General features: G+C 59.5%; 43 protein-coding genes. 17 read left to right on the top strand and 26 right to left on the bottom strand.

The window, feature by feature from the left end; genetic code table 11:
* Positions 1-132: 132 nt before the first annotated feature.
* The 6 genes from ligK to HWX34_RS19235 all read left to right on the top strand — a co-directional run bounded on the left by ligK (position 133) and on the right by HWX34_RS19235 (position 5,291).
* A complete protein-coding gene (gene ligK, locus HWX34_RS19260) occupies positions 133-816 on the top strand; it encodes a 4-carboxy-4-hydroxy-2-oxoadipate aldolase/oxaloacetate decarboxylase (protein ID WP_113023966.1) in 684 nt (227 codons plus the stop codon).
* Positions 817-826: 10 nt separating this feature from the next.
* On the top strand, positions 827-1,759 hold the full coding sequence (locus HWX34_RS19255) for an amidohydrolase family protein (protein WP_178973788.1): 933 nt from the start codon (positions 827-829) through the stop codon (positions 1,757-1,759).
* Between the two features lie 9 nt (positions 1,760-1,768).
* Entirely contained in the window at positions 1,769-2,212 is a 444-nt protein-coding gene (gene ligA / locus HWX34_RS19250; RefSeq protein ID WP_178973787.1) for a protocatechuate 4,5-dioxygenase subunit alpha, read from the top strand.
* 1 nt (position 2,213) lies between these two features.
* A complete protein-coding gene (locus HWX34_RS19245; RefSeq protein WP_178973786.1) occupies positions 2,214-3,095 on the top strand; it encodes a class III extradiol dioxygenase subunit beta in 882 nt (293 codons plus the stop codon).
* 12 nt (positions 3,096-3,107) lie between these two features.
* Complete coding sequence (locus HWX34_RS19240) at positions 3,108-4,055, top strand: Gfo/Idh/MocA family oxidoreductase (protein WP_178973785.1); 948 nt, start codon at positions 3,108-3,110, stop codon at positions 4,053-4,055.
* A gap of 237 nt (positions 4,056-4,292) precedes the next feature.
* A complete protein-coding gene (locus tag HWX34_RS19235) occupies positions 4,293-5,291 on the top strand; it encodes an aldo/keto reductase (RefSeq protein WP_178973784.1) in 999 nt (332 codons plus the stop codon).
* Positions 5,292-5,577: 286 nt separating this feature from the next.
* Here the strand turns inward: HWX34_RS19235 and HWX34_RS19230 are convergent, their stop codons facing one another.
* Both HWX34_RS19230 and HWX34_RS19225 read right to left on the bottom strand, forming a co-directional pair.
* The gene (locus tag HWX34_RS19230; RefSeq protein WP_178973783.1) at positions 5,578-6,420 is read right to left on the bottom strand and encodes a class III extradiol dioxygenase family protein; all 843 of its coding nucleotides are present in this window, start codon (positions 6,418-6,420) and stop codon (positions 5,578-5,580) included.
* A 2-nt stretch (positions 6,421-6,422) separates the two neighbouring features.
* Positions 6,423-6,773 (bottom strand): protocatechuate 4,5-dioxygenase subunit alpha, encoded by a 351-nt coding sequence (locus HWX34_RS19225; protein ID WP_178973782.1) that lies wholly within the window; start codon positions 6,771-6,773, stop codon positions 6,423-6,425.
* An 85-nt stretch (positions 6,774-6,858) separates the two neighbouring features.
* Between HWX34_RS19225 and HWX34_RS19220 the strand changes: the two genes are divergently transcribed.
* A complete protein-coding gene (locus HWX34_RS19220; RefSeq protein WP_178973781.1) occupies positions 6,859-7,776 on the top strand; it encodes a LysR family transcriptional regulator in 918 nt (305 codons plus the stop codon).
* Between the two features lie 135 nt (positions 7,777-7,911).
* Here the strand turns inward: HWX34_RS19220 and HWX34_RS19215 are convergent, their stop codons facing one another.
* The 3 genes from HWX34_RS19215 to HWX34_RS19205 form a co-directional block, all read right to left on the bottom strand.
* Positions 7,912-8,775 (bottom strand): sugar phosphate isomerase/epimerase, encoded by an 864-nt coding sequence (locus tag HWX34_RS19215; protein ID WP_178973780.1) that lies wholly within the window; start codon positions 8,773-8,775, stop codon positions 7,912-7,914.
* A gap of 1 nt (position 8,776) precedes the next feature.
* On the bottom strand, positions 8,777-9,607 hold the full coding sequence (locus HWX34_RS19210; protein ID WP_178973779.1) for a 4-hydroxyphenylpyruvate dioxygenase family protein: 831 nt from the start codon (positions 9,605-9,607) through the stop codon (positions 8,777-8,779).
* Between the two features lie 62 nt (positions 9,608-9,669).
* Positions 9,670-10,533 carry a shikimate dehydrogenase gene (locus HWX34_RS19205; protein ID WP_178973778.1) on the bottom strand — a complete coding sequence of 288 codons (864 nt, stop codon included), beginning with the start codon at positions 10,531-10,533 and terminating at the stop codon, positions 9,670-9,672.
* A 234-nt stretch (positions 10,534-10,767) separates the two neighbouring features.
* On the opposite strand from HWX34_RS19205, the gene HWX34_RS19200 reads away from it, so the two are divergent.
* A complete protein-coding gene (locus tag HWX34_RS19200) occupies positions 10,768-12,693 on the top strand; it encodes a bifunctional sugar phosphate isomerase/epimerase/4-hydroxyphenylpyruvate dioxygenase family protein (protein ID WP_178973777.1) in 1,926 nt (641 codons plus the stop codon).
* A 252-nt stretch (positions 12,694-12,945) separates the two neighbouring features.
* On the opposite strand, the gene HWX34_RS19195 is transcribed toward HWX34_RS19200, so the two are convergent.
* The 12 genes from HWX34_RS19195 to HWX34_RS19140 form a co-directional block, all read right to left on the bottom strand.
* Positions 12,946-13,233, bottom strand: a complete 288-nt coding sequence (locus HWX34_RS19195; RefSeq protein ID WP_178973776.1) for a hypothetical protein — start codon at positions 13,231-13,233, stop codon at positions 12,946-12,948.
* Positions 13,234-13,400: 167 nt separating this feature from the next.
* Positions 13,401-15,023: a DUF2235 domain-containing protein gene (locus tag HWX34_RS19190; RefSeq protein ID WP_255497566.1), complete on the bottom strand. Its 1,623-nt coding sequence runs from the start codon at positions 15,021-15,023 to the stop codon at positions 13,401-13,403.
* Positions 15,020-15,523, bottom strand: coding sequence for a DUF3304 domain-containing protein (locus HWX34_RS19185; RefSeq protein ID WP_178973775.1), 504 nt, complete (start codon positions 15,521-15,523; stop codon positions 15,020-15,022). The genes HWX34_RS19190 and HWX34_RS19185 overlap by 4 nt, the downstream gene beginning before the upstream one ends.
* Positions 15,524-15,566: 43 nt before the next feature.
* Entirely contained in the window at positions 15,567-15,866 is a 300-nt protein-coding gene (locus HWX34_RS21420; protein WP_255497564.1) for a DUF3304 domain-containing protein, read from the bottom strand.
* Positions 15,867-16,196: 330 nt separating this feature from the next.
* Positions 16,197-16,547 carry a hypothetical protein gene (locus HWX34_RS19175; RefSeq protein WP_178973774.1) on the bottom strand — a complete coding sequence of 117 codons (351 nt, stop codon included), beginning with the start codon at positions 16,545-16,547 and terminating at the stop codon, positions 16,197-16,199.
* Positions 16,548-16,556: 9 nt separating this feature from the next.
* Positions 16,557-17,438 (bottom strand): DUF4123 domain-containing protein, encoded by an 882-nt coding sequence (locus tag HWX34_RS19170; protein ID WP_178973773.1) that lies wholly within the window; start codon positions 17,436-17,438, stop codon positions 16,557-16,559.
* 2 nt (positions 17,439-17,440) lie between these two features.
* Positions 17,441-20,104 (bottom strand): type VI secretion system Vgr family protein, encoded by a 2,664-nt coding sequence (locus HWX34_RS19165; RefSeq protein WP_178973772.1) that lies wholly within the window; start codon positions 20,102-20,104, stop codon positions 17,441-17,443.
* A gap of 189 nt (positions 20,105-20,293) precedes the next feature.
* Entirely contained in the window at positions 20,294-20,920 is a 627-nt protein-coding gene (locus HWX34_RS19160; protein WP_178973771.1) for an NIPSNAP family protein, read from the bottom strand.
* A 21-nt stretch (positions 20,921-20,941) separates the two neighbouring features.
* Positions 20,942-22,666 carry an FAD-dependent oxidoreductase gene (locus HWX34_RS19155; protein ID WP_178973770.1) on the bottom strand — a complete coding sequence of 575 codons (1,725 nt, stop codon included), beginning with the start codon at positions 22,664-22,666 and terminating at the stop codon, positions 20,942-20,944.
* Positions 22,667-22,674: 8 nt separating this feature from the next.
* Positions 22,675-23,490: a shikimate dehydrogenase gene (locus tag HWX34_RS19150; protein ID WP_178973769.1), complete on the bottom strand. Its 816-nt coding sequence runs from the start codon at positions 23,488-23,490 to the stop codon at positions 22,675-22,677.
* A gap of 12 nt (positions 23,491-23,502) precedes the next feature.
* The gene (locus HWX34_RS19145) at positions 23,503-25,254 is read right to left on the bottom strand and encodes an FAD-dependent oxidoreductase (protein WP_178973768.1); all 1,752 of its coding nucleotides are present in this window, start codon (positions 25,252-25,254) and stop codon (positions 23,503-23,505) included.
* A gap of 92 nt (positions 25,255-25,346) precedes the next feature.
* Positions 25,347-26,186: a sugar phosphate isomerase/epimerase gene (locus HWX34_RS19140; protein WP_178973767.1), complete on the bottom strand. Its 840-nt coding sequence runs from the start codon at positions 26,184-26,186 to the stop codon at positions 25,347-25,349.
* 724 nt (positions 26,187-26,910) lie between these two features.
* On the opposite strand from HWX34_RS19140, the gene HWX34_RS19135 reads away from it, so the two are divergent.
* Positions 26,911-28,281, top strand: a complete 1,371-nt coding sequence (locus HWX34_RS19135) for an aromatic acid/H+ symport family MFS transporter (protein ID WP_178973766.1) — start codon at positions 26,911-26,913, stop codon at positions 28,279-28,281.
* A 23-nt stretch (positions 28,282-28,304) separates the two neighbouring features.
* On the opposite strand, the gene HWX34_RS19130 is transcribed toward HWX34_RS19135, so the two are convergent.
* A complete protein-coding gene (locus tag HWX34_RS19130) occupies positions 28,305-28,961 on the bottom strand; it encodes a TetR family transcriptional regulator (protein ID WP_178973765.1) in 657 nt (218 codons plus the stop codon).
* Positions 28,962-29,162: 201 nt separating this feature from the next.
* Here HWX34_RS19130 and HWX34_RS19125 point away from each other — a divergent pair, with 201 nt between their 5' ends.
* The 7 genes from HWX34_RS19125 to HWX34_RS19095 all read left to right on the top strand — a co-directional run bounded on the left by HWX34_RS19125 (position 29,163) and on the right by HWX34_RS19095 (position 36,327).
* A complete protein-coding gene (locus HWX34_RS19125; protein ID WP_370459794.1) occupies positions 29,163-30,269 on the top strand; it encodes a porin in 1,107 nt (368 codons plus the stop codon).
* A 12-nt stretch (positions 30,270-30,281) separates the two neighbouring features.
* Positions 30,282-31,751: an MFS transporter gene (locus tag HWX34_RS19120; RefSeq protein ID WP_218645261.1), complete on the top strand. Its 1,470-nt coding sequence runs from the start codon at positions 30,282-30,284 to the stop codon at positions 31,749-31,751.
* A gap of 127 nt (positions 31,752-31,878) precedes the next feature.
* A complete protein-coding gene (locus tag HWX34_RS19115) occupies positions 31,879-32,784 on the top strand; it encodes a LysR substrate-binding domain-containing protein (RefSeq protein WP_178973764.1) in 906 nt (301 codons plus the stop codon).
* A gap of 141 nt (positions 32,785-32,925) precedes the next feature.
* Complete coding sequence (locus tag HWX34_RS19110; protein ID WP_178973763.1) at positions 32,926-33,855, top strand: AEC family transporter; 930 nt, start codon at positions 32,926-32,928, stop codon at positions 33,853-33,855.
* A 154-nt stretch (positions 33,856-34,009) separates the two neighbouring features.
* Positions 34,010-34,945 carry a TauD/TfdA family dioxygenase gene (locus HWX34_RS19105; RefSeq protein WP_178973762.1) on the top strand — a complete coding sequence of 312 codons (936 nt, stop codon included), beginning with the start codon at positions 34,010-34,012 and terminating at the stop codon, positions 34,943-34,945.
* A 342-nt stretch (positions 34,946-35,287) separates the two neighbouring features.
* A complete protein-coding gene (locus HWX34_RS19100) occupies positions 35,288-35,923 on the top strand; it encodes a peroxiredoxin (RefSeq protein ID WP_178973761.1) in 636 nt (211 codons plus the stop codon).
* A 218-nt stretch (positions 35,924-36,141) separates the two neighbouring features.
* Complete coding sequence (locus HWX34_RS19095) at positions 36,142-36,327, top strand: hypothetical protein (protein WP_178973760.1); 186 nt, start codon at positions 36,142-36,144, stop codon at positions 36,325-36,327.
* Positions 36,328-36,384: 57 nt separating this feature from the next.
* Here the strand turns inward: HWX34_RS19095 and HWX34_RS19090 are convergent, their stop codons facing one another.
* The 6 genes from HWX34_RS19090 to HWX34_RS19065 all read right to left on the bottom strand — a co-directional run bounded on the left by HWX34_RS19090 (position 36,385) and on the right by HWX34_RS19065 (position 43,691).
* Complete coding sequence (locus tag HWX34_RS19090) at positions 36,385-36,576, bottom strand: hypothetical protein (protein WP_178973759.1); 192 nt, start codon at positions 36,574-36,576, stop codon at positions 36,385-36,387.
* Positions 36,577-36,699: 123 nt separating this feature from the next.
* Complete coding sequence (locus HWX34_RS19085) at positions 36,700-37,473, bottom strand: ABC transporter ATP-binding protein (protein WP_178973758.1); 774 nt, start codon at positions 37,471-37,473, stop codon at positions 36,700-36,702.
* A complete protein-coding gene (locus HWX34_RS19080; protein WP_178973757.1) occupies positions 37,473-38,555 on the bottom strand; it encodes an iron ABC transporter permease in 1,083 nt (360 codons plus the stop codon). The genes HWX34_RS19085 and HWX34_RS19080 overlap by 1 nt, the downstream gene beginning before the upstream one ends.
* A gap of 10 nt (positions 38,556-38,565) precedes the next feature.
* Complete coding sequence (locus tag HWX34_RS19075) at positions 38,566-39,636, bottom strand: ABC transporter substrate-binding protein (RefSeq protein WP_218645260.1); 1,071 nt, start codon at positions 39,634-39,636, stop codon at positions 38,566-38,568.
* A 177-nt stretch (positions 39,637-39,813) separates the two neighbouring features.
* A complete protein-coding gene (locus tag HWX34_RS19070) occupies positions 39,814-41,127 on the bottom strand; it encodes an ABC transporter substrate-binding protein (protein WP_218645259.1) in 1,314 nt (437 codons plus the stop codon).
* Between the two features lie 455 nt (positions 41,128-41,582).
* Positions 41,583-43,691 carry a TonB-dependent siderophore receptor gene (locus HWX34_RS19065; protein ID WP_178973755.1) on the bottom strand — a complete coding sequence of 703 codons (2,109 nt, stop codon included), beginning with the start codon at positions 43,689-43,691 and terminating at the stop codon, positions 41,583-41,585.
* A 509-nt stretch (positions 43,692-44,200) separates the two neighbouring features.
* On the opposite strand from HWX34_RS19065, the gene ccoG reads away from it, so the two are divergent.
* Positions 44,201-45,637 carry a cytochrome c oxidase accessory protein CcoG gene (ccoG, locus tag HWX34_RS19060; protein ID WP_178973754.1) on the top strand — a complete coding sequence of 479 codons (1,437 nt, stop codon included), beginning with the start codon at positions 44,201-44,203 and terminating at the stop codon, positions 45,635-45,637.
* A gap of 14 nt (positions 45,638-45,651) precedes the next feature.
* Here the strand turns inward: ccoG and HWX34_RS19055 are convergent, their stop codons facing one another.
* Positions 45,652-46,569 (bottom strand): AraC family transcriptional regulator, encoded by a 918-nt coding sequence (locus HWX34_RS19055; protein ID WP_178973753.1) that lies wholly within the window; start codon positions 46,567-46,569, stop codon positions 45,652-45,654.
* A gap of 113 nt (positions 46,570-46,682) precedes the next feature.
* The coding region (locus tag HWX34_RS19050; protein WP_218645258.1) for a substrate binding domain-containing protein at positions 46,683-47,232 on the bottom strand (550 nt) is incomplete at its 5' end.

The raw sequence follows: 47,232 nt of genomic DNA, 5'->3' as shown, positions 1-47,232 counted from the left end.
GCTCAAGGCCAAAGGCCTGTAGTCATTGCGAACAAAAGCCCCGCGCTCACCCGGAGCTTTTGTGGAATTGACCGCATCTCACGTGCGCCATGCGCCACGCGATAGATAAAACAGAACAGGAAAGACAACACCATGTACGAACTCGGAGTCGTTTACCGCAACATCACCCGCGCCGACCGCGCCGCCGCCGACGCACTGGCCGCGCTGGGTTCCGCCACCGTGCACGAAGCCATGGGCCGCGTCGGCCTGCTCAAGCCCTATATGCGCCCCATCTTTGCCGGTAAACAAGTGTCCGGCACCGCCGTTACCGTGCTGCTGCAACCGGGCGACAACTGGATGCTGCACGTGGCGGCAGAACAGATTCAGCCTGGCGACATCGTGGTGGCAGGCGTCACCTCGGAATGCACCGACGGCTACTTTGGCGACCTGCTGGCCACCAGCTTCCAGGCCCGTGGTGCCCGCGCGCTGATCATCGACGCCGGAGTGCGCGACGTGAAAACCCTGCAAGAAATGGACTTCCCGGTGTGGAGCCGCGCCATCAGCAGCAAAGGCACCATCAAGGCCACGCTGGGCTCGGTGAATATTCCCGTTGTCTGCGCCGGCATGCTGGTGCATCCGGGTGATGTGATTGTGGCCGACGACGACGGCGTGGTGTGCGTCCCTGCCGCGCGTGCGGCAGAAACGCTGGCGGCGGCGCAAAAGCGCGAATCGTTCGAAGGCGAAAAACGCGCCAAGCTGGCTTCCGGCGTGCTGGGTCTGGACATGTACGCAATGCGCGAGCCGCTGGCCAAGGCCGGCCTGCGTTATATCGACTGAGGACGACATCATGACTAAACCCGTGAGTGGCGACTTCAGCAAAACCGCAGGCTGGCTGGACTGGTTTGACGGCCCGGCCAAACCGGCCTTCACCCTGCCTGCCGGTGCGGTGGATGCCCACTGTCACGTATTCGGCCCCGGCGCTGAATTCCCCTATGCGCCGGAGCGCAAATACACCCCGTGCGATGCCAGCAAGGCAGACCTGTTTGCCCTGCGCGACCATCTGGGTTTTGCCCGCAATGTGATTGTGCAGGCCACCTGCCACGGTGCCGACAACCGCGCCATGGTGGACGCCTGCCGCGCCAGTAACGGCAAGGCGCGTGGTGTGGCCACCGTCAAGCGCGCGGTGACCGATGAAGAACTGCAAAGCCTGCACGATGCCGGTGTGCGCGGCGTGCGTTTCAATTTCGTCAAGCGGCTGGTGGATTTCACCCCCAAGGACGAACTGATGGAGATTGCCAGCCGCATCGCCAAACTGGGCTGGCATATCGTGGTGTATTTCGAGGCGCAAGACCTGCCCGAGCTGTGGGACTTCTTCACCAACCTGCCCACCACCGTGGTGGTGGACCACATGGGCCGCCCGGATGTCAGCCTGCCGGTGGACGGGCCGCAGTTTGAATTGTTCGTGAAACTGATGCGCGAACATGACAATATCTGGTCCAAGGTCAGCTGCCCGGAACGCCTGAGCGTGACTGGCCCCAAGGCGCTGGATGGCGAGCGCCATGCCTACCACGACGTGATTCCGTTTGCCCGCAAACTGGTGGAAACCTTCCCCGACCGCGTGCTGTGGGGCACCGACTGGCCGCACCCCAATCTGAAAGACCATATGCCCGACGACGGCCTGCTGGTGGATTTCATCCCCCATATCGCGCCGACCGCCGAATTGCAGCAACAACTGCTGGTGAACAACCCCATGCGCCTGTACTGGCCGGAAGAATGTTGAGGAGCCTGCATGGCACTGGACAAACCGTATAAAGACGTGCCCGGCACCATCATTTTCGATGCCGAGCAAAGCCGCCTGGGCTACTGGCTGAACCAGTTTTGCACCAGCCTGATGAAGGCGGAAAACCGCGCCCGCTTTCTGGCCGATGAACGGGCGTATCTCGATGAATGGGCCATGACCGAAGAGCAGAAACAGGCGGTGATGGCGCGCGACCTCAACCGCTGCATGCGGCTGGGCGGCAATATCTACTTCCTGGCGCGCATTGGTGCCACCGATGGCAAGAGCTTCCAGCAGATGGCAGGCTCCATGACCGGCATGAGCGAAGAGGAATACCGCAACATGATGATGGCCGGTGGCCGTTCGGTAGAAGGCAACCGCTACATCGGGGAAGACGGCGACGCCCAGGCGCACCGCCAGCCGCAAGGCGCTGCTGGTAACAAGGAAAGCAACTGATATGGCACGCATCACCGCATCCGTTTATACCTCCCACGTGCCCGCCATCGGCGTGGCCATGGACCTGCACAAGACGCAGGAAGACTACTGGCAGCCGCTGTTTGCCGGTTATGACTTCTCCAAGCAATGGATGAAGGACAACAAGCCGGACGTGATTTTCCTGGTGTACAACGACCACGCCACCGCCTTCAGCCTGGACATGATTCCCACCTTTGCCATTGGCACCGCTGCCGAGTACAAACCGGCCGATGAAGGCTGGGGTGCACGTCCGGTGCCGGTGGTGAAGGGTCATCCTGAGCTGGCCAGCCATATTGCGCAAAGCGTGATCCAGCAGGACTTCGACCTCACTATCGTCAACAAGATGGATGTGGACCACGGCCTGACCGTGCCGCTGTCGCTGATGTGCGGCGAGCTGGACCCGGTGAAGGACGCCTGGCCCTGCCCGGTGATTCCGTTTGCCGTCAATGTGGTGCAATACCCGGTGCCCTCCGGCCAGCGCTGTTTTGCGCTGGGTCAGGCCATCCGCAAGGCGGTGGAAAGCTTTGACGAAGACATCAATGTGCACATCTGGGGCACCGGCGGCATGAGCCACCAGCTGCAGGGCGCACGCGCCGGGCTGATCAACCGCGAGTGGGACAACAACTGGCTGGATCTGATGATCAACGACCCGGTGGCCTGCGCCAAGGTGCCGCATATCGACTATGTGCGCGAAGCCGGTAGCGAAGGCATCGAACTGGTGATGTGGCTGATTGCCCGTGGCGCGATGGCGGACGTGAACGATGGCCAGCGCAGCGGCCCGCTGCCGCACGTGGCGCACCGCTTCTACCATGTCCCGGCTTCCAACACTGCCGTGGGTCACGCCATTCTGGAAAACAAAGAATAAGGAATCCCTGTCATGACAATCAAAGTAGCTTTGGCTGGCGCAGGTGCCTTCGGCATCAAGCATCTGGACGGCATCAAGAATATTGCCGATGTGGAAGTGGTATCGCTGATTGGCCGTGATCTGGCCAAAACCCGCGAAGTGGCAGACAAATACGGCGTGGCCCATGTCACCAATGACCTGAACGAAACCCTGGCCATCAAGGAAGTGGACGCCGTCATCCTGTGTACGCCCACCCAGATGCACGCTGGCCAGACCGCCGCCTGCCTGCAAGCTGGCAAGCACGTGCAGGTGGAAATTCCGCTGGCCGATACCCTGGCCGGTGCCGAAGCCGCTGCCGCGCTGCAACAGCAAACCGGCCTGGTGGCCATGTGTGGTCACACGCGCCGCTTCAACCCCAGCCACCAGTGGGTGCACAACAAGATTCAGGCCGGAGAGTTCAATATCCAGCAAATGGATGTGCAAACCTACTTCTTCCGCCGCACCAATATGAACGCGCTGGGCCAGCCGCGCAGCTGGACCGACCACCTGCTGTGGCACCATGCTGCCCACACCGTGGACCTGTTTGCCTACCAGGCCGGCAGCCCCATCGTGAAGGCCAACGCCATCCAGGGCCCGATCCACCCCACCCTGGGCATCGCCATGGACATGTCGATCCAGCTCAAGGCCGCCAACGGTGCCATTTGCACCCTCAGCCTGTCCTTCAATAATGACGGCCCTCTAGGCACTTTCTTCCGCTACATCGGCGACACCGGCACTTATATTGCCCGCTACGACGACCTGGTGAACGGTAAGGAAGAGAAGATCGACGTATCCAGGGTGGATGTGTCGATGAACGGCATCGAGCTGCAAGACCGCGAATTCTTTGCCGCCATCCGCGAAGGCCGCGAACCCAACTCCAGCCTGCGTCAGGTATTGCCGTGTTATCAGGTGTTGCATGCGCTGGAGCAGCAGCTGGTTTAGAGCCGCTAATAAAAAACCTGGTGCTGCGTTGCGCCTCCTTGCCGTACGTTGTGTACTGTCTGCGTCGGCGCGCCTTGCCCCAGGGACGCTTTGCTTTTTTTTAGCGGCTCTTGATAAGTTTCTTTTGAAAACCTTTTTGTAAGCGACCCTCCTGAACAAGGCAATCCGGTTCACCCGAACCGGCTGGCCTTGTCTTTTTCATGTAGGGGGGCGCAGAAACAGTGCAAGGACAGTTCCATGAAACAGCGACAGCTTGGCCCGTTTACCGTTTCTGCCATCGGCCTTGGCTGCATGAATCTCAGCCATGCTTACGGTGTGCCACCGTCTGCCGAGCGTGCCGGACAAGTGTTGCTGGCTGCGCTGGACGCGGGCGTCACCCTGTTTGATACCGCCGCCCTGTACGGATTCGGGGCCAATGAGGAGCTCCTGGGCAAGGTGCTGAAGCCCCATCGCCAGCAGATTGTGCTCACCAGCAAATGTGGCATGACCGGGGTGGAGGGCAAGCGGGTGATTGATGGCAGGCCGGAAACCCTGCGCCAGACTTGCGAGGACAGCCTGCGTCGTCTGCAAACCGATGTGATTGACCTGTATTACCTGCACCGCTGGGACCGACAAGTACCGATCGAGGATTCCGTTGGTGCGCTGGCTGATCTGGTGGCTGCGGGCAAAATCCGCAGCATTGGTCTGTCCGAGGTATCCGCCGCCACGCTGGCGCGCGCCCAGGCGGTGCACCCGATTGCCGCTGTGCAAAGCGAATACTCGTTGTGGACGCGTAACCCGGAAATCGCGCTGCTGGACGCCTGCCGCGAGCAACACGTGGCGCTGGTGGCCTTCAGCCCGCTGGGGCGTGGCTTCCTGGCTGGTGGCGTGCGCGACCCGGCCAGCTTTGCCGCCAACGACATCCGCCGCGCCATGCCGCGCTTCCAGGCCGAGCACTTCACCCGCAACCTGCGCCTGCTGGATGCGCTGCAAGGCCTGGCCACTGAAACCGGCTTCACCCTGGCGCAACTGGCCATGGCTTGGCTGCTGGCACAAAGCGAGCAGGTGATTGCGATTCCTGGCACCAGCAATGTCAGCCATTTGCAGGAAAACCTGTCGGCCGACACGGTGGAACTGAGCATGGAAGTGCTGACGCGGCTGGATACCATCGTCAATGAAAACACGGTGAGCGGTGCCCGTTACAACGCCGCTACCCAGCAGGAAATCGATACCGAGGAATTTGGCGTCTCTGCCTGAGCCATTGAGGGCAGGGCAGGAGACGACCGCACTATTGCTTCCATCTGGGGTTTGAACCCATGCCGACGGGGTGTTCCTGTCGGCCTTTTTTTGTCTGTAAAACGGTGCCCATCGCTGTCTCGCCTTCATCAACTTCTACAACTGCCAGGGCAAGTGCAAAAAAAGACCCGGCTCAGGGCCGGGTGTTCAGCGAAGGAGGAGAATTGCTGATAACAGTGTGTGGTTTTGCGTCCGGCAGCCAGTCAGGGATGACTGGCCGCCAGTGCTCGGGCCTCTGCTCAGTGACTCAGGCAAGGGGTTCCAGCAGCATCACACCGGCTGCGGTGTTGGAGATGGGCAGGTGATAGGTGTTTTGCAGCGCACGCACTTCGCCCTTGATGGTGGCGCGGGCGGCCAGCCACATCAGCAGCTCGATGCCTTGCGAGCCGGTATGTTCCACCAGCTGTTCCACCGTGTACTGGGTCGCCCACTTGGGGTTGTCCACCAGGCTTTGCATGAATTGCAGGTCGAAGGGTTTGTTGATGAAACCGGCGCGTTCGCCATCCAGCTGGTGCGACAGGCCGCCAGTGCCAATCACCACCACGCGGGCGTCGGAGTCCCAGGCGCTGATGGCTTCGCCAATGGCCTCGCCCAACTTGTAGCAACGGCTGGCCGACGGAATGGGGAACTGCACGGTGTTGATGCACACCGGAACCACCTTGATCGGGCAAGCACCTTCTTGCGGCCACAGCAGTTTCAGGGGCAGGGTGAAGGCGTGGTCCACCAGCATTTCCTGGCAGGAGGTGAGGTCGAATTCCTTGTTCACCAGCTGGTTGATCAGGTGCCAGGACAGCTCGGTCTCGCCGGTAAACGGCGGCAGGGTGGGAATGCCCCAGCCTTCGTCGGCATTGTGGTATTGCGGCGCGGCACCTACCGAGAAGGTGGGCATCTTGTCCAGGAAGAAATTCAGGCCATGGTCGTTGTACACCACCACGGCGACATCAGGTTTTACTTCGTCCAGCCAGCGGTGGATGGGCGGGAAAGCGTCAAAAAACGGCTTCCAGTACGGTTCGTTTTGCAGATTGCCCGCAATGGCGCGGCCAATAGCCGGAACGTGGGAGGTAACGATGCTGCCGACGATTTTTGCCATGATTATTGCCCCGCGTTCAGGAGTTTCTGTTTGAATTCGTCTTTGGACATACCGGTTTGCTGGGCACCGATGTCCTGCACGTCCAGGCCGAAGATGCCGGCAAACTTGGCCAGGTAGTACACATTGCCGCCAGCGGCAATCAGTTGCAGCACATTGCGGCTTTGCACCGCCGCCAGTTGTGCCGGGTTCAGGCCGAAGCGGGCGCAGTAAGCGGCTTCGTCGGCCTTGAAGGCGTCGCGGTTGGCCTTGTCGTTGAAGGAAAAGCACATCTTGTTGAGGGCATAACCCTTCTGCGCCTGAATGTCGTCAAACAGGGTGGTGCCCGGAATGGACACGCGTTGTTGCTCCGCCATCACTTTCTCCCTTGTTGGTATCGTGGTGTCAGCGAGTGTCCATTTTTATAATGTGGAAATAAATGCAGTAAACCGGATGGCATACATGAAAAATTTCGATCATTTGCAGCTGGACGGACGGCTGCTGCAATTGCTGCTGACCGTGATGGAAGAACGCTCGGTTACCCGTGCGGCAGAGCGGCTGGACATGACCCAGTCGGCAGTCAGTCATGCGCTGGACAAGCTGCGGCTGATTGTGGACGATCCGCTGTTTGTGAAGTCCGGTCGGGGTATCTCGCCCACGGTGCGGGCCGAGGCACTGGCCCAGCATGCGCGCAGCTTGCTGGAAGACATGCGCCGCTTTGTCAGCAGTGGCAGTTTTGACCCGAGCCGGCTCAGCCGCACCATCAGCATTGCCGCCAACGACTTGCAACGTGATTTGCTGTTGCCACGCCTGCTGGACGCCTTGCAGGCCGACGCACCGGGGGTGTCGCTGCGGGTGTTGCCATCGGGTATTCCCACGGTGGAAATGTTGCGCAGTGAGGAGTGCGACCTGGTGATTACCCCGCGCCCGCCCGATGGCAGTGACATCGTGCAAAAGCGGCTGTTTGCCGATCATTACCGGGTGTTTTACGACGCTGGCTGCCGTGCGGCACCGCTGGGGCTGGAAGACTATCTGGCAGCCGAGCATGTGACAGTGGGCTATACACCGCCGCGCATGCTGGATATTGATGATTTTCTGGCCGGGCAGGGGGTAAGGCGGCGTATTGCCGCCTGGCTGCCGGGCTTTGCCGGTATTGCGCCGTTTGTGCTGGGTTCGGCCCGGCTGACCACCTTGCCGGGCTTGCTGGCCAGTAACCTGCTGGCCGGGCTGGCCAGCTGTACGCCACCACTGACTTGCCCGGATATGCCGATGTATCTGGTATGGCACCAGCGCCATCGGCACGACCCGTTGCACATCTGGCTACGCCAGCGGCTGGAGCAGGTGACGCAGCAGGCGCTGGCGGCCCAGCTGCCGGGCTGATACTTCTTTCTGGAATGACTCAGAGCGCTTGACAAAATAGCGCAGCGTCCGTGTGGCAAGGCGCGCCGACGCCGACCGTACATAAAAGCAGGGCAAGGAGGCGCAATGCAGCAGCAGGGGTTTTGTTAGCGGGTCTTAGCAGCCGCTGTCCTGCAGGCGCTGACTGACGGTACGGCACAGCCAGTCCACCGAACGGGCGGCGCGGCTGGCCACGCTGCGCGCGTCCTGGGTCAGGAATTCGTCATTGGCCACTTCAAAGGCGTAATTGCCCTGATAGCCCGCCATTTCCAGCCGCACCAGCATGTCCACTGCCGCCATGCTGTGCACGCCTTCGCCGGGGAAAGAGCGCTGATGGCGCGAGATATGCACCATTTCTTCCAGTAGCGGCAGGTAGTCGCTCATGGCATCGGACAATTGCACCAGAAACAGCTTGTGCATGGGAATGCGGTACAGGTCGTCCAGCGGAATGCCACGGGCAAACAGGTGGAAGCTGTCCAGCACCAGCCCCACGTTCTGCCGGTTCACCATTTCCACGACCTGCCATGCCGCGTGGTAGTCGTGTACATAGCGGCCCCAGGCCAGCGGCTCGAAGCCGATGCGGATGCCCAGCGGCGTGGCCAGCGTGGACAGCAGGCGCAGGTGGGCGGCGGTGGTTTCCAGGTCGCCCACCGCATTGGGCGAGGTGGTGGCCGATACCACCAGCAGCTCGGCACCCACCTGCTGCATCATGCGCATCATGGTTTTGGCCAGGTCTATCTTGTATTCCAGAAAGCGGCCGCTCATGCCTTCGAAGTCGCGCAGCGCCTCGAAGCCTATCACCTTCATGCCGCTATGACGCACGGTGCGCACCGTTTGCGCCAGGCCGCCTTCCTGTTCGTTCATCAGGTCCTGTGCCCACAGGGTGAGGCGGGAGAAGCCGGCGGCGGACATGGCTTGCAGTTTGTCCTGCAGGCTGCCCTGCAAGGGGGCGGTATCAATGGCAAAACGGCTGGCATCCATATCAATTCCCCTTGTCGTTGCCGATGGCAAAGTGCAGCAGCGCGGCATTGTCCAGCGCGTGGGCAATGTCCTGGCCTGCTGCGCTGCTGGTGGTGTGCAGACCATTTGCGTGCAGGGTGTGCAGGCTGGCGGTGATATCCGGGCTGGCCAGGGTGACGCCGGTCATGCCCTCGCTGATGCCATTGCCCAGCGTGGCCGCTTGCAGGCAAAGGCGGATCTTGCCGCATGGACTTAGCAGCAGAGGGCTGTCACCGGTACCGCTGGTGCTGAAATCAAACAGATGCTGGTAAAAATCCTGCCAGTCGCCAATGCGCTCGAGCGGGACGCTTTGGGTCAGCAGACTGATGTGGCTGAGTCCGGCGTCGGTTGCGCTGTTGTCAGCGGCCAGTGGCAGGAAATCGACATCGTAGATGGAGTGTTCGCCATAGCGGTCCACCAGATAAAGCAGCGAACCGCCCACACCCTGAAAGGCCGGGATGTGCAGTTCCATCACCCCGGTGCCCATGTCCACCTCCCATGCGCCAAGTTCGCGCGCGCGCAGTGTGGCCGCACGTGCGTCCTTCACCCGCAGTGCAATGGCGCAGATGCTGTGGCCGCGCAGCTGGGCATAGTGCTGGGCAAAGCTGTCCGGCTCGGCATTGACGATGAAGTTGATGTCGCCCTGCCGGTACAGCAGCACTTGTTTGGAACGGTGCCGGGCGGTACAGCGAAAGCCCATGGCCAGTAACAGCTGGCCCAGGGAATCGGGGTCGGTGGTGGCGAATTCCACGAATTCGATGCCGTCCGTACCCATGGGATTGGGCAGCGGGCTAAAGGGAAGGGTGTCGGACATGGGGAACCTGTCTGGTAAGGGCTGCGGGTTCAACAAGAGCTTGCCGGTTCAATCTGTCTGCTTCAGTCGGTGAGGCTGGCAAAATGCCGGGCCATGCGCTGGGCATCCGGGTTCAGGCCGCTGAACAGGCGAAATGCGCCTGCCGCCTGATACACCACCATGCCACCGCCATTCATGGTAGCGCAGCCCAGCGCATTTGCGGCCTTGAGCAGCGCGGTTTCACGCGGGAAATAAATCACATCGGCCACCCACAGTGCCGGGTGCAGCCATTCTACCGGTAGCGGCAGGCCGGGGTGACCTTGCATGCCGATGGGTGTGGCCTGAATCAGGCCGTCTGCCGCCGCCAGTGCGGTGGCCACGTCGGTGGTCAGCACCACCCGATTGTCACCAAAGCGCTGGTTCAGCCGGGCGGCCAGTGCGCTGGCGCGAGCCGGGTCGGCATCGTGCAGGGTAAGGCTTTGCGCACCCAGGGTGAGGATGGCGTGTGCCACCGCAGCGCCGGCACCGCCAGCACCCAGTTGCACCACCTTGGCCAGCGCGGCGTCTGGCCATTGCTGCTGGAAAGACTGGGCAAAGCCCCACCAGTCGGTGTTGTGGCCGATGCGCTTGCCCTCGCGAAACTGCACGGTGTTTACCGCGCCGATGGCGGCGGCATCGTCCGACAGGCTGTCCAGACAGTTCAGTACCGTTTGCTTGAACGGGTGGGTGATGTTGCAGCCGGCATAGCCCACGGTCTGCATGGCGGTCAGCAAGGCATCCAGCTGTGCTGGCGTGCTGTCCAGTGGCAGGTCGTGTAATTGATACAGACAGCGCAAGCCCAGCTGACGGGCTTCTTCTTCATGCAGTTGCGGTGAGCGCGAGCCCTGGATGCTCTGGCCGATGAGGCCCAGCAGCAGGGTATTGGCAGGCGTGGTGGAGGCGGACATAAGTTGTACTTTTTGTTTGTGTGCCGTGGCTGGCGGCATGCATCCCGCACGCTGCGCAGGCTGTGAGCGGGATGGCGGGAATAGGGAAACGCACTGGTGCAGTGAAAATTTTCACGCTAAGATTGAAATGTACCTGTTGGTACGAAATAAGTAAACCGGCAGCATCGCCAGCCACAGGCTCAGCCCCAGAGCGGTGCGCCGCCAGCGCCAGTTTCCCCATTGAGGATGACCACCATGCAACACTGTATTGCCACCGTTTCTCTGAGCGGAACCCTACCCGAGAAACTGGAGGCGATTGCCGCTGCCGGCTTTCAGGGCGTAGAAATCTTTGAAAACGACCTGCTGTACTTCGACGGCTCGCCGCGTGACGTGCGCCGCCTGTGTCAGGACCTGGGCTTGCAGATCATGCTGTTTCAGCCCTTCCGCGACTTTGAAGGCTGCCGCCGCGAGCGCCTGCAACACAATCTGGAACGCGCCGAACGCAAGTTCGAGCTGATGCACGAACTGGGGACCGACCGCATCCTGGTGTGCAGCAATGTGCAGCCGGACGTGATTCGCGACAATGCGGTGCTTGCCGACGACCTGCATCAGCTGGCCGAGCTGGCGGCAAAACATGAAGTGCTGGTGGGTTACGAGGCACTGGCCTGGGGCCAGCATGTGAACTCTTACCGTCAGGTGTGGGACATCGTCAACACCGTGGACCACCCCAATCTGGGCGTGATTCTGGACAGCTTCCACACCCTGTCGATCAAGGACGACCTGTCACGCTTGCCGGAGATTCCGGGCGACAAGATCGTGTTCCTGCAACTGGCTGATGCGCCCATCCTCAATATGGACGTGCTGGAGTGGAGCCGCCATTTCCGCTGCTTCCCCGGGCAGGGCGAATTTGACCTGCCGGCTTTCCTTGGCCCCATCCTGCAAAGTGGTTATCAGGGGCCGCTGAGTCTGGAAATCTTCAACGACGGTTTCCGTGCCGCGCCCACTGGCGGCACCGCTGCCGATGGCCGCCGTGGCCTGCTGTATCTGGAAGAAACTACCCGTGCCCAGCTGGCCGCCAGTTGCGAAGCCGGCGCCGCCGCCGTATTGCCGCAGCTGTTTGTGCCTGCGCCGCAGCCACAGTACAGCGGTGTGGAGTTTCTGGAGTTTGCCGTGGACGAGGCAGCCGCCAGCCGGCTGGCGCGCTGGTTCGACAAACTGGGCTTTGCCCACGCCGGTCAGCACAAGTCCAAGAGCGTCAATCTCTACCGTCAGGGTGACATCAACCTGATTCTCAATTCCGAGCCGGATTCCTTCGCCAACGCCTTCTTCGTGGCGCATGGCCCGTCCTTGTGTGCGTCGGCTTTCCGGGTGAATGACAGTGCCCAGGCCGTGCAGCGTGCCAAGCAGTATCGTGCCCGTTCTTTCGAGAGCCGCGTCGGCCCCAATGAACGCCAAATCCCGGCCGTGCGTGCGCCGGATGGCAGCCTGCAATATCTGGTAGACCCAGGTACGGATGGCAGCAGCATTTACCAGTCCGACTTCGACATGCTGCCGGATGCCGACGCCAAACCCGGCCTGCTCACCAATATCGACCACTTTGCCCTGGGCCTGCCCGCCGAAACCATGGACGCCTGGATGCTGTTTTTCCGCGCCGTCTATGGCTTCAAGGCCGAGAACGAACATGTGCTGCCAGACCCGTACGGACTGGTGAAAAGCCGGGTGCTGCACAGCCCGGATGGCAGTATCCGCATTCCGCTCAATATCTCGGAAAACCGCAATACCGCCATCGCCCGCTCGGTGTCCACCTACCGTGGTTCCGGCGTGCAGCACATTGCCTTTGCCACCGACGACATCTTTGCCGCCGTGGCCGCGGCGCGGGACAGCGGCGTGCCCTTGCTGGAAATTCCGCGCAATTATTACGACGACCTGGCGGCACGCTTCGATCTGCCGGATGAATTTGTCGCCAGCCTGGCTGCGGCCAACATCCTGTACGACCGCGATGCCCACGGCGGTGAGATGCTGCATGTGTACACCGCCCAGTTTGAAGACCGCTTCTTCTTTGAACTGCTGCAACGCCGTGCCGGTTATCAGCAATATGGCGCTGCCAATGTGGCGGTGCGTCTGGCCGCTCAGGCCCAGTCGCGTGCCCGGCAACAGGCGCGCAGCAACTGGTATGACTAGGCGCCGTTAACAAAAAGCTGCTGCTGCGTTGCGCCTTGCCCAGGGCCGCTGCGCCAGTTTGTCCGCCCGGCTAAGAAAGTGTGCGCCGCAAGCTATGTCAACAGAAAGGGACACCAGATGGTGTCCCTTAGTCATGGCCAGCGGTTTGCATCAAGGACCACAGGGCCTTTGTCGCCCTGTGGAGCGCCAGGCCCGGCCCGCCTTGTTTTCCACCACCAGGCAGGCACGGTCATGGATGATACCCAGGCGTGATCAGGCCTGCGCCGTTTCTGCCTGGCTAGGGTCTTGCTGCCTCCTGCGTGTCAGCAGCACCGAGTCGGCACCGGCATACACTTTGCGGTAGCGCAGGTAGCCGGCACCAATCAGGAATGGCTCCTGCCCTGGGGTGACTGTCTGTGGAACCTGAGTGCCATGGGAGTCCTCGTACAATTTCACCCAGCCTTCTTCCTCCTCGGTCAGTCTGCCATTGGCTTTTTTCTTTTCGCTCAGCTCTTTCAGGCCCGCCAGAATCTCCCGTAGCGACGGGCCGTCACCGTTCACCCAGCCGTTTGAAGCAATGCATCCGATAGCGTTTTGAAGCAGGCTTGGTCAGGCCGCTGTCTTACCAAGCCGCTGGACGGGCGGATTTGTGCAATAACGCCGTGACAGACAAAAAACGGCTTCTTCTATTTAGCGAGCCTTAAAGATAACAAGCAAAAGAGAAGCAATCACTCATCTCCCTTATACAGGGTGCGGAACTTGAATAGGCCAATGCCGTTCAAGCTAGTTTCATCGACTTTGTCTCCAATGAAGCCGGCCATCGAGTCATGAATATAACTTTCAAGAAAGTGCTCAATGGCAGGTGTTAACCGTCGCAAATCCATACTGGCGGCGATGTTTACCGGGTCTGTCTCTGGTAATACGGTTGGGCTGAGAACCCTGCTGTACTGTGTTTGTCTGTGCTTTATTTTTACTGCTTCGCGCATCGGATCAAAATCTGCTGCCATCGGATTGCCGGCATGCAGCTTACTCAAACCAGAGATGATTCCTTGCTGGGTTTGCTGTAAGTACTCCTGATGCTTACTGTTGGCAGTACGGTATGGCGCACGCTGGGTAAACTCGCGCCGGTATTTGAAACGATGGCTCAGGTATAGCGCCATATGTTGTTGGTGCATTTTTTCGGCTGAAGCGGCGGCCACCTTGGCATCGCGCAGATAAGCGTTGAAGTCGTTGATGACCTGCGGGGTGGGTGTCAGCAATTTCTGGACTTGATCGGTGAGTTGGTTCATGGCCAGCAGCGGTACGCCGGCCTTCAGTGCCTCTTCATACATGCGACGGCAGGGAATCACGCACATCTGGCTGTTTTGTGCAGGCATGATGCCCAAGTCACCGCTGGCATAGCCTCCACCTACATCGGAATGCGAACCTGGGTACATCACTTCCACCGCATTGCCAGGATAACTATTGCCGCGACGTACAGTATCCAATGGGAAGCAGGCGCGCACCTCGTGCCCGGCAATATAGTGGACACATTGCTCGACTGCCGGGTGTATGGCCAGGTTGCCATCAGCCCATGCCATATGTCCGGTAGCAGGCAGGTTGTCTGGAAACAGCTGGGCGATGCCGACGGATGCTACCGTATCAAAAATCCCCAGGAATTGGGTGCGCAGCGGTATGCCAGCAAAGTGCCAGCCGCCATTTTCCTGCTGGCAGAGCCGGTACAGCCAATTTACAAAGGCACGCGCTTCAGTAGCACCACGCGAAAAACCAAATACTGATAGGTTTATTTGCGTTACCTCGGGTTTGCGGTCCTTCAACGCAGCCTGCAATCGCCGTTGCCAATTAGTAAACAAGGCCCAGCGCATTGCGCCGCCCGTTACTCCACTAGCCATTTCCGTGATGGACTTGGCTAATCCATCTGCAATCAAAAAACTCTTGTTGACATACTGATGTGGGGCATTCACCAGCCGTGTCAATGCCCACAGAATACGGGCCTCTCCTCCCGCGCCAGCACCGCCACCAAGCATGCCGCCCTTGTCGCCAATTTCCGGGAATGGTGTGCCTACACCAGGCATATAGAAAGCGAAATAGCCGTCATCTGGTTTGTCTCGCGCCGCCATAAATAAACGGGCGATATTACTGGGCTTCTGCTGGCCCGGCTTGGCCTGGTAGTAGTCCAGATTGAGATTATTACCGGTACCATCGAAGAACAGCATCACATGGATCTGGCCTTGGCACTTGGCACTGTTCTTACCACTGACGCAGGCCAACGCTTGTGCCCGTTGTAATTGTTCCCGCGCGGTGAGGGCGCGCTGCCCGCTTGGATAGGGTGCTGGATTTTGGGTACTCATTGCGTGGCTTTCTGCGTCTCGCGGGGATAGGCGGGGCGATAGTCCGGATGATAAGGCAGAATATCGCTCAATTTGACCAGCACCTGATCGTTGGGCAGGAAGTGAATATCAACATGTTGCATTTGTTTGGCCTGATATTCCGGAATGGTTACAGTGCGCGTTTTCCAGCTGCCTTCAATAAATACCTTGTCGCCATTTTGCATGACGACATTACCACTGGTATCGCGCTGGAAATGTCCACCTTGCAGCCAGCCAATCTTGACTGTTAATCCCGGCCGCCATTTTCCTGGTACGATGACACAGCAAACTTCTTTGCCTCCACCACCCATCGCAGGGACATTCAGCACACCGCCTTGATCGTTAATGGTGATTGAGTCGATTGGCTTTGTGGTGTGATTGACCGCCAGATAACTCAGACTGGTTTTTTCTTCTTCGCAGCCTGCCAGGAATGGCAGACTCAGCAGTAATAATGCGGAGATTCGCTTGCGCAATATGCTCATTGAAAACCTCTCTGCTTCAGGTGGATATGTAGGTGATGCGTACTCATTGAGAAGTCTTCTGCGTCGCGCGGGGATAGGCCGGTCGGTAGTCCGGGTGCTCAGGGAAAATATCGCTCAATTTGACCAGCACCTGATCGTTGGGCAGGAAGTGAATATCAACATGTTGCATTTCTTTGGCCTGATATTCCGGAATGGTTACAGTGCGAGTTTTCCGTGGCGCTGCTACATATACTTTTATGCCATCCCGAATAATGGGCTGGCCATTTTTATCACGCAGCCAGTCACCATCGTTTTCCCAACCGATTGTCACGGTTAATCCCGGTCGCCATTGGCTGGGGATCATAACGCAACAGACCTCTTTTCCCCCTCCGCCCATGGCGGGAGCGTTAAGAATCCCCCCCCTTGGCCATTGATGGTGATGGAGAGTACCGATTTATCGGTGTGATTGACCGCCAGATAACTCAAACTGGTTTTTTCTTCTTCGCAGCCTGCCAGTAATTGGCAGCTCAGTATCAGTATTAAAGAAATCAATCTTTGAAATACTGCCATGGAGGCCTTAATAAGGTGCTTATGAGGGTAATAAATGGATTATCGTCATTGAGCGCACTGATTTCACCTTCTCATTAACCAATTATTGAAAAGCCTTTTGCGGCATTTTTTCTGACAGCGTTTTCTATGCTGGTGGGTATGTTTTCCAAAGAAAGACAAGATAGATGCCGCCATAGGTCAATAACACTATTATTAATGATATTGCTTTTATACTTGTTTTTTGTGCTCCATTAATTACCCAGCTGGATAGCGGCAGCAGTGTCATTATTAAAAGTGGAGATGTTAAAATGAGAAAGAAAATGTGGTTTAATGCCGACCAGTCTCCCTCTGTTGTTGGGCCTGGTGTTCTTGTGTATTCAAAATAGGTGATGCCGATAAAGAATATCCAGATAATGGAAATAATTATCAGTGCGCTGGTCAGTAATAGCAGTTGGATAGTTTTCTCTACTACTGAGGCATTCTTTGCATGTGTCATGGGTAACTCTCAAGAGGTTTGAGCCTCGCCGAGTAACGAAGCAAGTCCTTCACTCAGGGAGCATCTTTGCTCGACAAAGCTCTTCAGTATCTGGATCAGTCGTGGGTCATCCAGCAAGCGCCCCTGACTGTAGCAGACGGCCACCGCTACGGTTAGCTGCTCTGGGGCATCCTCAATGTGATGTTCTGCTAATAGATCGGCCGAACGTTGCAGCCAGCCATGCAGTACTGCACCAGAGCTAGGAAGCAGGTCGGCAAAACCTTCGTGCAACTGGTCTGCCAATACATCTGCCTGGGAGGCATGCATTAAGGCTGTGAACTCCTGGGCGCTCAGCAGCCATGGGTCGAGCGCATCGGGGGGAAGCGTCTTGGGCGGCATGGGCAATGCCTGCAGTTGGCCGTGGCGGTCAATAATCAACCACTGCGCAACAGGTTCGCACAGCCGTTGCCAAGCTGCAGTGGCCAGCACCCGGGGCAGGCTGGCAGCGATGCGCGTATCGGCAAAACGGACGACGTACCACTGCCCGTCTTCGGTGGTGGCATTGAGGCTACGTTGCCAGGCATCCCGTAAGGCGGGGGCACTAAGCGGGCTTGTTAGAAAGCTCAGCATCGGCCGTCCCTTGCAATGACGCAGCAGTTGTTGCAGCTCTGTCTGATAGCCAGGTTGCAATGCAACAAGTCGTGGTGAAACCTCGCGTAGCTCCGCCCAGTCCGGCTGGTCATACAAAGGCCAGCTTGCCTTGGTTTGCCATATCTTGCGCCGCTTGTAATCGAATCCATCATCCAGCAGTGCGTAGCAATACAAACCGTCTGGCAGTTCTTTCAGTAGCGTTTCCAGTTTTTGTGACTGTTCCGCTATATTTCCTTCGTCCATTGCAAAATACATTGCCATTCCTATTGTCCAGCCAAGGGCAAGCCGGACTTGATTGCATTGAGCATGCATTGCAAGCAGAACTGCTTACCCGGGAAAACCGGCATCGGGATATTCAAACTATCCGGCCCGCTCCAGTCATGGCTGCCGCCCTTGAAGCTGACGGTGCCGGGGGCGTGCAGTTCGATCTTGCCATCCTTGATCCGCACATAAGCCCCACCGCTGGTCAGCAGGATTTCCTGCTTGCCATTCAAGTTGATGTTCTGCTTGGCCGACGTAACCGTCAGCTCCCTATCCGCCGTCAGCTCCATCGCATCACTCTGCGCCTGCACCTGCACCTTGCCCTTCGCTGCTATCAGCTTGAGCGCAATCTGGTCTTTCACCCCCGCCACAAACAGGCTGATGTGCTGGCCAACGTTGTGTAGCCAGCGGCGGCCGGTGCTGTGGTTGGCGTCGCGCTGGGCAACGAGGTTGAGGTTGCTGCCGGCGCTGAGGGTCTGGCTTTGTTCGGTCAGGCTGGCAATGCCGGCCGGGGCGGACAGGATGAGCAGCGGCTGTTGGCCGGCTTGGCTGCTGTTGCCGCTGCTGGCCGTTTTGCCTTCTTTGTCGGTATTGCTGCCGGCTTCCCAGGCTTTGAGCGCAGCGGCGTGGTGTTGCAGGTGGCCGCTGTCTTTGTTGCCGTCTTTGCCGTTGTCGGGGTTGATGGCGTCCGGCCCGGTTTCCATGCTGTCGGCCAGTTGCGCCGCGGCGGTGTCGCCCAGGCTCTGGCTGAGGCTGAGGGCGGCGTCGAGTTGGCTTTGTGCGTGTTCGCGTGCCAGTTGTTTGCCGCCTGCGCCGTTTTGCGCTTCGGTGCTGATGAGCAGGCCGTGGGCCGCGCGGATGGCACCGTGCTGGTCGGTTCTGAGTTCGAAGCCTTCGCCGCGTGGCTGGGCTTTGCCATTGCTGCGCGGGTGGGTGAGGTAGCCCTGGTTGAGCTGGGTCTTGCCGGCTTCACTGGATAGTTTGGCGCGCACTTCGCCGGGGGTGTCGTCGAACAGCAGTTCGTTGTACTGCCCGCCCTGGTGTTCTTTGGATTTGATGCCGGACAGGGTCTTGTTGGCCGGTAGCGCACCGGCACCGCTGAAGGCCGGGGTGGCGTGGCTGCCGTTGTACAGCACGCCGACGATGACCGGGCGGTCGATGTCGCCTTCGATAAAGTCGACCAGCACTTCCTGACCAATGCGCGGGATGAACTGGTGGCCCCAGCCCGCGCCGGCGCTGGGCATTGCCACGCGCAGCCAGCAGGAGGATTTGTCGTCCAGATTGGCCCCGATAGTGGGGTGTTCGTCTGCCCGCTGCCAGTGGAACTGCACCTTGATGCGGCCCAGTGCGTCGGTGTGCACTTCTTCGCTGTCCGGCCCCACCACGGTGGCGGTCTGGACACCTTTAGATGTCGGCTTGGCCTGGGTGCTGTTGGCGTAAGCCGGGGTGAGCGGAATGCCACGGCGCTGGGCGGTGATCTGGGTCTGGAAGGGGCTGCTGTTCTGGCTGTCGCTGGCGGTGCTATCCGAACCGCTGGCCAACAGGCTGCGCAGCCCGCTGGCCAGATCACCCGGCAGATTGTTGTTGGCGCGGAAGGTTTGGCCGGTGACGACGAATTCACGCTGCTCGCTGCTGTCGCCCTCGTGCGCCGGGTGTTCGTCCAGCCGGAACCATTGCCCGGCTTGCAGGCTGCGTACCGAACCGCTACCGCTAAACTGCTTGGCCTGCACATCGTGCGCCTGCTGGCGCAGCTGGGCGTACTGGCTCAGCTGCTCGGCATCGCTGGCGTAGTACAGCGACTGCGGGTCGTAATCCTGCAAGGTGGATTGCAGTGCATCGCCACTACGGCCTTGCTGGACGCGGGTCTGGTCGCCGGTGTGCTGGGTGCTCACCGGCTGGTAATCGAAACTGGCCAGTGCCACCGCACCGGACACCACCTGCCGCGCCGCGCTCCAATCGGTAAAACCATCTTCCTCTTCCGTCGCATCGCTGCGATGAAAACGCACCCGCTCACTGGCAGCGGGCGGCAGGCTGTAAGCGTCATCGAACACCACCAGCTTGACCTGCGGATGCTCGCCATCGACATGCTCGAAACGCCAGGCATAGCCCTCTTCGTGCAATAGCCGCACGATGAAGTCGAAATCGCTCTCGCGATATTGCAAACAGTAACTGCGCGGGCTGGCCGTGGCGGTGTGGAACTCCAGCGTCTGCACCTGGGCAAACACCGGATTATTGGCCTGATGCTCGGCCAGAATCTGCTTGACGATATCCGGGACGGACAAGTCCTGAAACACCCGCGAGGTACGGCGCAGGCGCAGCAGCGCAAACGGCGGTTCAATCGTCAGACCATACTTGGCAAAACCGCCATCCGAACCCAGCAACTCCGCCCGTGACACCACCCCGCAACGCACCACCTGGTTGCCGTCAGCATCCAGCACCCCGAGACGAGCCGCTACACCCAACAAGGACTTGAGCTCGATATTACCGTCGGGCGACAGACAGCTCAGCTGATAACGATAGGCCTCAGACACGCCCTCGCTGCCATCCAGCGTGTGCGGCAACAACTGCTCGGCGGCGATATTGCCGCCATCCAGCTGCAGGGTGAGCAGGCGTTGGTGCTGGGAAAAGGCGGCGGCGAAGCTGGCGAGCAGAGCAGAGAAATCCATACGGCGGGCTATCACGTCGGCTGACGTGAATCATCACATTCTGTTGAAAGTTCAACAGTTTATGCCTTCGACATGGTGCAAACAAGACTGAATGGCATGAATGCGTAGTTTTACTGAGGCCACGCAGCGCCGCTAAAGGGGTTGCGTGGCCTAGGGCGGCATGCCGGAATGGCGCTGCGCATGCTCGGCTTATTTCAGGGGTGATACCGCGGTGGGCAGGGCAATGGTGGAGTGCATGTCGGTGGTGAGCCAGGCCGGGCCACCCTTGGGCGGCCAGATGCCGGCAGCCACAGCTTCGCCACGGATGCGGCTGCGTTCGTCCACGCTGGCGTAGGCCCAGATATTGGTAAAGCGCAGCGGGCCTTGCAGGGCAAACATGGCCACCAGGCAGGGCGACAGCGCGCTGCGCGGCGGCAGGTATTCCTGCCACAGGTCCATGGTGTGCTGCAGGCCGCCGGTCTTGATGCCGTAAGTACGGATTTCATACACCGGGCCCTTGATGCCGCTTTCGCTGCTGGGGCGCAACGGGGCCATCCACGGGAAAGCCTGATAGGCCTGGCGGTCGATGCTGGTGGCGAGGCTGCCGCAGCCGTAGGGGTCGGCACTCAGGCGGGTGCGTTGCTGTTCGGCTTCCAGTGCGGCCAGGCTGTCAAAGCCGCGCAGGATCAGCAGCTGGTTGAGCTGGCCGATATCGCTATACCAGCAGCCTAGCAGTTCGCCGCCGGCGGCGTTGTCGCTGGTGTAAGCCTGCACGTTTTGCGCGGCCTGGGCGGTGGTGCCAAAGGGCAGGGTGAGGGTGGCGAGTTCGTAGTACATGGGGTGTCCTTGCTTGGGTGTTTAAAGGGTTGTGTCGGGTTGGCGTCCGGCGGCGTGGTGTGCTGCCAGATAGCCGAAAGTCATGGCCGGGCCCAGGGTGATGCCGCCGCTGGGGTAGTGGCCGCCCATCATGCTGTGCATGTCGTTGCCGACGGCGTACAGGCCGGTGATGGCTTGGCTGTGTTCATCCAGCACTTGCGCGCTGGTATTGGTGGCAAGGCCGGCAAAACTGCCCAGGCTGCCGGGGACGATCTTCACCGCGTAAAACGGCCCGTGTTGCAGCGGGGCCATGCAGGGGTTGGGCCAGGCATTGTCTTTGTCGCCCTGCACGCGGTTGTAGGGGGTGTCGCCCTTGGCAAAGTCGTCGTCCTGCCCGGCTGCGGCTTGCTGATTAAAGCGCGCCACCTGCTGTTCAAGGGCGGCAGAGTCTATGCCGCAACGGCGGGCCAGCTCTTGCAGGGTATTGCCACGTTGCAGATAACCATTGCGCAGCCAGCGGCCCAGCGGCATGGGGGCGGGTTTTACCGCGCCCAGCCCGTAGCGGCGGACAAAGCGGTGGTCGGCCACCAGCCAGGCTTGCACCGGCTGACCTGCCGGGGTGGCACGCAGCAGGGCGGAGACAAAGTCGTGGTAGGAGTCGGCCTCGTTGCAAAAGCGCTGGCCATGGGCGGTAACGGCAATCAGCCCCGGTTTGGCGCGCTCGATCAGGTGCGGAAAGTGCGCCGTGCTGCCATCGGCACGTGGCACCAGCGATACCGGGGCCAGTGCCATGGGGGAAGCCATCTCGCGCATTACGCCGCCAACGGCTTCGCCCAGCCGCAGCCCGTCGCCGGTATTGCTGGCCGGGGCGGCCGACCAGTGTTCCTGCCCGCTGGGGGCATGGGCCAGCAGCTGGCGTTTGCGGGCAATATCGTGCGGAAAGCCGCCGCAGGCCAGTACCACGCCACGGCTGGCATGCACGGTCAGCGGGCCGTCCGGTGTATCCAGCAGCGCACCGCTCACCTTGTCCTGTTCGCGCAGCAACTGGCGCACCGGGCTGGACAGGCGCAGTTCTACCCCGGCTTGCAGTGCCGACGCTGCCAGTGCGGCAGCCAGTGCATTGCCGTTGACCAGCCGCATGCCACGGCCATGCAGCAGGCAGTCGCGCCAGTAGGCCAGCACGCGCCGGGTGACATAGGCAAAGGAGGTGAGTGAGCGGCTGGCATTGAGAAAATGGCGCAGCTCCACGCCAGAGGCAATGCCCATGCCCCATAGCGAAATCACGTCCAGCGGCTTTTTCAGCTGATGGATGTGCTTGCCCAGCAGGCGGCCATCAAACGGTGCGGCACAGACCGAGCGGCCACCGGTGGCAGCCCCGGCGCTGTGGCCGTGGAAGTCCGGAATCAGGTTGCCGTCGATGAAGCGCAGCAGGCTGTGGTGCTGGAAGAAATCCACCATGCGCGGCGCGTGCGTGAGGTAGGCATCGGCCAGCGCAGCGTCAAAGTCCTGCCCCAATTCGCTTTGCAAATACTGGCGTGGCATGGCCGGGTCTTCGTTTATCCCGGCGGCGATGGCCAGCGGGTTGCGCGGCACCCACAGCCAGCCGCCAGACCAGGCGGTGGTGCCGCCGAAGCAGGCTTCTTTTTCGGCCAGCACCACCTTCAGCCCCAGCCGGGCGGCGGTGACGGCGCTGGCCAGCCCGCCTGCGCCGCTGCCCACTACCAGCAGGTCGCAATGCAGGGTGTTGGCTTGTGCTTGCTTGTCCACGGGCAACCTCAACCAGCCAGCGGACCCTGCGCCAGCAGGAAGTCCAGCATCAGTTCACGCACGGCGGCAAACATGTCGCCGCCCACTACCGTCTGGCAGCCCAGTGCGCGGGCGCTTTCAATCAGCGGGGTGACAGCCGGGGCGGTAATCACGTCGCCGACAAACATGTCGCCATGCAGCTTGCTGGCATCAATCGGCAGCGGGTCGCTGGCTTGCATGCCGGTGGGTGAGGCGTTGATGGCAATGGCAAAACCGCTGGGGTCATGGCTGCCTATGGCCAGCTGGCCGGGGAAGCTGGCGTTAAGCCGGGTAATCAGCTGGTCGCGGCGGCTGGTGTCGGCGTCGTGGATGGCCAGTTCGCTGACGCCGTTTTCCAGCAGGGCCAGTGCAATGGCCGAACCCGCCCCGCCAGCGCCCACCAGCAGGGCGCGCTTGCCTTCCGGCTGGCAGCCCGCGGCGCGCATGGCGGCCACATAACCGGCACCGTCACACATATCACCATGCCAACTGCCGTCGGCATTGCGGCGCATCACGTTGACCGCGCCCAGGCGGCGTGCCCGGTCGCTGGTGCTGCTGCACTGGGCAAACATGGCGAATTTGTGTGGTACGGTGACGATGATGCCGTCCAGATTGCCCGCCAGGCTGATGCCCTTGACGTAGGCATCCAGATTGGCCGGGCTGACATGGCTGGGCACCAGAATGGCGTTGCGGCCTTGCTGTTGCAGGGCGGCGCTGACGCCAGCCGGGGATTTCACCTGGGCGATCGGGTCGCCCACAATGGCGAGGACACGGGTAGCGCCATCCAGTTGCAGAGTTTGGGTCATGTTGTGCTCTCCTTATTGGGTAACGGTGTCGCGCGTCGTGGCGCGGGTGTGGCGTTGGCTGGCGTGGGTGGCGGCAATGCTGGCAAATACCAGCGCCGGGCCGATGGTGATGCCGGGCGCGGTATAGACCCCGCCCATGATGGAATGCATGTCATTACCCACTGCATACAGGCCGGCAATGGGCTGGCCGTCGCGGCCCAGTACGCGGGCCTGGGTGTCGGTTTGCAGACCGGTGGCCGCACCGATGTCGCCGGGGTACAGCCGCACCGCGTAATACGGGGCTTCGGCGAGCGGGCCGATATTGGGGTTGGGCTGAGCGCGTGACGGGTCGCCCATGTTTTGCTGGTAGGCGGTTTCGCCACGGTGGAAGTCGCTGTCCACGCCGCTGGCGGCATAGCGGTTGTTGCGCGCCACGCTGTCCTGCAGCGTGGCCGCATCCATGCCCAGCTTGCCGGCCAGCTCGGCCAGCGTGTTGCCTGCGGTCAGGTAGCCATCGGCCAGAAAGGGTTCCAGGTTCTTGCCGCCGGGACGCACCATGCCGATGCCGTACTGGCGCAAGGCGGCAGCATCGCAAACAAGGTAGGCCGGAATGCTGGGCGTGCTGCGATTGGCTTCCTGCATGGCCAGGCCAAACAGGTGGTAAGAAGTGCTTTCGTTGACAAAGCGCGCGCCACGGGCGTTGACGGTAATCATGCCGGGCTTGGCGCGGTCCAGCATGAAGTGCGGGAATACCGCCTGGCTGCCATCGGCACGGCGACGCAGCGATACCGGGGCCCAGAACGCCGGGCTGAGGCTGCCTTCGGCCAGTTTTGCACCAAGGCCGCGTGCCAGTTGCTGTGCCTGTCCGGTATGACCGGGTGCGCCGGGGCACCAGTCCATCTCTATGCCCGGCAGCAGGCGGGCGCGTTGTTCCGGGTCGCGGTTAAAGCCGCCGCTGGCCAGAATCACCCCCTGTTTTACCTTGATGCTGCGGCTGGTCTTGCCCTGGCGCAGGGTGAGGCTCTGCACGCCGCGCTCATCGTGCCTGATGTCGCTGGCCTGACAGCGCAGTGCCAGCTGCACATTGCCCAGCTTAGACAGCGAATACAGCAGGCGGCCTACCAATGCATTACCCATCACCAAGCGGGTGCCGCGCGGGTAGCTCAGGCGGTCACTGGCATGGCGCAGCAGCAGCTTGAGCGAGTGCCTGAACGAAGGCAGCGAGGACTTCAGCTTCAGCAGGTGGTTGATGTCGGTGCGGTCCACCATCATCCCGCCCAGCACGGTGAATTCCGGGATGGGCGGGCGCAGCACGGCAAACAGTTCGCCCAAGAGGCGGCCATCAAATGGCAGCGGTTCCAGCGCACGACCATTGAGAGTGGAGCCGGGCAGGTCGGAAATATAGTCCGGGTGCTTGGGGTAGGGGCGGAATTTCACCTCGGTGGCGGCTTCCAGCGCGGCCACCACGGCCGGGCCGGCTTGCAGGAAGGCCTGACGCAGTGCCGGGTTGGCGCGCTCGCCAATCGCGTTATCCAGATAGCGGGCCGCTTCGGCCAGGGTGTCTTGCGGATTCACCCTTGCGCTATGCAGGGTGCCGGGTATCCAGGTGGTGCCGCCGGACAGGGCGGTGGTACCGCCCACGTATTCGCTGTGCTCCACCAGCAGCACCTTCTGCCCGGCAAGGCCGGCAAACAGTGCGGCAGCCAGGCCAGCGCCGCCTGCGCCAATCACCACCACATCATATTCACTGCCTTGTGCAGGCAGGTTTTCCAGTTGCAACAGCATGTCAGTCTCTCCGTATTGCTGTCTTGCGTCCGTTTTGTTGCATAAAAGCAACCGGTCGGTACGTTTTGTGATTTTTTTAAAATGGAAGATTGTTACGCGCCAGCCGACTCCAGGGCTGTGCCGTAAGTACGCTGCAATAGCTGCTGTGCCGCGCTGCGCAGCAGCTTGGCCCGCTCCACAGCACCCAGATGGGCCTTGCTGTGCATCGGTACTTCCAGCGCAATCGGCAGGTCCGGCGGCAAGGCCAGCAGCAGTTCGCCCAGCGCCAGTCCGCCATGACCTGGTGGCATGCGCTCGGCACGGGCCTGATACAGCAACTCTTCGATGGAATCTGGCTTGGCGGCCGGTGCGTCGCACAGCTGCATGTAGTGCAGACGCTGGCGCGGCACGCTGGCCAGTGCGGCAGGCGTATCTCCGGCGCGATCAAAATGGATGGCATCCACCAGCAGGGCAGCATTGTCCTGGCCGGCTTGCTCCAATAGTTGCAGCGCCATGGCGATGTTGCGGATGTCGGTCCAGGGCATGGGTTCGATATTCATGTTCAGGCCCAGTGGTGCGCCCAGTTCACACAGCCGGGCAAAACTGTCCACGCAGCGGGCAAACTCCGGGTCGTTACCTGCCACCAGTACCTCGCGTGTGCCCAGCCGGGCGGCGCTTTCCAGCATAGGCAGATAGCTGGCTGCATCCGTTTCCGGTTTAAGCCGAAGTATTTCCACATCAGACACTTGCAGGCCGGTGTCTTGCAGGCGCTGCAAGGTTTCAAGCAGCAGCGGGCTGTTGCCCAGCATGTCGTGTTGCGGCTCCTGGGCGGTGGCGGGCAACAGGCGCAGGCCGACATGGCTGAAGCCGGCGGCGGCAGCGCAACTGACCATATCCGGCGGGGATAGCTCCAGCATGCTGAGGGCAGCAAGGGCGAGCTGGCGTGGTGGCATGAGTCTCTCCTGTGTAGCTGGCGCAGGCGCTTGGCTGTGTAGCGTCTTCGCGTTTGGCCAGTCTGTTTTGCGGTGGCTGATGGCTGGGCAGTATGCAATCGCAAAAAGTGGAAAGCAATTCAAAAAAATAACTTTGTTTTGAAAAATGCTTGTCGACAGCTGGGTAGTCACCGCCGCAAAGGCTGGTGTGGACAATGGGGCAATCGCAGGGGAATCAGGATGAAAATGCAGGCCAGGCCTGGATTTGTGGCGTGAACGGACTCAGGGATTTCCCGCACTGAAACGGGGCATGGCTGCGTGTTACCGTGCTTTTTTTGCGTTGTTGTATTTTTTTAATGTACTGATTTAACGTAACAAAACTACAAAAACAAGCGCATGGTGCAGGGTATGGATATCTGCACTTGGATGGGGCGCAGTTATCGTAAATCGGTATAACTGATAGATTTTTTGCGGTATGTTTTCGAGAATCATGCCAAGTCAGAATGCAATCCATGCCCAAGACGCATGGACAAGCATGCCAAGCTCGGGCTGCACCAGTAGCAAGGAGTGCACGGCCGAACCGGCCAGTCATCACAGGCAGGCTTCTTCCCTCAACAGGAAACAGGAAAGAAGCTGGCAAGGGACAGCAGCTTCACCAGCCTGCAACTGACCGGCAAGGGCAGGGCAGATAGCAAGAACAACAATGCAGCGATTGATAGTCAGCGCTGCAACAGGAGACAAACAGATGAGTAACGCCAGCAATGTCATCAATGTTCGGTCATTGATCGACGATCGTCCCATCAACCGCTTTCAGTGGCTGGTGGTGTTTTTTGGTTTCTGCATTATCGCGGCCGACGGTTTTGACGTGGCCATCATGGGTTTCATCGCACCGGAACTCAAACGCCTGTGGCATGTGACCAACCCGCAGCTGGCACCGGTGCTCAGCGCCGCGCTGGCAGGGCTCACGCTGGGTGCGCTGTTTGCCGGCCCGCTGGCTGATTATCTCGGTCGCAAGGTAGTGCTGGTGTTGTCGGTGTTCTTCTTCGGGTTCTGGACGCTGGTTACCGCCACCTCAACCGACATTACCCATCTGGTGATTTTCCGTTTCCTTACCGGCCTGGGCCTGGGCGCTGCCATGCCCAATGTCGGCACGCTGGTGTCGGAATTCGCCCCGGAGCGTCGTCGTTCCTTCCTGGTGACCGTGGTGTTCTGCGGCTTTACCGTGGGCGCAGCCGGTGGCGGCTTCCTGTCGGCCTGGATGATTCCGCACTTTGGCTGGCAAAGCGTGCTGATTTTTGGTGGTGTGCTGCCGATTGCCGTATCCATTGCACTGTTGCTGTTTTTGCCGGAATCCGTGCGCTTCCTGGTGGTGCGTAATGCCCCGGCCACCCGCATTGCCAAGATTGTGCAGCGTCTGGCACCGGACCTGTCCATGAAAGATGCCAGCTTCACCATGGGCAATGCCGACACCGCGCCCAAGGGCAATTCCATCCGCACCGTGCTGTCCAGCCAGTACCGCTTTGGCTCTTTCATGCTGTGGCTGGGCTACTTCATGGCGCTGTTTGTGGTGTACCTGATGGGCAGCTGGATGCCGACCCTGGTAAAGGAGTCCGGTTACACCCTGGCTGATGCCGCCTTCATTGCTGCTTTCTTCCAGTTTGGCGGCCCGGCAGGTTCCTTGTTCATGGGCTGGTGCATGGACCGTGCCAATCCACACAAGGTACTGGCCACCACGTATGCGCTGGGTGCTTTGCTGCTGTTCGGTTTTACTTCGGTCGCCCACCATCTGCCGATGCTGTGTGCCCTCACTTTCGCCGTAGGTTTCTGCTTTAACGGCGCCAATACCGGCATGAATGCCCTGTCCGCCGGTTTCTACCCCACGGCAGCACGTGCCACCGGTTCCAGCTGGATGCATGGTGTGGGCCGTATCGGTGCGGTGCTCAGCGCCTTTGCCGGTGGCCAGATGCTGGCCTGGGGCTGGACCTTCTCCCAAGTGTTTGCTGCCCTGGCGGTACCGGCCGGCATCATCGTGCTGTCGCTGCTGCTGAAGAACCTGGCCAGCAAGGGCTTGCCGGTACAGCCGGTGAGTGCTGCCAGCAAAGCCATGCACCATTGATGACAAGCTGACGGGCTGCGGACTCAGTCTGCCGCCCGCTCCAGATAGGCCAATACCGTATCAATGACAATTTGCCGGTGACGGCTGGCGTGTTCGGGCAGGGTGAGGTCCCGCCCGAACAGGCTGGCAAAAGTGTGGCGGTTGGATACGCGGTAAAAGCACAGCGAGCTGATCAGCATGTGGACGTCGATGGCATCGGCCCGGTCATGGAAGACCTGCTCGGCAATGCCGCGCGTGAGGATGCCTTCTACCACTTCGATCACGCTGCGGTTGCGCTGCCGGATGATGTCGGAATCGGCAATATGCCGTGCCTGGTGAATGTTTTCGATACTCACCAGACGACAGAAGTCCGGGTGATTGTGGTGGTAGTCGAAGGTAAAGCCGGTAAGCAAGGCCATGGCCTCGCGCGGTGGCAAGCCTTCCAGCTGCAGCTGTTTTTCGATATCGCGGATTTCACCATACACCCGTTCCAGTACGGCAATGTACAGCTCCTTCTTGCTGCGGAAGTGGTACACCACCATGCGTTTGTTGGTATTGGACTGCTCGGCGATGTTGTCCAGCCGGGCACCGCTGAAACCGTGCTGGACAAATTCAGTCTGGGCCGCTTCCAGAATGCGCTGGCGCATGCCTTCGGGGTCGTTCTTGCGTCGGGTGGGCAAGCTGGGGCTGTCTGTGGACATCAAAACCGGATACCAATGAAAGGAGAAGTGGCAATAAAGGCTGAATCTGCCCGCTTTTACTGACAGATGTCAATCTGACATCGGCCGTCAGCCAGGGTGTGCAGTGCAGGAAGGGCGAGGCCAGCTAGATGGGCCGTGCCCGGATTGAGGATTAATTTTAAATAAATATCAATCTGTGAAAAAACAGAACAGGAGATAATCGTGAAACATAAGACCCAATTGATGCTGCTGGCTTCCCTGTCCCCGCTGTTGGCCAATGCCGCCATGGCGGATGATTCTACGGTCACCATTTATGGCCGTATCCATGCCGACTTTGAAAACACCAAGTCCGGCGCGGCCAGCACGGCTTTCTCCACCAACAAGGTACAAAACGACACCTCGCGCATTGGCTTCAAGGGCACAGAAGACCTGGGCAACGGCCTGAAAGCCATCTGGCAGGTGGAATCCGGTGTGGCTATCGATGATGGTTCCAGCACCGGCTCCAATACCTGGGCTGGTCGTGAAAGTTTCATTGGCCTGAGCTCTGCACAGCTGGGTACGCTGAAGGCCGGTAACTTCCTGGTGGCCATTGACGACTTGCACTACATCGCAGGCAACAGCTTCCAGTACGCCACCGGCATTTCCAACGATGCCACGCTGTGGGCCAATGGCGGCAGCCTGGCCAGCGGCGGTTTCGATGTGCGCGCCGGTAACTCGGTAAGCTATCAGACGCCCAAGTTCAACAATGTCACCGCGCGCATCCAGTATTCGCTCACCTCTGGCACGGGCAGTTCGGAAACCACCAGCCACGGCGCAACGCTGGTATCCGGCAACCTGACGTATGACGATGGTCAGCTGCGTGTGGGTTACGGTTTCCAGCAAAACCGTGCCATGCAGGCCATGTCCAGCAACTTCTACCAGAATGGCCTGATGCACATGCTGGCTGCCGGTTATACCTTTGGCAGCGTCTATGTAGGCGGCCTGGTGGAGCATGACATCCTGGATAACATCAACCTGACCGGCCACAGCCGCAGCCGCAATTACGGCAGCCTGATCGGCACTTACACCAACGGGGCGAATATCTTCTCCGCCCAGTATGGTCAGGCCGCCTCCTGGAAGGGCTCTGCCGCTGTACAGGACAGCGGTGCCAAGATGGGCACGCTGGCTTACAACCGCGTACTGAGCAAGACCACCCAGGTGTATGTGCTGTTTACCGAGCTGCATAACGAGGCCAATGCCACTTATGTACTGGGTGGTAACCCCAGCGCTACCGCCGCCGGTGCCAAAACCCAGCATTCGCTGGCCGTGGGCATGTGGAAGAACTTCTGATCCACGTCTGACATGCCTGACCACGGATCTGGCTTCGGCCACATCCGTGGTTTTGCCCTGTACCAGCCCATGCACCTGTTACGCCGTTTTTCCTCTCCTTCTGCACCGATCGCCTTGCTGGTGGCCGGTGCGTTCTTCATGGAAAACCTGGATGCCACAGTCATCAACACCGCCTTGCCTGCCATGGCGGCATCGTTTGGCGTGCAACCGGTGGACCTGAATATCGGCATCACTGCCTATCTGCTTACCCTGACCTTGCTGATACCGGCCAGTGGCTGGCTGGCCGACCGGCTGGGTTGCCGTCGTGTGTTCATGGCCTCCATCGTGCTGTTCACTCTGGCGTCCTTGCTCTGTGCCATGTCGCACAGTCTGTGGCAGTTTGCGCTGGCGCGGGTGTTGCAAGGTGTGGGCGGGGCCATGATGGTGCCTGTGGGGCGGCTGGCAGTGCTGCGTAACACGCCCAAGCAAAACCTGATGCAGGCCATTGCCATGATTACCTGGCCCGGTCTGGTGGCACCCTTGCTGGGCCCGCCCTTGGGTGGCTTCATCACCACCTATGCGTCCTGGCACTGGATTTTTCTGCTGAACCTGCCACTGGGTGTGCTGGCGCTGGCACTGGCCTGGTGGCTGATACCACGCTCGGAGGATGAAACGGCCAGCAGTCGTTTTGACTGGACGGGCTTTGTGCTGTGCAGCACGGCCTGCCTGTTGCTGATGAGCGGACTGGAGCAGGTAGGCGGCACGGGGCACAGGCAACTGGCGCTGCCATGTCTGCTGGCTGCCGCCATATTACTGGCGAGCCTGTGGCGGCATTGCCGCCGCAGCCATGCGCCCTTGCTGGATTTGTCCATTCTGCGCATCCGCACTTACCGCACCACCATTGTTGGCGGCTCTTTGTTGCGCGCTGCCATCAACACCACGCCCTTTCTCTTGCCGCTGATGTTTCAGCTGGGCATGGGCATGGATGCTTTTCGTGCAGGTTTGCTGTTGTTGATTCTGTTCGCCGGCAATCTGGGCATGAAGGTGCTGACCAGTCGCACGTTACGGCGTTTTGGCTTCCGCCTTACCTTGTTGATCAGCGGTCTTGCGCTGGTGGTGCTGACCCTGCTGATTGCCGCTTTCGGGCCGGAGACCTCGTGGCCGTGGATGGTGCTGGTGTTGCTGCTGTCCGGCATGGCGCGCTCCATGACGTTTACCACCTTGAGCACCCTGGCTTTTGTCGACGTGCCGCCGGCGCAGATGAGCCATGCCAATACCTTGTTCAACATGCTGCTGCGCATGGCATACGGCCTGGGGATTGCCATTGGCGCCATTGGCTTGCGTCTGGCCGAGTCCTGGCTGCCGCAGGCCGGTGTGCTGACGCATTATCATTTTGCCTTTGCCGTGCTGGCCGGCCTGACCTTGCTGGCGCTGTGGGACGTGTGGCAGCTGCCGGGGAATGCCGGGCAGCTGCTAAGCGAACAGCCGGAGGCGCGCCACTGATGTTACCAATATCTGTTTGGACAGACGGCAAGGGCAATGCCATGCTTCTGTCTTGGCCGCCGGGCCGGGACAGCAGACAGGCACCGCCTGCGGGGCGGGCAGGCATAACGACAAGAAGGTTGGGTTTATGGATTTGAAACAGTTGCAGTACTTTACCTGTGTGGCAGAGCTGGGCAGCTTTACCCGCGCGTCCAATACGCTGAATATTGCCCAGCCGGCGCTCAGCCGTCAGATCCGCATGCTGGAAGTGGAGTTGCGGCAGAATCTGTTGATCCGCAATGGTCGTGGTGTGTCCATGACCGAGGCGGGCAAGGTGTTGCTGGAGCACAGTCTGGGCATTCTGCATCAGGTGGAGCGGGTGAAGGAGGAGCTGGGCAAGGTGCGTGGCGCCATGGCCGGGCATGTGGTGGTGGGTTTGCCACCCAGCTTGCTCAAGGTATTGGCCGTGCCGCTGACCAAAAACTTCCGCGCCCGGCTGCCCAGTGCCTCGCTGTCCATTTGCGAGGGCCTGTCCGTCACCATGCACGAGGCGCTGGTGGCCGGGCGGCTGGACGTGGCCCTGTTATACAACGTGATTCCGTCGGCCGAGGTGGAAACCTTCCCCTTGCTGGAGGAAGAACTGTTCCTGATGACGGCGCGCTTTGACCATGCGCCGGACAGCATCACCCTGCGTGATGTCGCCGCCACGCCATTGATCATTCCCAGTCGGCCCAATTCCATCCGCATGCTGGTGGAGTCTGAGCTGGCCAATATTGGCTGCCGTCCCAATATCGAGCTGGAAATCGACGGCGTGTCCGCCATTCTGGAACTGGTGGCGGATGGCTATGGCTCGGCCGTGCTCACCCGCAGCGCGGTGGCTTCGCTGGCCGATGCCTCGCGCTTTACCGTGCGCAAGATTGTCGAGCCGGTGCTGTCCAGCAAGCTGGCCATGGCCATCAGCCTGCGTCATCCCTCAACCCTGACCCAGCAACTGTTCATCGAGCTGATTCGCGAGCATATCCGCGAGTGGCTGGGTTATTCCTCCGAAACCTGAATGCCTTGGAGCGGCTAACAAAATAGCATAGCGTCCCTGGGGCAAGGCGCGCCGAAGCCGACAGTAGATAAAAGTAGGCCAAGGCGGCGCAACACAGCAGCAGGGTTTTTGTTAGCGGCTCTCAGGGCGGAAAGTAGCATTGTGCTGGCTATTGCAAGCATTACCGGACCCATCTTCATTCTGATCGCCCTTGGTTACTGGGTAACCTGGCGGCAGTGGTTTGCCCAGGCCAATATTCGTGCGCTGGGGCAGTTCGTCATCACCTTTGCACTGCCTGCAATGATTTTCCGTGCGCTGACCCGGCAGTCTTTTGTCGAGGTGGTGGACCTGCACTATCTGCTGGCTTATGGACTGGGGTCCTTGCTGGCGCTGGGTCTGGGCATGTTGTTTGCCCGCCTGGTGCCCGGTCACGACATGCGCCTGAGCACCTTGTTCGGGCTGGGTATGTCCATGTCCAACAGCGGCTTCATCGGCTTTCCCATCGTGTCGCAATTGCTGGGTGCCAAGGCCGGTATTGCCCTGGCCATGACCATGCTGGTGGAAAACGCGCTGGTGTTCCCCGTGGTACTGATCCTGCTGGAAAGCCAGGACGCCAGCGGCCAGGGCTGGCCGCATCTGCTGCGCCAGGTGGGTGGGCGGCTGTTGCGCTCGCCGCTGGTGATTGCCATCACTGCCGGGGTGTTGTGCTCGCTGGTGGGGCTGCAGCTGCCACTGGTATTCAGCAAGGTGCTGGAGTTGCTGGCGCAAGCTTCGGTGGCCTTGTCGCTGTTTGTCATCGGCGGTTCCCTGATGGGGCTGAAAACCAGTGGCATCGTGCGCAGGATTTCCCCCATCGTGTTGGGCAAGCTGTTGTTGCACCCTTTGCTGATCTTCCTGCTGCTGCATTTCCTGTTACCGGTGCCGTCCTGGCTGCAGGTGGCTGCGGTGTTGTTTTCCTGCGCGCCCATGATGAGCATCTACCCCATCATGGGACAGAAGTACGGCCATGAAGGCTTGTGTGCGGCCACCTTGCTGGTGGCCACGGTGACGTCGTTTTTCTCCATCAGCGGCATGCTCTGGCTGCAAGGCTGAGGTAATCCTGCGCTTGCGCTGGAGGGAATAAGCAATCCGGTTTTTCTTGGTTGGGAATATGGGCCTGGCTTCTTAATATCCATCCCATGCACATGGTTATGACCTGTCATGACAGGCCGTGTTTTCATTCCCTTTGCTTTGAGAGGCTGCCAGGATGAGCTTTTATCAGGATTACAACGACAAGCTGGCCATTGAAGGCTGGAATACCCGCGAACTGACCCAGTACCAGAGTTTCGACCTGAAGCGCCTGTCGCCCGCGCTGGGGGCGGAAATTCGCGGCGTGGACCTCAGCCAGCCACTGCCGCCTGCCCAACTGGCAGAAATCCGTCAGGCGCTGACCGAGCATCTGGTGCTGACCTTTCCCGGTCAGGCCATCAATGCCGAACAGCACAAGGCCTTTGGCCGTCTGTTTGGCAGCCTGCACCAGCACGTGCTGGGCGACAGCACCCAGCTGACCGCGCGCAGTGGCGATGCGGAAATCCTGGGCTGGAAAACCGGCCGTACTACTCGCTATACCGCCGGCGATGCCTGGCATAACGATGTGTCTTGCGACCCGCACCCCATCTGGGCGTCCTTCCTGCGCGTTACCCGCCTGCCGGAAGTCGGCGGTGGCGACACGGCGTTTGCCAACCTTTATCTGGCGTATGAATCCCTGTCCGAACCCATCAAGCAATTGCTGCTGGGACTGACCGCAGTTCATGACGGCAGGGAAGGCTGGAGCAATGGCTATGGTGCCGAACCGAAACCGGGCCAGGTATTCAACGCCAGCGAACACCCGGTGGTGGCCAAGCATCCGGTCAGCGGTCGTCCCTTCCTGTTTGTGAATGAGGCGTTTACCTCGCATATCGTACAGCTGAGCCGTGCCGAGAGCGATGCGCTATTGCAGCTGTTGTACCGCCATATCGAAAAACACCAGTCCTTCCAGGCGCGCATCCACTGGCAGCCGGACATGCTGCTGTTGTGGGATAACTGGGCTACCCAGCATCACGCCATCTGGGATTACTACCCCTTCGAGCGCTGGGGTGAGCGTGTGTCGGCCTATCTGGACCATGGCCCGCAGCCTGCCGGCAGCATCATCGGCCAGCAGTAAGCCGCACAGACTTGCCGGTATAAGCCAGCCCCCTCTCGCTTTCTGCAAGCAAAGCGAGGCTCCCGTACAGGGTAAGGGCGGGGGGGGAGGGAATAGATGGGAAGGCTGCGGAAGTAATTGCCTGACCGGGGCCGGTGACAACGCACCAAATAACTTTGTCAGCAGCCTGGGGCTGCCCATCATGGGCAGCCCTTTTACTGTGTGAAGCACGCGGCTTATGCAGCTTTGCGCTGGTTTATCCAGCCGCAGCCTGATAAGCAACGCAGTTTTCCTTGGTTCACGGGCGCGGTGGCAGTGCTTACAGTAAGCCCATCACGCAATCACACCCTAAAGGAAGCCAGCATGACTCTGCGACTTGGCGACATCGCTCCGGATTTCACTCAGCAATCCACCATTGGCGAACTGCATTTCCACCAGTGGAAGGGTGACAGCTGGGCCGTGCTGTTTTCCCATCCGGCCGATTACACCCCGGTATGCACCACCGAACTGGGTGCCACCGCCAAATTGCAGCAGGAGTTCGCCCGCCGCAATGTCAAGGTGCTGGCCCTGTCGGTAGACCCGGTGGAAGCCCATCATGGCTGGATTGCCGACATCAACGACACCCAGCAAACCGAGGTGAATTTCCCCATCGTGGCAGATGCCGACCGCAAGGTGTCCGAAGCTTACGACCTGATTCACCCCAATGCCAGCAGCACCCACACTGTACGTTCCTTGTTCATCATCGACCCGGCACACAAGGTGCGGCTGATCATTACCTACCCGGCCAGTACCGGTCGCAATTTTGCCGAAATCCTGCGGGTGATCGACTCCCTGCAACTGACTGACCACCACAGCGTGGCCACCCCGGCCAACTGGCAGCAGGGTGAGGAAGTGGTGATCGTGCCATCACTGCAGGATGAAGCACTGATCCGTGAAAAGTTTCCCCAGGGCTACCGTGCCGTACGGCCCTATCTGCGCCTGACGCCGCAGCCGGTTTGATGTTGTTGTCCGTTGTTCCGTTGTCTCTGTTTCTCCTTCTTGCATGTCTCTTCTTCATGCCGGGTCTGCTGACCCGGCGTTTTTTTTGGGTACTGGCCATTCGGCCATGAAAAGGCATTAACAGCCGTTGTCAATGGTGGACTTATGCGCCCAGTATGGCAGATACTTCTGAAATGCATGCTTGACCCACAATAATTTCCCCATGCAGGTAAAAAGCGTTGGACGGCAAAAAACCCGATATCGATGCAATGCTGGATCTGGCTTATCAATTGGTGCTCTGTCAGCTGGAAGCCGACGTCCATCGTGCCAAAGAGGAGATTCGCGAGATGGTGGTTCCCATCAAGATTTTGCTGCTCAGGCAAATCGGAGAGGACGCCGACATCTGCAATCTCGATGATTTCTAGCCTGCTTACCATCATTTCTTCACAATACCGCATATCGGCATCCCCGCTTGTGCGGGTTTATTGCTGCTGAGTGGTTTGCGCTTTACCCGTCACCATGGCCGCTTGCCTGCGGCCTTGCTTCTGCCGTCTCGCCTGCCACTGCAACAGGCCACTTCCACCCAGTACCATCAACGCCACGCCGCTGGCTGCCATCAGCAACTGGTGCCAGACACCACCCGGCCGGCTGTTGCCACCACATTGACAAAGCATTTTGCCTGCTGGCCCCTTGCTGCTTCAGCAAGCGATGTTCAATGCGTAAGAACGGTTCAGGTGGCCGTTCCATGCCGACACAATCGCGGATCAGCTGCCGGCATGGTAATGAATGCTCAGGTGCTAGGCCTGGCATACTGCCACCGGATAGATGGCATGGCGCCCGTCTACCGGCAGTATTTGGCAATGCACACCGTAAATGGTAGCGAGTTGTTGCTCGGTCAGCACATCATGCATATGGCCTTCTGCCACTATCTGCCCGGTGCGCAGCATCAGTGCCCGGTCGGCATAACGGCTGGCCAGGTTCAGGTCGTGTAATACCATCAGGGTGACAATGTTTTCTTGTCTGGTATAGCGATGTACAGTTTCCAGAAGATGCAATTGGTTGGCCAGGTCCAGGGCAGAGGTTGGTTCGTCCAGCAGTAGCAGGCGAGGTTTTTTAACCAGTGCCAGCGCCAGCGCCACCATTTGTCGCTGTCCGCCAGACATTTGTGCAGGCATGCTGTGTGCCAGGTGTTCTATTCCCAGTAGCGATAGCACGGCTTCAGCGTGCAGCATGCTGTCTGATCTGGCTGACCAACCCACCCGGCGGCTGTTCTGGGTAAGCAGCAGCAGTTCGAATACGGTCAGGCGGGCGTTGAGTGAAGCAAGGTCTTGCGCCACATAGCCCATCAGGCGGCTGCGTTCGGCAGGGGGCACGTTGGCCAGCTCGGTATCGCCCAGTAAAACTTGGCCCTTGGCCGGGAGCAGCCCGGCAATGGCTTTGACCAAGGTGGATTTGCCTGCACCGTTACGCCCCAGAATGGCGAGCGATTCGCCGGGCGTGGCTTGCAGGCTGACGTTGTCCAATATGGTGCGGCCCCCCAGGCTGACGCGCAGGTTGTGTGTTTTCAGCATTATGCTCTCCTTGCCCGTTGACCAAATACCAGCCACAGGAAAAACGGAACGCCCAGCAATGAGGTCACCATGCCGATGGGTAGTACCACGCCGGGAAACAGGGTTTTACTGATAATCGACGCCAGGGTCATCACCAGGGCACCGCAGGCGGCAGTCACCCCCAGGGCAAAGCGTTGGTCTTCACCCACCAGCAAACGGGCCACGTGCGGTGCCACCAGTCCGATAAAACCTACCACGCCAATGGTGGCAGTGATGCTGCCGGCCATCAGGGCAGACATCAGCAACAGGGCCATGCGCAGCCGTTTTACCGGCACACCCAGTACCACGGCTTGGGTACCAAATCCGCGCAGTGTGGAAATCTGCCATGACAACAGCAACAGCAGCGGCATGATCACGCCCACAATCACCAGATTGATGCTGACCTTGGTCCAGCTGGTTTTCATCAGCGAACCCATCATCCAGAACACGAGTGATTGCAGCTGGTCGGTATCGGCCAGATATTGGGCCATGCCCAGCAGTGCACTGAAGATGAAGTGCACGGCAATGCCCAGCAGTACAATCATTTCCACGGCCAGCCCGCGCCGGCTGGCAAATAGGCCGATCAACAGAACGGTGGCCAGAGAAAAGACAAAGGCGTTACCGGTAATGACATAGTCACCAGACAGCGGCAGCCAGCTTAGCAACGATGTTTGAAACACAATTGCCAGTGCTGCGCCAAACCCGGAGGCTGCGGAAATGCCCAGGGTAAACGGCTCGGCCAGCGGGTTGTCTAACACGGTTTGCATCAACGAGCCAGACAACGCCAGCCCCATCCCGGATAGCACGGCGGTGAGTGTCACCGGCATACGTATGTCCCATAACACCACTTTCACTTCGGGTGGTACGTCTGATGGGTGCAGCAGCCCGGTGACAACCTGATCCCAGCTTAGGGTGCCCGACCCAATGACCAAATCAGCCAGTGTCGCGGCCATGCTGAGGATGATCAGGACCAGCAGCAACAAGCTTTTGCGCCATACCTGTGCTTGATAGTGTGCCGACATGCCTGCCTGGTCGGCCTTCAGGGTAGTGTTTGGTTCAGTCATGCTTTTGCTTTCACTGCTTGATGACGGGCGCACCGGTTATCACGGGTACTGCAGGAATCCGGGTAAATTGCCTGATAATTTGCTGATAGGTGTTATTGGGGTCGAGTGCCGTGAAGGCTTCCGGGTAGAAATCCTTGGCCAGATGTTCCACCGCGACAATATTGAAGGGATGGTCGGAAAATTGGTGGTAAATGGCGTATACCCGGTCGGTTTTATAGGCTTTGAGCTGGGCAAAGCCGGTACGCTTGAGCAATGGTCCGAACGAGGCTTTGACTTTGGCGTTGGTGGAGCCATAGCCCATGGGAATGGCGGCAGACTGCTTGTTGGTCCACCCGGAGCCCGTCATCAGGTATACATCAGGCTGTAGTGCCAGAAGCTTTTCCATGGCGACATTCCCCGTAGGGAAGGGCAGCAGCTGTGCGCCGAGGTTGCGCCCGCCAGCAGCTTCAATCAGGTCGCCCCAGCCCTTTTTGCCATGGGTGAAGCAGCAGGTATCCAGCCCGCTTTTGCCTGCAAGAGCCTCAACAAACACGGATGGGCGGGCTTTCTGTCTGGCAATAGCTTGCTGCACGGCCTTCAGATGTTGTTGGTAGAAGGTCGCATATTGGGCTGCTTCGTTTTCTCTGTTCAATACCTTGCCCAACAGGATGATACTGGCCGTTGTGTGCGCTATCGGGTCTTCTTCGTGGTCGACAAAAACAACGGGTATCTGCAGCTGAGCCAGTTTGTCCATCACCCCCGTGGCCTGAAACAGCTTACGAAACCGTAGCTTGGCTATCATCAGCTCGGGCTTTTGCGCAATCAGTTGCTCCATGCCAACCTGGCCATCACTGCTGAAGCTGATGCCAGCGATTTTGCCGGCGGCAGGCCATTTGCTGAGCAAAACTTTCCACACACCAGGGTCGTTTTTCCCCAATACATTATTCCAGCCCACCACGCGGGCGAACGGGTTGCTGCGGTCCAGCAAGGCCAGGGTCAGAATGTCGCGGCCATCCTGTATCACGATGCGCTTGGGTTCACTGGGCAGGGTGACAGTACGCCCGGCAATATCGGTAACGGTGACAGGATAGGTGCTTGCCATGGCATGCACACCCGATGTCAACGCAACAAGAGCCAGTACGATATTTGTCCATTTATTTGTCATTCACGGTATTGCCTAAAAAACGGAAAAAGGCCCCATGGGCCTGGAGAACCGCTACTGCTGCCTGACAGCAGGGATAGAGCCGGTTCTGAAAAACAAGCATCAGTGTGTTTGCACTCAGTGTATCGGGGCCTGGGATCCGGTCATGACCGGTTCGGCCGGGATATGGGTGAACTGCTGAATGATTTGCTGGTATGTCTGATTGGGGTTAAGCGATTTGAATGCCGCTGGATAAAAGTCTTTGGCCAGATGTTCTACTGCCACGATGTTGTAGGGGTGGTTGTAGAACTGGTGGTAAATACCGTATACCTGCTTGGTTTTATAGGCTTTCAGTTGTTGAAAACCGATACGCTGCATCAAAGGGCCGAAGGCGGCATCCACTCTGGTCTGACTGGAACCATAGCCAAACGGAATGGCCATGGAGCCTTTGTTGGTCCATTGCGAGCTGGTTAACAGGTAAATGTCGGGCTGTACCGCCAGCAGTTTTTCCATCGCGATACTGCCTGTCGGCCCTGGCAACAGTTTGCTGCCCAGGTTTTGCCCACCGGCAGCCTCCACCAGATCGCCCCAGCCTTTCTTGCCGTGGGTGAAGCAACATGTGTCCAGCCCGGCCTTGCCCGCCAGCGCCTCAACAAATACTACCGGGTGATTTTTTTCTTTGGCGATCACGTGTTCAACAGCTTGCAAATGCTGTTGATAGAACGCTGTATATTGTGCTGCTTCCTGTTCGCGGTTAAGCGTTTTGCCCAGCAAGCTGACACTGGCCATGGTGTGTTTGACCGGGTCTTCTTCGATATCGATGAAGACCACCGGGATATGTAGCTGGGCCAGTTTGTCCAGTACGCCAGTTTGCTGCAACACGGTTTTGGAACGTAGCTGCGCAATCAGCAGGTCGGGTTGTTGCGCCAGGAGTTCTTCAATATTTACCTGGCCGTCGTCACTAAAGTCCATGTTGACGATCTTGCTGGCCTGCGGCCATTTTTTCAGCATGTTGCTCCAGGCGGCCGGGTCGTTTTTAGCGAGCAGGTTGTTCCAGGCGACCACTCGGGCAAATGGGTTATCTCGGTCCAGCAGTGCCAGTGTCAGGATATCGCGTCCATCTTGTACCACAACCCGTTTAGGCTCATGGGGCAGGGTGACGCTACGCCCGGCGATATCTGAAATCGTCAGGGGAAAATGACTGGCTTGAGCGGTGGTGCCGGCTAGTGCCAGCACGATTCCGCCCAATGTGACGGTCCATTTGCTTGACATGCTTTTTATCCGATCCTGAATAGGGAAATCCCGGTAGACATGGGGTGCTGCTGTTGCATTGCGCGCTGACGACAAGCTGAAAATACTGACATTTGCGCAAGACTCCGTGCCTGTGTGTTTGCCTCCGTGGCATACGGTGGTGTCTGGGGATTCCGGCAGTGAGTTAATCATCAGGTGCATGAATATAAATGAAAACGATTTTCATTTCTAATAATGTTTAATAATCAGTTCATGCATAAAACAAATAGAACCAGGCCATACAGCATTCTTTCGCTCCGGGTTCTACTGTTGGCGGACTCCCCATGCTGGCATCCTCTTGGCTGAGCTTGTGAGCATGCCTTTTCCAATGGAGCTACTGGTTGTTACTGCCAGTGGCTGATAAAGGCGGCTATGGCCTGGTTTGATATCCACTTTCTTCCAAAACGGGCATGCAAATCGGTAAGCCGGGGATTGGTCTGGTGCTGCAGAGCGGCTGCCACTTGGTTTCAGCAGCGCGACGAGTCGAGCGACCGGCAAGCCCAGATAACGATGCAATAACATGACGATGCGCTTCACGTGGTCTTCCACAGCAAAACGCGGCGGCTGTTGTCGGTCAGCCGCCGCGGGAAATATGAACCGGCCAGGCCGGTGCTGTATCAGAAGGTGAGGCTGGCCTTGACCAGCAACTCGCGCGGGTCGCCCAGCCGCACCGTGGACACGCTGCCGCTACTGCTGGTGGTGGTGGTCCCGGTGCTGGAGGCGTAATAGGTCTTGTCGAACACGTTCTTCAGGTTGGCCTGGATTTCCAGCTTCTGGCCGTGCAGGCGGGTTTGCCATGCAATGAAGGCATCGGTCACAAAATAGGACGGCAGCTGGAAGGAGTTGGCGGCATCGCCTTGGCGCACGCCCACATAGCGGGTGCCGCCACCAATGCGCCAGTTGTTGCCAACGCTGTCCTGGCCCAGTTGATAAGCCAGATTGATGCTGCCGCTGTGCTTCGGCACGTTGTACAGCTGTTTGCCGGCATAGACCGGATCGCTGGTGACCATGGCGTCGGTGTAGGCCCAGGCCAGCGTCATCGACAAGCGACGGGTGATTTCACCGCTGACATCCAGCTCCACCCCTTGCGAGCGCACCTTGCCCATGGCTTTGTCGATACCGTCGGTGTCGGTGGCGACCACATTGGTTTTTTCGATATGGAACACGGCAGCCGTGGCGGTCAGGCCGTTTTGCTCCAGCTTGATGCCTGCTTCGCGAGAACTGCCGCGTTCCGGGTCGAAATGCTGGCCGTCACTGGCGGTATTGGGCACAAAGGATGTGCTGTAACTGCCATACAGCGACCAGTGCGGGTTCAGCTTGTAAACCAGGCCAAACTGGGGCAGGGCGGTATTGCCAGAGCTGCGGTCGCTGACGACATAAGGGCGGCCCACGCCATCTTCCTGCCGGTAATGCTGGTAGCGCAAGCCATAGCTGGTTTGCCATTGCGGTGCCAATTCCCAGTTGTCCATCAGCAGCAGCGACTGGGTGTCGATATTGCTGGTGTTGTCGCTTTGGCTGTTACTCAGGCTGGTATTGGCTGCGCTCAACACGCCATAAACCGGGCTGTTGACGTTCAGCTGGGTCGCGGTACTGGCACTGCCCCGATAGGTGGCCGCGCGCAGTTCACGTGCCTGAGTGGCTTCCACGCCGATGACGGGCTGGTGGCGCTGACCGAACAGGCTGATGTCGCCTTGCAGCTTGCTGCTCAGCGACAGGGTGCTGTTGTTCACCACATTGCCATCCAGGCGACGGGTGAGGATGCCGGTGCGGGCGTTATAGGCCGTGGCACGCGTTTCGTCGTTGCTGTAGCTGATTTCATTCCAGGCCAGGCGGGAATCCAGCTTCCATTGGCTGTTCAGCACGTGGCTGTAACTGGCGGTGGCGGCCTGGGTGTGGCCTTCGGCCACGTCCAGCGTGTCGCCCAGCCGTCTTTCACGCGGCACGTTCAGCGGCTTGCCGTTGAAGAACACCGTGCCCCTATCCCAGGGGGTGCTGAAGTCGCTGTACTGATACGACAGCAGCAAGCTGTCGCGCCCGTCGCTCCACGACAGCGAAGGCGCAATCATATTGCGCTTGGTGCTGCCATAGTTGCGCCAGTAATCGGTGTCCTGCTTGTCGGCAATCAGGCGGTAGGCAAAGTTGGAATCGCCGATCTGACCGGTGCTGTCCAGTGTGGCCGACCCGCCGCCAAAGCTGCTGCTTTGGGTGCTGATGGTGGTTTGGGCGTCGCGTTGTGGTTTTTTGCTGATGACGTTGATGACGCCGCCGGGCTCCTGGATGCCATACAACAGCGAAGCCGGGCCTTTGAGCACTTCCACCGATTCGGTGGTGGCGTCGAAATTGCTCATCAGGTAGGAACGCACCCCGTCGCGCAGGATGCTGCCATCATTGCGTTCGCCAAAGCCACGGCGGGTAAAGCTGTCCTGGATACCAGCCAGCGTATTGCTTTCCACCACCCCGCTGATGGTGCTCACTGCCTCGGCCAGGGTTTTCACCTGTTTGTCGGCCAGGGTTTGCTGGGTGACGCTCTGCACGGCTTGTGGTGTATCCAGCGTGCTTTGCGTGTAGCCAGCCACGCTGGTTTGCCGGGTCTGGTAGCTGTGTGTGTCCTGGCTGTCAGTGCTGGCGCTGACGGATACCGTATCCAGGACGGCGGTATCTTCGGCATGTGCGGCCAGAGGGCTGAGTACCAGCAAGGAAGTTGAAACGAAGGCGGCAGTGTTCATGATGCATATTTTTATAAATGAGAATCATTATCATACGTGATTTGTAAACTGCCATAAAGTACGGGATTTCCCGAAAGCCATGTGCAGTGGGGCCTTGCAGTGGCAGATAAGTCTCCGGCGCAGAACCCCAGACGGGCCATCGGGCAAGGAGTGATGACCCGCCGCCTGTCTTGCCCAGGCATCGTGGCGGTAAAGCGTTTGTTGATGCGGATGAACTGCAAATTGGCAGCGCAGACGGCCATATACTTAAATGTTGCATTTTGAATACATATTAATATTCCGTTCACCATCTTTTATTGTGGTGGCAGCAGTGCCATGCCTGTGACAGGAGGTGGCTGCAAGTTATTGACCGTAAAGATTTATTGGCCGCTGGCTTGTCACGGCAAGTGCTTGCCGCCGTCCTCGCAGGCTGGCGGCGCTATTGCCAGATGGCATGCAAAATAATATCGTATTACGATATTTATATCGTGCGCCAACGATGGCGCTAGCGGCCACTTGCCAAGGAATGTATGTCTGTCCCACCTCGCACCATCCCCATCAAGCCCATTGCAGACCCTGCAGCAGACGGGTCGGAAGTGGTATCGCTGTATGCGGCACAAAAAAAAATCTACCCGCGCAGCGTGCACGGTCGCTTCAATAACTGGCGCATTATTGCCGTGCTGCTTACCCAGCTGGTGTTTCTCGGCCTGCCGTGGCTGCGCTGGGATGGTCGCCAGGCGGTCAATTTCGATCTGATCGAACGCAAGTTCTACCTGTTCGGCCTGATTTTCTGGCCGCAAGACTTCATTTATCTGGCGGCCTTGCTGATTCTGTGTGCTTTTGGCCTGTTCTGGTGGACTACCATAGCCGGGCGGCTGTGGTGCGGCTATTCCTGTCCGCAGACGGTGTACACCGAAATCATGCTGTGGATAGAGCAATGGACCGAGGGCAAGCACAGCAAGCGCAGCAAGCTGGACCAGCAAGGCTGGAGCTTGCGCAAACTGCGTATCAAGCTGTGCAAGCATGGGCTGATGCTGGCGTTTTCCCTGCTGACCGGCTTTACGCTGGTGGGGTATTTCACGCCCATCCAGCAACTGGTGGCGGCCTTGCCGCGTTTCGATTACGGGCCGTGGGAGCTGTTCTGGATTTTCTTCTACGCGGCTTGTACTTATTTGCTGGCAGGGGTGATGCGCGAGCAGGTATGCCAGTACATGTGCCCTTATGCCCGTTTCCAGAGTGTGATGTTTGATGCCGACACGCTGGTGATTTCCTACGATGTCGCACGCGGCGAGCCGCGCGGCACACGTAAAAAAGGCAGCAATCCGCAAGAGCAGGGCCTGGGTTCCTGTATCAATTGCAATATCTGCGTGCAGGTGTGTCCGGCAGGGATTGATATTCGCGACGGACTACAGCATGAGTGCATAGGCTGCGCGGCCTGTATTGATGCCTGCGACGAGGTGATGGAAAAAATGGCCTATCCGCGCGGGCTGATTCGCTACACCACGGAAAATGCGCTGAACGGCCTGTACCCGGAAAGTGCCATCCTGTCCCGGCTGCGGCGGCCACGGGTGGTGCTCTACAGCCTGTTGCTGCTGCTGGTCAGTGTGGTGGCTGTCACTTCGTTTGCGCTGCGTAAGCCTTTCAAGGTGGATGTGATGCGCGATCGCGCCTCGCTGGTACAGGAAACCGGAGAAGGGCTGCTGGAAAACAGCTATCAGCTGAATGTGATCAACACCACCAGTCAGGACCAGCAATTCAGCATCAGCGTCAGCGGCTTGACTGGCATTGCCATTGCCAACCCGACCCTGCTGTCCATCCGCGCCGCGGATAGCAAAAGCCTGGGCGTACGGGTGGTGGTGGATCCGCAAGCCGCCGGGCCGGGCAGTCATCCCATTGTGTTCCGCGTGCAAACCCGCACCCAGCCTGCGCTGGTAGTGGAGGAAAAATCCAGTTTCATCGGAGAGTGAAGACCGGCCCGCGATCAGCCACTGGCTTGTGCCAGTTGGCTGATATCGCGTTTGGGTGGCAGGCCGAACAGCCTGGCGTATTCGCGGCTGAATTGTGACGGGCTTTCATAGCCCACGCGAAAAGCCGCGGTGGCGGCTTCCAGCTTGTCGCTCAGCATCAGCCGTCGTGCTTCGTTCAGACGCAGCCATTTCACGTATTGCAGCGGGCTCATGGTGGTGAGCTGGCGAAAATGGTGATGCAGGCTGGAGCTGCTCATTTGTACCCTTGCCGCCAGGTCATCGATGCGCAGCGGCTCGGTGTAATGGGTTTTCAGCCAGTCGATGACGCGGGCAATGCGCTGGCTGTGGCTGCCGGTAGCCAGAATCTGCCACAGGCGTGAAGCCTGATCGCTCATCAGCAGCCGGTAGTGTATTTCCCGCTTGATCAACGGTGCCATCACTCCGATGTGCTGGGGTTGATCCAGCAAACCGAGCAGGCGACTGAAGGCATCCAGCAATTCGCTGGTGACCGTGCCCAGCGCCATGCCGGGCTGGCTGCTCTGGCTGGCTGGCGGGCACATGCCACCCTGGGCGATCAGGTCGGCCATGATGCGCAAATCCAGCCGCAGCACCAGCCCAAGGCAAGGTTCACGCGAACTGGCTGACAGCACTTGCGAGCTGGCTGGCAAATCCACCGCATTGAGCAGGAAATGCTGCGTGTCGTAGGCGTAGCTTTGTTCGCCCACCAGCATCTGCTTTTCCCCTTGCACCACCAGCACCACGCTGGGCTCCACCATGCAGGAGCAGGGATTGGTCTGTTGTTCGCGACGGAAGAAGCTCAGCTCGGTAATGGCTGTATCGCGGTCCTCATCGCCATGGGTACGGGTGGCAATGATCTGGCACAGATGCTGTAGTACGGTGTTGTCGGGCGGCGTCTGTGGTGTGCTAGGCATGGGGCGGCTTTCAGGCTGACTGCATTCAGCCTAATGGCTGGGCGGCTGTCTGTCTGCCTGATTTTCCCGCTGACGCAGGATCAGGCAAGGATTGCGCAACATCAGGCAAGCGCTCAGGCAGTGTGGGCGGCCAGCGCCGCCAATGGCACATGCAAGGCGGGGGACGCGGCAAACTGCGCCAGCAGATAATCGATGCACGCCTTTACCCGGGGTGCCATCAGCGCACGGTGCGGGTATTGCAGCACCAGTTCGTAAGCGCCGGGGTCGTGCTGACCCAGCAACAGCACTTTTAGCTCGCCACGCTCCAGATAAGGCCAGGCATGGTGCACGCCCACCTGGGCAATGCCGGCATGCTGGCGCGCCGCGTCGGTCAGCGCCTCCGGGGCGGACAGGGTGAGGCAGCTGCGTGAAACGTCCAGCGTGGTGATCTGGCCATCGGCATCACGGAAACTCCACGGCGACACCTTTCCCCCCAGAAAACGGCGCGTGATCAACCGGTGCTGTGTCAGTTCGGCGGGCGAGCGTGGTATGCCAGCCTGGGCGAGATAAGCGGGAGAGGCCACCAATACCATGTGCAGATGGCAGATGGGGCGCGCAACGAGGGCAGAGTCGGCAATATGGCCACCGCGTATCGCCAGGTCGTAGCCACCGCCCACCAGATCC

The organism is Aquitalea sp. LB_tupeE, from assembly GCF_013391415.1.
Taxonomy (GTDB): domain Bacteria; phylum Pseudomonadota; class Gammaproteobacteria; order Burkholderiales; family Chromobacteriaceae; genus Aquitalea.
Note: the sequence above shows the minus strand (reverse complement) of the source record. Positions and strands in the feature narration are given on the sequence as shown.

Excerpts from the sequence above, each read along its gene's own strand:
- HWX34_RS19160 (WP_178973771.1), bottom strand. The coding sequence starts at position 20,920 with ATGTACTACGAACTCGCCACCCTCACCCTGCCCTTTGGCACCACCGCC.
- HWX34_RS19115 (WP_178973764.1), top strand. The coding sequence starts at position 31,879 with ATGGATTTGAAACAGTTGCAGTACTTTACCTGTGTGGCAGAGCTGGGC.
- HWX34_RS19170 (WP_178973773.1), bottom strand. The coding sequence starts at position 17,438 with ATGGCAATGTATTTTGCAATGGACGAAGGAAATATAGCGGAACAGTCA.
- HWX34_RS21420 (WP_255497564.1), bottom strand. The coding sequence starts at position 15,866 with ATGATCCCCAGCCAATGGCGACCGGGATTAACCGTGACAATCGGTTGG.
- HWX34_RS19230 (WP_178973783.1), bottom strand. The coding sequence starts at position 6,420 with ATGGCAAAAATCGTCGGCAGCATCGTTACCTCCCACGTTCCGGCTATT.
- HWX34_RS19120 (WP_218645261.1), top strand. The coding sequence starts at position 30,282 with ATGCCTGACCACGGATCTGGCTTCGGCCACATCCGTGGTTTTGCCCTG.
- HWX34_RS19185 (WP_178973775.1), bottom strand. The coding sequence starts at position 15,523 with ATGAGCATATTGCGCAAGCGAATCTCCGCATTATTACTGCTGAGTCTG.
- HWX34_RS19215 (WP_178973780.1), bottom strand. The coding sequence starts at position 8,775 with ATGGATGCCAGCCGTTTTGCCATTGATACCGCCCCCTTGCAGGGCAGC.
- HWX34_RS19100 (WP_178973761.1), top strand. The coding sequence starts at position 35,288 with ATGACTCTGCGACTTGGCGACATCGCTCCGGATTTCACTCAGCAATCC.
- HWX34_RS19220 (WP_178973781.1), top strand. The coding sequence starts at position 6,859 with ATGAAAAATTTCGATCATTTGCAGCTGGACGGACGGCTGCTGCAATTG.
- HWX34_RS19245 (WP_178973786.1), top strand. The coding sequence starts at position 2,214 with ATGGCACGCATCACCGCATCCGTTTATACCTCCCACGTGCCCGCCATC.
- HWX34_RS19225 (WP_178973782.1), bottom strand. The coding sequence starts at position 6,773 with ATGGCGGAGCAACAACGCGTGTCCATTCCGGGCACCACCCTGTTTGAC.
- HWX34_RS19210 (WP_178973779.1), bottom strand. The coding sequence starts at position 9,607 with ATGTCCGACACCCTTCCCTTTAGCCCGCTGCCCAATCCCATGGGTACG.
- HWX34_RS19135 (WP_178973766.1), top strand. The coding sequence starts at position 26,911 with ATGAGTAACGCCAGCAATGTCATCAATGTTCGGTCATTGATCGACGAT.
- HWX34_RS19140 (WP_178973767.1), bottom strand. The coding sequence starts at position 26,186 with ATGCCACCACGCCAGCTCGCCCTTGCTGCCCTCAGCATGCTGGAGCTA.
- HWX34_RS19065 (WP_178973755.1), bottom strand. The coding sequence starts at position 43,691 with ATGAACACTGCCGCCTTCGTTTCAACTTCCTTGCTGGTACTCAGCCCT.
- HWX34_RS19175 (WP_178973774.1), bottom strand. The coding sequence starts at position 16,547 with ATGACACATGCAAAGAATGCCTCAGTAGTAGAGAAAACTATCCAACTG.
- HWX34_RS19075 (WP_218645260.1), bottom strand. The coding sequence starts at position 39,636 with ATGGCAAGCACCTATCCTGTCACCGTTACCGATATTGCCGGGCGTACT.
- ligA (WP_178973787.1), top strand. The coding sequence starts at position 1,769 with ATGGCACTGGACAAACCGTATAAAGACGTGCCCGGCACCATCATTTTC.
- HWX34_RS19235 (WP_178973784.1), top strand. The coding sequence starts at position 4,293 with ATGAAACAGCGACAGCTTGGCCCGTTTACCGTTTCTGCCATCGGCCTT.
- HWX34_RS19165 (WP_178973772.1), bottom strand. The coding sequence starts at position 20,104 with ATGGATTTCTCTGCTCTGCTCGCCAGCTTCGCCGCCGCCTTTTCCCAG.
- HWX34_RS19090 (WP_178973759.1), bottom strand. The coding sequence starts at position 36,576 with ATGCTTTGTCAATGTGGTGGCAACAGCCGGCCGGGTGGTGTCTGGCAC.
- HWX34_RS19130 (WP_178973765.1), bottom strand. The coding sequence starts at position 28,961 with ATGTCCACAGACAGCCCCAGCTTGCCCACCCGACGCAAGAACGACCCC.
- HWX34_RS19085 (WP_178973758.1), bottom strand. The coding sequence starts at position 37,473 with ATGCTGAAAACACACAACCTGCGCGTCAGCCTGGGGGGCCGCACCATA.
- HWX34_RS19240 (WP_178973785.1), top strand. The coding sequence starts at position 3,108 with ATGACAATCAAAGTAGCTTTGGCTGGCGCAGGTGCCTTCGGCATCAAG.
- ligK (WP_113023966.1), top strand. The coding sequence starts at position 133 with ATGTACGAACTCGGAGTCGTTTACCGCAACATCACCCGCGCCGACCGC.
- ccoG (WP_178973754.1), top strand. The coding sequence starts at position 44,201 with ATGTCTGTCCCACCTCGCACCATCCCCATCAAGCCCATTGCAGACCCT.
- HWX34_RS19150 (WP_178973769.1), bottom strand. The coding sequence starts at position 23,490 with ATGACCCAAACTCTGCAACTGGATGGCGCTACCCGTGTCCTCGCCATT.
- HWX34_RS19105 (WP_178973762.1), top strand. The coding sequence starts at position 34,010 with ATGAGCTTTTATCAGGATTACAACGACAAGCTGGCCATTGAAGGCTGG.
- HWX34_RS19200 (WP_178973777.1), top strand. The coding sequence starts at position 10,768 with ATGCAACACTGTATTGCCACCGTTTCTCTGAGCGGAACCCTACCCGAG.
- HWX34_RS19055 (WP_178973753.1), bottom strand. The coding sequence starts at position 46,569 with ATGCCTAGCACACCACAGACGCCGCCCGACAACACCGTACTACAGCAT.
- HWX34_RS19145 (WP_178973768.1), bottom strand. The coding sequence starts at position 25,254 with ATGCTGTTGCAACTGGAAAACCTGCCTGCACAAGGCAGTGAATATGAT.
- HWX34_RS19070 (WP_218645259.1), bottom strand. The coding sequence starts at position 41,127 with ATGCACCTGATGATTAACTCACTGCCGGAATCCCCAGACACCACCGTA.
- HWX34_RS19255 (WP_178973788.1), top strand. The coding sequence starts at position 827 with ATGACTAAACCCGTGAGTGGCGACTTCAGCAAAACCGCAGGCTGGCTG.
- HWX34_RS19190 (WP_255497566.1), bottom strand. The coding sequence starts at position 15,023 with ATGAGTACCCAAAATCCAGCACCCTATCCAAGCGGGCAGCGCGCCCTC.
- HWX34_RS19205 (WP_178973778.1), bottom strand. The coding sequence starts at position 10,533 with ATGTCCGCCTCCACCACGCCTGCCAATACCCTGCTGCTGGGCCTCATC.
- HWX34_RS19080 (WP_178973757.1), bottom strand. The coding sequence starts at position 38,555 with ATGACTGAACCAAACACTACCCTGAAGGCCGACCAGGCAGGCATGTCG.